55 protein-coding genes (2 of these 55 running past the window's edge) are annotated in these 55786 nt (G+C 68.7%); 25 read left to right on the forward strand and 30 right to left on the reverse strand.

The genetic code is table 11. From position 1 onward, the window contains the following. The 8 genes from ACM26Y_RS23240 to ACM26Y_RS23275 form a co-directional block, all read left to right on the forward strand. On the forward strand, positions 1–360 hold the final stretch of the coding sequence (locus ACM26Y_RS23240; RefSeq protein WP_054373209.1) for a 2Fe-2S iron-sulfur cluster-binding protein. The gene continues 639 nt to the left of window position 1, outside the view; only the last 360 of its 999 coding nucleotides appear in the window; its start codon lies off the left edge, out of view; its stop codon occupies positions 358–360. A 205-nt stretch (positions 361–565) separates the two neighbouring features. Then, positions 566–1945: a benzoate 1,2-dioxygenase large subunit gene (gene benA, locus ACM26Y_RS23245; RefSeq protein WP_003934528.1), complete on the forward strand. Its 1380-nt coding sequence runs from the start codon at positions 566–568 to the stop codon at positions 1943–1945. A 13-nt stretch (positions 1946–1958) separates the two neighbouring features. After that, positions 1959–2462 (forward strand): benzoate 1,2-dioxygenase small subunit, encoded by a 504-nt coding sequence (gene benB / locus ACM26Y_RS23250; RefSeq protein WP_003934529.1) that lies wholly within the window; start codon positions 1959–1961, stop codon positions 2460–2462. A gap of 33 nt (positions 2463–2495) precedes the next feature. Beyond that, complete coding sequence (benC, locus tag ACM26Y_RS23255) at positions 2496–4103, forward strand: benzoate 1,2-dioxygenase electron transfer component BenC (RefSeq protein WP_416062086.1); 1608 nt, start codon at positions 2496–2498, stop codon at positions 4101–4103. A 14-nt stretch (positions 4104–4117) separates the two neighbouring features. Next, positions 4118–4909 carry a 1,6-dihydroxycyclohexa-2,4-diene-1-carboxylate dehydrogenase gene (locus ACM26Y_RS23260; protein WP_054373226.1) on the forward strand — a complete coding sequence of 264 codons (792 nt, stop codon included), beginning with the start codon at positions 4118–4120 and terminating at the stop codon, positions 4907–4909. Between the two features lie 109 nt (positions 4910–5018). Next, positions 5019–6365 (forward strand): MFS transporter, encoded by a 1347-nt coding sequence (locus tag ACM26Y_RS23265; protein WP_416062087.1) that lies wholly within the window; start codon positions 5019–5021, stop codon positions 6363–6365. 11 nt (positions 6366–6376) lie between these two features. Further along, positions 6377–9061 carry an AAA family ATPase gene (locus tag ACM26Y_RS23270; protein WP_416063742.1) on the forward strand — a complete coding sequence of 895 codons (2685 nt, stop codon included), beginning with the start codon at positions 6377–6379 and terminating at the stop codon, positions 9059–9061. 7 nt (positions 9062–9068) lie between these two features. Continuing rightward, positions 9069–10325, forward strand: a complete 1257-nt coding sequence (locus ACM26Y_RS23275; RefSeq protein WP_416062088.1) for a benzoate/H(+) symporter BenE family transporter — start codon at positions 9069–9071, stop codon at positions 10323–10325. Positions 10326–10374: 49 nt separating this feature from the next. Here the strand turns inward: ACM26Y_RS23275 and ACM26Y_RS23280 are convergent, their stop codons facing one another. Further along, entirely contained in the window at positions 10375–10545 is a 171-nt protein-coding gene (locus tag ACM26Y_RS23280) for a hypothetical protein (RefSeq protein ID WP_003934535.1), read from the reverse strand. Between the two features lie 188 nt (positions 10546–10733). Between ACM26Y_RS23280 and ACM26Y_RS23285 the strand changes: the two genes are divergently transcribed. The 4 genes from ACM26Y_RS23285 to ACM26Y_RS23300 all read left to right on the forward strand — a co-directional run bounded on the left by ACM26Y_RS23285 (position 10734) and on the right by ACM26Y_RS23300 (position 14643). Then, the gene (locus ACM26Y_RS23285) at positions 10734–11741 is read left to right on the forward strand and encodes an NAD(P)H-dependent glycerol-3-phosphate dehydrogenase (protein WP_054373207.1); all 1008 of its coding nucleotides are present in this window, start codon (positions 10734–10736) and stop codon (positions 11739–11741) included. A gap of 90 nt (positions 11742–11831) precedes the next feature. After that, entirely contained in the window at positions 11832–13259 is a 1428-nt protein-coding gene (locus tag ACM26Y_RS23290; RefSeq protein WP_416062089.1) for a flavin-containing monooxygenase, read from the forward strand. 37 nt (positions 13260–13296) lie between these two features. Next, a complete protein-coding gene (locus tag ACM26Y_RS23295) occupies positions 13297–13977 on the forward strand; it encodes a nitroreductase (RefSeq protein WP_416062090.1) in 681 nt (226 codons plus the stop codon). An 81-nt stretch (positions 13978–14058) separates the two neighbouring features. Continuing rightward, positions 14059–14643 carry a sigma-70 family RNA polymerase sigma factor gene (locus ACM26Y_RS23300; protein WP_416062091.1) on the forward strand — a complete coding sequence of 195 codons (585 nt, stop codon included), beginning with the start codon at positions 14059–14061 and terminating at the stop codon, positions 14641–14643. Here ACM26Y_RS23300 and ACM26Y_RS23305 read toward each other — a convergent pair. Further along, entirely contained in the window at positions 14597–15784 is a 1188-nt protein-coding gene (locus ACM26Y_RS23305) for an AAA family ATPase (protein WP_003934540.1), read from the reverse strand. The two genes, ACM26Y_RS23300 and ACM26Y_RS23305, sit on opposite strands and share 47 nt — an antisense overlap. A 119-nt stretch (positions 15785–15903) precedes the next feature. Between ACM26Y_RS23305 and aztD the strand changes: the two genes are divergently transcribed. Continuing rightward, complete coding sequence (aztD, locus tag ACM26Y_RS23310; protein WP_416062092.1) at positions 15904–17142, forward strand: zinc metallochaperone AztD; 1239 nt, start codon at positions 15904–15906, stop codon at positions 17140–17142. A 97-nt stretch (positions 17143–17239) separates the two neighbouring features. On the opposite strand, the gene ACM26Y_RS23315 is transcribed toward aztD, so the two are convergent. The 4 genes from ACM26Y_RS23315 to ACM26Y_RS23330 all read right to left on the reverse strand — a co-directional run bounded on the left by ACM26Y_RS23315 (position 17240) and on the right by ACM26Y_RS23330 (position 21141). Next, the gene (locus tag ACM26Y_RS23315) at positions 17240–18295 is read right to left on the reverse strand and encodes an AAA family ATPase (protein WP_416062093.1); all 1056 of its coding nucleotides are present in this window, start codon (positions 18293–18295) and stop codon (positions 17240–17242) included. A 21-nt stretch (positions 18296–18316) separates the two neighbouring features. Next, entirely contained in the window at positions 18317–19354 is a 1038-nt protein-coding gene (locus tag ACM26Y_RS23320; protein ID WP_003934543.1) for an aliphatic amidase, read from the reverse strand. A 42-nt stretch (positions 19355–19396) separates the two neighbouring features. Then, positions 19397–20035 (reverse strand): AmiS/UreI family transporter, encoded by a 639-nt coding sequence (locus tag ACM26Y_RS23325; protein WP_416062094.1) that lies wholly within the window; start codon positions 20033–20035, stop codon positions 19397–19399. A gap of 80 nt (positions 20036–20115) precedes the next feature. Then, positions 20116–21141: a substrate-binding domain-containing protein gene (locus tag ACM26Y_RS23330; RefSeq protein WP_416062095.1), complete on the reverse strand. Its 1026-nt coding sequence runs from the start codon at positions 21139–21141 to the stop codon at positions 20116–20118. 154 nt (positions 21142–21295) lie between these two features. Here ACM26Y_RS23330 and ACM26Y_RS23335 point away from each other — a divergent pair, with 154 nt between their 5' ends. After that, positions 21296–21787 carry a MarR family winged helix-turn-helix transcriptional regulator gene (locus tag ACM26Y_RS23335; RefSeq protein ID WP_054373201.1) on the forward strand — a complete coding sequence of 164 codons (492 nt, stop codon included), beginning with the start codon at positions 21296–21298 and terminating at the stop codon, positions 21785–21787. A 28-nt stretch (positions 21788–21815) separates the two neighbouring features. Here ACM26Y_RS23335 and ACM26Y_RS23340 read toward each other — a convergent pair whose 3' ends face one another. The 3 genes from ACM26Y_RS23340 to ACM26Y_RS23350 form a co-directional block, all read right to left on the reverse strand. Further along, positions 21816–23246 (reverse strand): DUF4185 domain-containing protein, encoded by a 1431-nt coding sequence (locus ACM26Y_RS23340; RefSeq protein WP_003934547.1) that lies wholly within the window; start codon positions 23244–23246, stop codon positions 21816–21818. A gap of 145 nt (positions 23247–23391) precedes the next feature. Beyond that, positions 23392–23820, reverse strand: a complete 429-nt coding sequence (locus ACM26Y_RS23345; protein WP_054373199.1) for a VOC family protein — start codon at positions 23818–23820, stop codon at positions 23392–23394. An 83-nt stretch (positions 23821–23903) separates the two neighbouring features. Further along, on the reverse strand, positions 23904–24311 hold the full coding sequence (locus ACM26Y_RS23350; protein ID WP_054373198.1) for a helix-turn-helix transcriptional regulator: 408 nt from the start codon (positions 24309–24311) through the stop codon (positions 23904–23906). Positions 24312–24547: 236 nt separating this feature from the next. Between ACM26Y_RS23350 and ACM26Y_RS23355 the strand changes: the two genes are divergently transcribed. Continuing rightward, on the forward strand, positions 24548–25774 hold the full coding sequence (locus tag ACM26Y_RS23355) for a glycosyltransferase 87 family protein (RefSeq protein WP_289382440.1): 1227 nt from the start codon (positions 24548–24550) through the stop codon (positions 25772–25774). Here ACM26Y_RS23355 and ACM26Y_RS23360 read toward each other — a convergent pair. The 6 genes from ACM26Y_RS23360 to ACM26Y_RS23385 form a co-directional block, all read right to left on the reverse strand. Then, on the reverse strand, positions 25744–26073 hold the full coding sequence (locus tag ACM26Y_RS23360; RefSeq protein WP_371383831.1) for a branched-chain amino acid transporter permease: 330 nt from the start codon (positions 26071–26073) through the stop codon (positions 25744–25746). The two genes, ACM26Y_RS23355 and ACM26Y_RS23360, sit on opposite strands and share 31 nt — an antisense overlap. Further along, positions 26066–26758, reverse strand: a complete 693-nt coding sequence (locus tag ACM26Y_RS23365; RefSeq protein WP_054373196.1) for an AzlC family ABC transporter permease — start codon at positions 26756–26758, stop codon at positions 26066–26068. Before ACM26Y_RS23365 ends, ACM26Y_RS23360 begins: the two co-directional genes overlap by 8 nt. Next, the gene (locus ACM26Y_RS23370; RefSeq protein WP_416062096.1) at positions 26689–27063 is read right to left on the reverse strand and encodes a WhiB family transcriptional regulator; all 375 of its coding nucleotides are present in this window, start codon (positions 27061–27063) and stop codon (positions 26689–26691) included. The genes ACM26Y_RS23365 and ACM26Y_RS23370 overlap by 70 nt, the downstream gene beginning before the upstream one ends. A 90-nt stretch (positions 27064–27153) precedes the next feature. Beyond that, the gene (fgd, locus tag ACM26Y_RS23375) at positions 27154–28167 is read right to left on the reverse strand and encodes a glucose-6-phosphate dehydrogenase (coenzyme-F420) (RefSeq protein ID WP_416062097.1); all 1014 of its coding nucleotides are present in this window, start codon (positions 28165–28167) and stop codon (positions 27154–27156) included. Positions 28168–28260: 93 nt separating this feature from the next. Continuing rightward, positions 28261–29871 (reverse strand): flavin-containing monooxygenase, encoded by a 1611-nt coding sequence (locus tag ACM26Y_RS23380; RefSeq protein ID WP_003938415.1) that lies wholly within the window; start codon positions 29869–29871, stop codon positions 28261–28263. A gap of 14 nt (positions 29872–29885) precedes the next feature. Next, entirely contained in the window at positions 29886–30833 is a 948-nt protein-coding gene (locus ACM26Y_RS23385) for an alpha/beta hydrolase (RefSeq protein ID WP_003938416.1), read from the reverse strand. A 235-nt stretch (positions 30834–31068) separates the two neighbouring features. On the opposite strand from ACM26Y_RS23385, the gene ACM26Y_RS23390 reads away from it, so the two are divergent. Then, the gene (locus ACM26Y_RS23390; protein ID WP_416062098.1) at positions 31069–31989 is read left to right on the forward strand and encodes an SMP-30/gluconolactonase/LRE family protein; all 921 of its coding nucleotides are present in this window, start codon (positions 31069–31071) and stop codon (positions 31987–31989) included. A 64-nt stretch (positions 31990–32053) separates the two neighbouring features. On the opposite strand, the gene ACM26Y_RS23395 is transcribed toward ACM26Y_RS23390, so the two are convergent. The 4 genes from ACM26Y_RS23395 to ACM26Y_RS23410 form a co-directional block, all read right to left on the reverse strand. Then, positions 32054–32491, reverse strand: coding sequence for a nuclear transport factor 2 family protein (locus tag ACM26Y_RS23395; RefSeq protein WP_054374578.1), 438 nt, complete (start codon positions 32489–32491; stop codon positions 32054–32056). Positions 32492–32569: 78 nt separating this feature from the next. Further along, the gene (locus tag ACM26Y_RS23400) at positions 32570–34024 is read right to left on the reverse strand and encodes an aldehyde dehydrogenase (protein ID WP_416062099.1); all 1455 of its coding nucleotides are present in this window, start codon (positions 34022–34024) and stop codon (positions 32570–32572) included. 63 nt (positions 34025–34087) lie between these two features. Next, entirely contained in the window at positions 34088–35278 is a 1191-nt protein-coding gene (locus tag ACM26Y_RS23405) for an NAD(P)/FAD-dependent oxidoreductase (protein ID WP_416062100.1), read from the reverse strand. Between the two features lie 57 nt (positions 35279–35335). Continuing rightward, positions 35336–36580 (reverse strand): cytochrome P450, encoded by a 1245-nt coding sequence (locus tag ACM26Y_RS23410; RefSeq protein WP_054374580.1) that lies wholly within the window; start codon positions 36578–36580, stop codon positions 35336–35338. Between the two features lie 151 nt (positions 36581–36731). Here ACM26Y_RS23410 and ACM26Y_RS23415 point away from each other — a divergent pair, with 151 nt between their 5' ends. Beyond that, the gene (locus tag ACM26Y_RS23415; protein WP_003938422.1) at positions 36732–36929 is read left to right on the forward strand and encodes a ferredoxin; all 198 of its coding nucleotides are present in this window, start codon (positions 36732–36734) and stop codon (positions 36927–36929) included. Positions 36930–37067: 138 nt separating this feature from the next. Here ACM26Y_RS23415 and ACM26Y_RS23420 read toward each other — a convergent pair whose 3' ends face one another. Continuing rightward, positions 37068–37805 (reverse strand): FadR/GntR family transcriptional regulator, encoded by a 738-nt coding sequence (locus tag ACM26Y_RS23420; RefSeq protein WP_003938423.1) that lies wholly within the window; start codon positions 37803–37805, stop codon positions 37068–37070. Positions 37806–38007: 202 nt separating this feature from the next. On the opposite strand from ACM26Y_RS23420, the gene ACM26Y_RS23425 reads away from it, so the two are divergent. From ACM26Y_RS23425 to ACM26Y_RS23455, 7 genes are all read left to right on the forward strand, one after another. Further along, a complete protein-coding gene (locus ACM26Y_RS23425; protein WP_054374582.1) occupies positions 38008–38793 on the forward strand; it encodes an enoyl-CoA hydratase/isomerase family protein in 786 nt (261 codons plus the stop codon). 189 nt (positions 38794–38982) lie between these two features. After that, on the forward strand, positions 38983–39723 hold the full coding sequence (locus ACM26Y_RS23430; protein WP_003938425.1) for a FadR/GntR family transcriptional regulator: 741 nt from the start codon (positions 38983–38985) through the stop codon (positions 39721–39723). A gap of 245 nt (positions 39724–39968) precedes the next feature. Continuing rightward, complete coding sequence (locus ACM26Y_RS23435) at positions 39969–41090, forward strand: NDMA-dependent alcohol dehydrogenase (RefSeq protein ID WP_289379816.1); 1122 nt, start codon at positions 39969–39971, stop codon at positions 41088–41090. Between the two features lie 106 nt (positions 41091–41196). Beyond that, entirely contained in the window at positions 41197–41742 is a 546-nt protein-coding gene (locus tag ACM26Y_RS23440) for an SgcJ/EcaC family oxidoreductase (protein ID WP_289379817.1), read from the forward strand. Positions 41743–41781: 39 nt separating this feature from the next. Next, positions 41782–42624 (forward strand): mycofactocin-coupled SDR family oxidoreductase, encoded by an 843-nt coding sequence (locus tag ACM26Y_RS23445; RefSeq protein ID WP_289379818.1) that lies wholly within the window; start codon positions 41782–41784, stop codon positions 42622–42624. Positions 42625–42649: 25 nt separating this feature from the next. After that, a complete protein-coding gene (locus ACM26Y_RS23450) occupies positions 42650–44446 on the forward strand; it encodes a flavin-containing monooxygenase (RefSeq protein ID WP_416062101.1) in 1797 nt (598 codons plus the stop codon). A gap of 31 nt (positions 44447–44477) precedes the next feature. Beyond that, positions 44478–44900: a nuclear transport factor 2 family protein gene (locus tag ACM26Y_RS23455; protein ID WP_003938430.1), complete on the forward strand. Its 423-nt coding sequence runs from the start codon at positions 44478–44480 to the stop codon at positions 44898–44900. An 82-nt stretch (positions 44901–44982) separates the two neighbouring features. Here the strand turns inward: ACM26Y_RS23455 and ACM26Y_RS23460 are convergent, their stop codons facing one another. Then, positions 44983–45291 carry an EthD family reductase gene (locus ACM26Y_RS23460; RefSeq protein WP_003938431.1) on the reverse strand — a complete coding sequence of 103 codons (309 nt, stop codon included), beginning with the start codon at positions 45289–45291 and terminating at the stop codon, positions 44983–44985. A gap of 290 nt (positions 45292–45581) precedes the next feature. Between ACM26Y_RS23460 and ACM26Y_RS23465 the strand changes: the two genes are divergently transcribed. Beyond that, positions 45582–47207 (forward strand): flavin-containing monooxygenase, encoded by a 1626-nt coding sequence (locus ACM26Y_RS23465; protein ID WP_416062102.1) that lies wholly within the window; start codon positions 45582–45584, stop codon positions 47205–47207. Between the two features lie 226 nt (positions 47208–47433). Here the strand turns inward: ACM26Y_RS23465 and ACM26Y_RS23470 are convergent, their stop codons facing one another. The 9 genes from ACM26Y_RS23470 to ACM26Y_RS23510 form a co-directional block, all read right to left on the reverse strand. After that, a complete protein-coding gene (locus ACM26Y_RS23470) occupies positions 47434–49416 on the reverse strand; it encodes an FAD-dependent oxidoreductase (RefSeq protein WP_416062103.1) in 1983 nt (660 codons plus the stop codon). A 5-nt stretch (positions 49417–49421) separates the two neighbouring features. Further along, positions 49422–49937 (reverse strand): pyridoxamine 5'-phosphate oxidase family protein, encoded by a 516-nt coding sequence (locus ACM26Y_RS23475; RefSeq protein WP_003938434.1) that lies wholly within the window; start codon positions 49935–49937, stop codon positions 49422–49424. Positions 49938–49943: 6 nt separating this feature from the next. Then, a complete protein-coding gene (locus tag ACM26Y_RS23480) occupies positions 49944–50783 on the reverse strand; it encodes a mycofactocin-coupled SDR family oxidoreductase (protein WP_003938435.1) in 840 nt (279 codons plus the stop codon). 30 nt (positions 50784–50813) lie between these two features. After that, the gene (locus ACM26Y_RS23485) at positions 50814–51230 is read right to left on the reverse strand and encodes a MaoC family dehydratase (RefSeq protein ID WP_054374588.1); all 417 of its coding nucleotides are present in this window, start codon (positions 51228–51230) and stop codon (positions 50814–50816) included. Further along, entirely contained in the window at positions 51227–51694 is a 468-nt protein-coding gene (locus tag ACM26Y_RS23490; RefSeq protein ID WP_416062104.1) for a hypothetical protein, read from the reverse strand. The genes ACM26Y_RS23485 and ACM26Y_RS23490 overlap by 4 nt, the downstream gene beginning before the upstream one ends. Then, a complete protein-coding gene (locus ACM26Y_RS23495; RefSeq protein ID WP_416062105.1) occupies positions 51691–53247 on the reverse strand; it encodes a class I adenylate-forming enzyme family protein in 1557 nt (518 codons plus the stop codon). The genes ACM26Y_RS23490 and ACM26Y_RS23495 overlap by 4 nt, the downstream gene beginning before the upstream one ends. 15 nt (positions 53248–53262) lie before the next feature. After that, positions 53263–53670: a nuclear transport factor 2 family protein gene (locus tag ACM26Y_RS23500; protein ID WP_010594012.1), complete on the reverse strand. Its 408-nt coding sequence runs from the start codon at positions 53668–53670 to the stop codon at positions 53263–53265. Positions 53671–53785: 115 nt separating this feature from the next. Continuing rightward, positions 53786–54871 carry a 2-oxoacid:ferredoxin oxidoreductase subunit beta gene (locus ACM26Y_RS23505; RefSeq protein WP_371382618.1) on the reverse strand — a complete coding sequence of 362 codons (1086 nt, stop codon included), beginning with the start codon at positions 54869–54871 and terminating at the stop codon, positions 53786–53788. Further along, positions 54868–55786, reverse strand: the 3' end of a protein-coding gene (locus ACM26Y_RS23510) for a 2-oxoacid:acceptor oxidoreductase subunit alpha (protein ID WP_416062106.1). Its footprint extends 1019 nt past the window's final position; the window shows 919 of its 1938 coding nt (coding positions 1020–1938); its start codon lies beyond the right edge, outside the window; its stop codon occupies positions 54868–54870. The genes ACM26Y_RS23505 and ACM26Y_RS23510 overlap by 4 nt, the downstream gene beginning before the upstream one ends.

Raw genomic sequence — 55786 nt, forward strand, 5'->3', positions numbered from 1 at the left:
ACGGGACTCGCCCCGATGAAGAGCATCGTGCGGCACGCCCTGGCGCTCGACCCGCACCGGGCGATCACCGTCTATCACGGGGTGCGTACGGCCGAGGACCTGTACGACGTCGCGCTGCTGCGGGAATGGGAAGGCCAGCACCCGGGCTTGCGGCTGGTCACCTGCCTGAGCCGCGCGACCGGCGGCGACCGCGAGGGCTACGCGACCGACGCGTTCGTCGAGGACGTGGCGTCGGCGAAGGAGTACACCGGCTACATCTGCGGGTCCGAGGCGTTCGTCGACAGCGCGGTCAAGGCGTTCAAGCGGCGACGGATGTCGCCGCGCCGGATCCGCCGGGAGAAGTTCACTTCGGCGGTGTAGTCGCCCGGTGCGTCCTTCGGGCTGCCTGGGCAGCCCGAAGGACGCACCGGGCGATTGAGGACCTCTTACCCTCCTGCCGAGGGTCCTAGGTAGGCCTAGGCATTTGCCTGGTGTGACTGCGGCCACATGCTGGCAGTCTGGATGCAACGCGGAGACAGCCCCGCTCGCCATCCGGGGCCGACCGACACCCTTTTGGAGGATCCCCATGACCGAGACCCTGGACCACGTGCGAGCCGAACTCGACGGCGCCCTCGTCGAAGACGCGGAGGCCGGCCGATACCAGGTGCGCCGCAACATCTTCACCGACGAAGAGATCTTCGAGCTGGAGATGAAGCACATCTTCGAAGGCAACTGGGTTTACCTCGCGCACGAGAGCCAGATCCCGAACAACGGGGACTACTTCACCACCTACATCGGCCGCCAGCCCATCGTGATCAGCCGCGACAAGGAGGGCGAGCTGCACTGCCTGATCAACGCGTGCAGCCACCGCGGCGCCATGTTGTGCCGCCGCAAGACCGACAACCGCACGACGTTCACGTGCCCCTTCCACGGCTGGACCTTCCGCAACAACGGCAAGCTGCTCAAGGTCAAGGACCCGCGCGACGCCGGCTACCCGGAACAGTTCAACAAGGACGGCAGCCACGACCTGACCAAGGTCGCCCGCTTCGAAAGCTACCGCGGGTTCCTCTTCGGCAGCCTGAACGCCGACGTCAAGTCGCTCGAGGAGCACCTCGGTGACACCACCAAGATCATCGACATGATCGTCGACCAGTCCCCCGAGGGCCTCGAGGTGCTGCGCGGCTCGTCCACCTACACCTACGACGGAAACTGGAAGCTGCAGGCCGAGAACGGCGCCGACGGCTACCACGTGTCGGCCACGCACTGGAACTACGCGGCCACCACCGCGCGCCGTACCGCCGGCGAGTCGGCCAACGAGACCAAGGCGATGGACGCCGGCACCTGGGGCAAGCAGGGCGGCGGCTACCACTCGTTCGACAACGGCCATCTGCTGCTGTGGATGTGGTGGGGCAACCCGCAGGACCGTCCGCTCTACCCGCGCCGGGAGGAACTCGCCGCCGAATTCGGCGAGAAGAAAGCCGAGTTCATGGTCGGCGCGTCGCGCAACCTGTGCCTGTACCCGAACGTGTACCTGATGGACCAGTTCTCCTCGCAGATCCGGCACTTCCGGCCGATCTCGGTGGACAAGACCGAGGTCACCATCTACTGCATCGCGCCGAAGGGTGAGAGCGCCGAGTCCCGTGCCAACCGCATCCGGCAGTACGAGGACTTCTTCAACGCCACCGGCATGGCCACCCCGGACGACCTCGAGGAGTTCCGGTCCTGCCAGAAGACCTACCTGGCCACCGCCGCCCCGTGGAACGACCTGAGCCGCGGCGCCACCCACCAGCTGAACGGGCCGGACCAGGTCGCCCTCGACCTCGGCATGAAGAACGTGCTGTCGAGCGGGGTGAAGACCGAGGACGAGGGCCTGTACCCGATCCAGCACGGCTTCTGGCTCGACAGCATGCGCAAGGCCGTCGCGGCCGAGGCCGCCGCCGAGTCCACCGCCGCGAACGAGCGCTGAGGAAGACGAGAACATGACCACCGCAATGGAATTGACCCAGAACGACATCGAGCAGTTCCTCTACCGCGAGGCCCGTCTCCTCGACGACCGCGAGTTCGAGAAGTGGCTCGAGTGCTACCACCCGCAGGCCGAGTACTGGATGCCGGCGTGGGACGACAACGGTGAGCTCACCACGGACCCGCAGCGCGAGATCTCGCTCATCTACTACCCCAACCGGGGCGGCCTCGAGGACCGGGTGTTCCGCATCCGCACCGACCGCTCGTCCGCGACGTCGCTGCCCGAACCGCGCACCGGACACAACATCACCAACGTCGAGATCCTCGAGCGCCGCGGCACCGAGATCGACCTGCGCCACAACTGGTTCTCGCTGTACTACCGGTACAACACCACCGACACCTACTTCGGCACGACCTTCGTCACGCTCGACGTCTCGGGCGCCCAGCCGGTGATCAAGAAGAAGAAGATCGTGCTCAAGAACGACTACATCCACCACATCGTGGACGTCTACGTCGTCTGATCCACCCCCGATTCACGAAAGGAGGCCCGTGCCGTGAGTTTCCAGGTGGCATTGAGCTTCGAGGACGGGGTGACCCGCTTCGTCAAGTGCGGACCGAACGAGACGGTCGCCGACGCGTCGTACAAGGCGCGCATCAACATTCCTCTCGACTGCCGTGACGGCGCGTGCGGTACCTGCAAGGCACTCTGCGAGTCCGGCACCTACGACGGTGGCGACTACATCGAGGAGGCGCTGACCGACGACGAGGCCGAGCAGGGCTACTGCCTGCCGTGCCAGATGACGCCCGAGTCGGACCTGGTGCTGCAGATCGCCACGACCTCCGACGTCGCGAAGACCTCCGCCGCGACCTACACGGCGACGATCACCGACATCCGTCGCTTCTCCGACAGCACCGTCGGGTTCTCCGTCGAGATCCCGAACCGCGACGAGCTGGTGTTCCTGCCCGGCCAGTACGTCAACATCACGGTGCCCGGCACCGGGCAGACCCGGTCGTACTCGTTCAGCACCGGCCCCAACGATCCGCACCTGTCGTTCCTGGTGAAGATCACCGAGGGTGGTCTGATGTCGGAGTACCTGCGCGACCGCGCCCAGGTCGGCGACACGCTCGAGTTCACCGGTCCGCTCGGCAGCTTCTTCCTGCGCGAGCGCACCCGGCCCGCGCTGCTGCTCGCCGGCGGCACCGGACTCGCCCCCATCCTGGCCATCCTCGCCAGGATGCAGGAGCAGGACAGCGATCTGCCGGTGCATCTGATCTACGGCGCCTCGTTCGATCAGGACGTCGTCGAACTCGACAAGCTCGAGGAGTACACGCGGTCGCTGCCGAACTTCATGTTCGAGTACTGCGTCTCGGACCCGGCCACCTCGGCCGCGAACAAGGGCTATGTCACGTCGCTGTTCGAGCCCAAGCACCTCAACGACGGCGACGTCGACGTGTACCTGTGCGGGCCGCCGCCGATGGTCGAGGCGGTGCGCACGCACTTCGACAACGAGGGCCTCACGCCCGCCAACTTCTTCTTCGAGAAGTTCAACAACTCCGCGACGGGCGCCGCCGAGCAGGCTCCCGAGCCGACCGAGGCGGAGCGCATCGCGGCCGAGAAGGCCGCCGCCGAAACCGGACTGCCGGTGTCGCTCGGGTCCGCGAACGCCGTGGCACAGGACAACTACGAGATCGGCGAGGAGCACCCGCCCGTCACCGAGTCCGACGCCCAGTTCGATGCGCGCATGGCGCTCGAGCTCGGCGCGCTGGAGTTGACCATCGGCCGGCTCACCGACGCGCAGCTCGTGGAGTTCCGGATCCTCGCCGAGGCGTCGACCGCGTCGATCGACCACGACCGCTTCACCGATGCGGGCGCGTTCACCGACACCAACGCCGCCTTCCACGAGTTCCTGTTCCGCTGCTGCGGCAACCCGGTGCTGCTCGAGGCGTACAACCGTCTCGAGGTGACGCAGCTGATGCGCAAGGTCCTGCGCACCGCACAGTGGGTGGACGAGCAGGTTCCGCACGACCACCTGCAGATCGTGCGGGCGTTCGAGCGCAAGGACCGCGCGGCGGCGCGCGATCTCATCGTCAGCCATGCCGAGCACGCCAAGGCGACGATGCGCCGCGCCATCGAGGACTCCGCGAAGGCGGAGATCGCGTGAGCGTCCTCCTCCCGATGGGCACCGTGTACCCGGGCCGCTTCGACGGCAGGGTCGTCACCGTCACCGGCGCCGCGCAGGGCATCGGCCTCGTGGTCGCGACCCGCATCGCGGCCGAAGGGGGATCCGTGATCCTCGTCGACCGCTCCGAGCTGGTGCACGAGGTGGCGAAGGAGCTGCGCGAGAAGGGTTTCCAGGCGCACTCCGTCACCGCCGACCTCGAGACGTTCGAGGGAGCCCAGTCCGCGATCGACGAAGCCCGGCAGCAGCACGGCCGCATCGACGTGCTCGTCAACAACGTCGGCGGGACGATCTGGGCGAAGCCGTACGAGCACTACACGCCGGAGCAGATCCAGGCGGAGGTGCAGCGCTCGCTGTTCCCGACGCTGTGGACGTGCCGCGCGGTGCTGCCGTATCTGATCGAGCAACGGTCGGGCACGATCGTCAACGTGTCCTCCGTGGCGACCCGCGGCGTCAACCGTGTCCCGTACGCCGCCGCCAAGGGCGGGGTCAACGCGATCACCGCCGCGCTCGCCCTCGAGGCCGCCCCGCACGGGATCCGGGTCGTCGCCACCGCCCCCGGTGGCACCGACGCCCCCGCCCGGCGGGTGGCGCGCGGCCCCGCCGCGCAGAGCGAGCAGGAGAAGACCTGGTACCAGCAGATCGTGGACCAGACCGTCGACTCCTCACTGCTCAAGCGGTACGGCACGCTCGACGAGCAGGCCGCCGCGATCACCTTCCTGGCCTCGGACGAGGCCTCCTACATCACCGGCACGGTCCTTCCCGTCGCCGGCGGCGACCTGGGATAACCACCCCAGCTCCGCCACAGGCCTCACCGGCAGGCCAGGGATCCCCTGCTGGTGAGGCCCTCTTTCTGCCCCGTTTTCCTTGTGACCGCACTCACAGACCGGAGCCGACATGGCCGACAACACAACCACCTGGGCGAGTCCCCGGCACCGCAACAGCGTCATCTGGGTCGTCGCCCTCGCCACGCTGGCGATCATCTTCGACGGCTACGACCTCGTCGTCTACGGGACGATCCTGCCCACATTGATGGCCGACCCCAGCCAGATCGGCGCGATCTCCGCGCAGCAGGGCGGCGCGCTCGGCTCGTACGCCCTCATCGGCGTCATGGTCGGCGCCCTCCTCAGCGGCGCGTTCGGCGACCGGATCGGGCGCCGGAAGATGATGCTGATCAACATCGTCTGGTTCTCCGTCGGCATGGGCGCCGCCGCGATGGCCACCAGCATCACCTCCTTCGGCATCCTGCGCTTCTTCACCGGCATCGGCGTCGGCGGTCTCGTCGCCACCGCGGGCGCCGTGGTCGCCGAGTTCGCCCCGCCCGGAAAGCGGAACCTGTTCAACGCGATCGTCTACAGCGGCGTCCCCGCCGGTGGCGTCCTCGCCTCCCTGCTCGCCATCGTGCTGCGCGACGCCATCGGCTGGCGGGGGTTGTTCTGGATCGGTGCACTGCCTCTGGTGATCCTGCTGCCCCTGGCTCTGGTCAAGCTCCCGGAATCCCCGATGTGGCTGCAGGCGCGCGGACGCACGGACGAGGCCGCCGCGGTCTGCGACAAGTTCGGCCTCCCCCGGCCCACGGCCGCTCCGGCCCCGGCCGAGAAGGTCGGCTTCGCCGCACTGGCCACCCGCCGCTACGCGTTGGGCACCACCCTGCTCGGGCTGATGAGCTTCGCCGGGCTGCTGCTGACCTACGGGCTGAACACGTGGCTGCCGAAGATCATGGCCGACGCCGGCTACGACGCGAAGGGTTCGCTCGCATTCCTGCTGGTGCTCAACGGCGGCGCGATCATCGGTGGCCTCCTGGCCTCCCGGATCGCCGACGGACGCGGCCCCCAGCCGGTCATCGCCACCACGTTCGGCCTCGCCGGCCTGGCACTGATCCTGCTCACCTTCGGCTTCCCGCTGCCGGTCCTGCTGACCGCGGTGGCGATCGCCGGGGTCGGCACGATCGGCACCCAGGTGCTCATCTACGGGTTCGTCTCCAACTACTACGAGACGGCCGCGCGCGGCGCCGGCGTCGCCTGGTGCGCCGGATTCGGCCGGCTCGGCGGCATCTTCGGCCCCATCATCGGCGGCCTGCTCATCGGCGCCGGGCTGAGCAACGACGTGAGCTTCTACATCTTCGCCGGCATCGCCGTGGCCGGCGCCCTGGTGACGGTGTTCGTCCCCGTCCGGCGGGGTGCGCAGTACGTTGCCCGAACCCCGGGGGCTGCGGCGCCCGGCCCCACTACCGTGGAAGTGTGACTCAGCCCACCATGTTGGTCGGACGTACCCGGGAGCTCTCCGAGCTCGACCGTCACCTCGGCGAGGCGCGAGCCGGTTCACCCGTGCTCGCCCTCGTCGAGGGCCCTCCGGGTATCGGCAAGTCCGCTCTGGTGCAACGATTCACCGAGCTGCTCGACGGCTGGCAGGTGCGTACATCCGCGGGCGTCCCGTGGGAGGCGCGGCGCGCGTGGAGCACCGTCGAGCAACTGCTGCAGGCCCCCGCCACCGGACGTGATCCGGTGGAAGTGGCACACGAGTTGTTGTCCCTGGTGGACGATCCCACCGTCCTCGTCGTCGACGATGCCCACTGGGCCGACTCCGAGTCGCTGCAAGCCCTGTCGTCCACCGTCCGCCGTGCCCACGGCAGGCAGCTGCTCGTCCTGCTGGTGATCGTGGATCCGCTGCCGGACACGATCCCCGACAGCACCCGGCAGGTGCTCGATCACCACCGCGCCCTCGCCGTGCACGTGGGACCGCTCGGACCCCAGGACATCGCCCAGCTCGCCCTCGCCCGCATCGGTGTGGACCTGTCACCGTGGACCGCGCGGCGGCTGTTCGAGCACACCCACGGCATCCCCCGTCCGGTTCTGCAGCTGCTCGACGAGATCCCCCGCGACCAGTGGCAGCACTGGCGGGCCCGGTTCCCGGCTCCGCAGGAACGAGCGGGCGCCGTGCGCCGCACGCTGGACCGCTGTCCGGCCGAGACCCGGGCACTCGTGGAGGCGGCGGCCGTGCTCGGCTCGGAATGCACACTGACCCAGGCGGCGGCACTGGCCGGTCTGGCGGACCCGATCGCGGCGCTCGACGCCGCACACACCGCCGGAGTGCTGTGCCGACGCGAGCAGCGCGGCACGGTCACCCTCGTCTTCCCGGACCCGATGACCCGGGCCGCCGTCGCCGACGACATCGGCCCCGCCCGCTGGCGCGACCTGAACGCCCGCGCCGCCGAACTCGTCGACGACGAGGGGGCTGCGCTCACCCACCTGGTTTCCGCCACCGCCACCGCCGACGCGGACCTGGCGGACCGCCTCGATCGGTACGGCCGGCGCCGCGCCGCCGTCGGCGCGTGGTCTGATGCTGCCGAGGCCCTGATCGTCGCGAGCGGCATCAGCCCCGACCGGGACCAGCGCGCGCAGCGGCTGATGCGCGGCGTCGATGCCCTCACGGGCGCGGCGGATCTGCCCCAGGCGCTGACGTTCGTTCCGGCCGTCGAGACCGCGCCCGACGGTGCCATGCGCGACGTGGTGCTCGGCTATCTCGCCATCCAGCGCGGGCGGCAGGACGAGGCCACCCAACTCCTCACCCGCGCATGGCAACTGCTCCCGGACCCGGCCCGGGACCCGGACCTGGGGGCGATGATCTGCCAGCGCATGGTGCTGCACTCGCTGGCCCGGCTCGACGGGGAAGGCCTGGTCGAATGGGCCGACCGCGCGTCGTCCCTCGTGGCCGCAGACACCCCCGCCGCCGTCGAGTCGGCCGCGATCCGCGGACTCGGCCTGGCCATGACCGGCCACGTCGACGAGGCCCGCGCCTCGTACGCCACACTGCCGGAGAACGTCCGGCTCGGCGCCCAGGGCCAGCGCATCCGCATGGCGGAGGGCTGGCTGGCGCTGGCGCTCGACGAGCCGGAGCGGGCCCGAGCGGAACTGGAGAGCGCGGAGCCGACGGTCTTCCGCGGGGGATCGATCCGAATCTCGCTGTGGGCACAGGCGTGGCTGGCCCGCACCGAGTTCGCGCTGGGCGCCTGGGACGACGCTGTCCGCACGGTCGACCGGGCCGCCGCGCAGCTCGACACCGCGGGTCTGGATCTGCTTCGGCCCCTGGTGCATTGGACCGGCGCCCAGGTGCACGCCCTGCGGGGCGACTGGGCTCTGGCCCGCGAGCACCTGCGACGTGGCCGCGCGGGTGCCACCGACTATGCCGTCATGGTGGTGCCGGCCTGCATCGCGGCCGCCCAGTGCGCCGAGGTCGCCGCCGACTACGACGGCGTCCTGCGGCACCTGGCGCCGCTCACCGCGCGTCGACGGCAGGCATTGGTGGAGCCGGGTTTCTGGCCGTGGCCGGACCTGTATGCGAATGCCCTCGTGATGACGGGGCGCGTCGACGAGGCCGACGAATTCCTCCGTCCGTTCGAGGACCTGGCCGGCTCCCGGGGACACCTGTCCGCGCGGGCGAGACTCGGATACGTGCGCGGACGGATCCACGGGGCACGCGGGGACATCGACGCCGCGCGCGAGACGTTCGAAGCCGCGCTCGAGAACCTGGCGACGTTGTCGTTGCCGTACGACCGGGCCCGGGTGAACTTCGCGTACGGCCAGACGCTGCGGCGGGCCGGTCGGCGGCGGGAGGCGGACGCGGTGATGCGCACCGCCCGGGAACTGTATGCGACGCTCGGCGCGACGTCGTACGTGCAGCGCTGTGACCGCGAACTCAAGGCCGGTGGCTTGAAGGCGAGCGGCGACGGTGCCCGCCGGACACACATGGACCTGGCGGCGTTGACGCCGCAGGAGAAGGCGGTCGCCGCGCTGGTGGCCGCGGGCAATACCAACAAGGACGTGGCGGGTGAGCTGTTCCTGTCGGTGAAGACGGTGCAGTACCACCTGACCCGGGTCTACGCGAAGCTCGGCATCCGTTCGCGCAGCGAGCTCGCCGCCCGATTCCGCGAGGACGAGTGAGGAAGCGATGACAACAGTCGACGAGAAGACCACCGGCCCCGGCGATACCGACCTGCTCGAGCGGCCTGCCCGGCCCCTCACCCGGCCCCGCCGGGTGCTGCGGGATCTGGGCGTCGAGTATGCGGCGAACGGCGTGATCGGCCTGGTGTTCTCGTCGACGGGCCCGGTCGCGGTCGTCCTCGCGGCCGGCGCGGCCGGTGGGCTCGACGCGGCCGAACTCGCGTCGTGGATCTTCGGGATCTTCGTTCTCAACGGGGTGCTGACGGTCGCGATGAGCGTCGCCTACCGGCAGCCGCTCGGCTTCGCCTGGACGATTCCCGGCACGATCCTCGTCGGCGGGTCGCTGGGTCACCTGTCCTGGCCGGAGGTGATCGGCGCGTTCCTGGTCACCGGCCTGCTGGTGCTGGTGCTGGGAGCGTCCGGACTGGTGCGGCGGGTGATGGAGGCGCTGCCGATGCCGATCGTCATGGCGATGGTGGCGGGTGTCTTCCTGAAGTTCGGCGTGGACCTGGTGGTCGCGCTCGGCGCGGACGCCGCGATCGCGGCGCCCATGGTGCTGACGTTCCTGGCATTGAGCGCGTTCGGGCGGATCGGCCGGTGGTTGCCGCCGATCCTGGGGGCGCTGATCGCGGGGGCGGTGGCGGTGTCCGCGTCGGGGCGTTTCTCGCCCGCGCCGGGCGGATCGGGCATCTTTGCCTCCCCCGTCTTCACCGCTCCCGTGTTCACCTGGACGGCGTTGCTGGAGTTGGTGATTCCCTTGGCGATCACCGTGCTGGTGGTGCAGAACGGGCAGGGCATCGCCGTGCTCACGGCGGCCGGGCACCGGCCTCCGATCAACGTCACCACGATCGCGTGCGGGGTGTGGTCACTGGGCGCGGCCTGCGTGGGTGCGGTGTCGACGTGTCTGACCGGCCCGACGAACGCACTGCTCACCGCGTCCGGGGAGCGGAGCCGTCAGTACACGGCGGCCGTGTGCTTCGGGCTCTATTCGATCGTGTTCGGGTTGTTCGCCCCGCTGTTCGTGCGGTGGATGACAGCTGCGCCGGCAGCGTTCGTCGCGACCCTCGGCGGCCTGGCGATGCTGCGGGCGCTGCAGGGCGCGTTCGTGACGGCGTTCGCCTCGAAGTACACGATGGGGGCGCTGGTGGCGTTCGTCGTCACGGCCGCGAACGTGACGTTCTGGAACATCGGTGCGGCGTTCTGGGGGCTGGTGGCCGGGGTGCTCGTGTCGCGGCTGCTCGAGCGCGGCGACTGGGCCCGATGACCCCGGCGGGTGCGCGAGCGCACCCGCCGGCCGTCAGCGGCCGAACAACTCAGCGGCCGAACAACGAGGCGAAGAAGCCGGACTTCGCCTGGGGAGCGGAGTCCTGGTCGCAGGTGCACCGTTCGGCGACCGGCACGGACTTCATCACGCTGTCGACGTGCTGGCCGCAGCCGCCCCAGCCGGTCTTTCCGCACTTGGAGCAGGTGACGGGGTAACACATGGGCGTCCTCCTCGGGGGATGATCGGAATCTGCGGTCAATATACCCCCTAGGGTATGAACCGTGCCAGTGAGCACATGCGGGACGACAGCGACGGAGGACGGACATACCGCGAAAATCCGGCGCCGGGACGGGCGAACTGACACCCTGAGGCCGTACCGTTCCTCCTCGCAGACAGGATCCACAACCCATGGCACGTCCGGTTCGCGTCGTCGTCCTCGGTTCCGGTTCGTGGGGTACCACCGTCGCAGGACTGTCGGCCCGCAACACCCCGACCCTGCTCTGGTCCCGCAACCCGGACACCGCCCGGGAGATCGACGAGGAGCACCGCAACACCCGGTACCTCGGCGAGCGAACCCTGCCGGCCAACCTTCGCGCCACCTCGGACCTTCTCGAGGCCGCGCACGAGGCCGACGTGCTGGTGGTCGGGGTGCCGTCCCACGCCGTCCGCGCCACCCTCGCCGAGATATCGAACGAGGTGCGGGCCTGGGTGCCGATCCTCTCGCTGGCGAAGGGACTCGAACCGGGCACCCGCCTGCGGCCGACCGAGGTGATCGGCGAATGCCTGCCCGGTCACCCGGTGGGGCTGCTGGCCGGACCGAACATCGCCGGCGAGGTCGCCGACGGGATGGCGGCGGCCGCAGTGGTGGCCACCGCGGACGAACGCGTCGCGGCGGCCCTGCAACCGCTGTTCGCCTCGAAGGTCTTCCGCGTGTACCGCAACACCGACGTCCTCGGCTGCGAACTCGGCGGCGTCCTGAAGAACATCGTCGCGATCGCGGCAGGCATGGCCGAGGGGCTGCGGGTCGGCGACAACACCCGGGCGATGGTGCTCACCCGGGGGCTCGCCGAGATGACCCGGCTCGGCGAGGTGATGGGAGCCAACCCGCGGACGTTCGCGGGCCTGACCGGGATGGGCGACCTGATTGCGACGTGCACGAGCCCCGCGTCGCGCAACCGCCGGATCGGCGAGGCCCTCGCGAGCGGGCTAACCCTCGACGAGGCGGTGGCCCGGCTGGGCCAGGTCGCGGAGGGCGTGAAGACCGCGCCGACGGTGATGGAACTCGCGCGCGAGTACGACGTGGAGATGCCCATCGCCGCCGAGGTCGAGGCCGTCGTGGCCGGCCGCCGCTCCCCCGCCGACGCGTACCGGGGACTGCGCCGGGTCACGCCGGGCAACGAGGAAGACGTGGTCTGATCGGAAGATATCCGGCAATCTCGAATATGAGGTAGAGAGCAATATATTTCCTGATTTGCCTGGTGGGCCCCGAACTTGCACACTGTTCAAGTGATCGACGTCGAAGCACTCGTGGTCGGAGCCGGCTTCGCCGGGCTCGGTGCCGCCGCACACCTGCGGCGACGCGGCCGCGACGTGCTCGTCCTCGAACGCGGTGCCGCCCTCGGCGGGACGTGGCGCGACAACACCTACCCGGGGTGCGAGTGCGACATCCATCCCGCCCTGTACTCGTACTCGTCCACACCCCAGGCCGCCTGGGCCCGCGGCCGTGCGACCCAGCCCGAGATCCTCGCGCACCTGCACGCGTTCGCCGCAGAGAACGGACTCGACGACCGGATCGTGTACCGCACGGCCGCCGCCGCGTGCCGGTGGGACGAGTCGACGGGCCGCTGGCACGTGCGCACCGACCACGGCCCGGCCTACGCGGCCCGCTTCCTCGTTCTGGCCACCGGCGCCCTGAACGTCCCGCAGATCCCCCGCCTCGAGGGCTCCTTCGGCGGCCCCGCGTTCCACACTGCCCGGTGGGACCACGGCGCCCACCTCACCGGCCGGCGCGTGGGCGTGATCGGGACCGGCGCAAGCGCCGCGCAGGTGATTCCGCACCTCGCCGACGTCGCCGACCACCTCACCCTGTTCCAGCGCACGCCCGCCTGGGTGCTGCCGCGGCGCGCACAGCGTCTGCCGCTGCCGCACCGCGCGCGCCGGACGGTCGAGTACTGGCGCGGCGAAGCGCTCGTCCCCGCGCTCACCGGGTCCGGCCGCCGACTCGCTCGCCTGGAGTCCCGGGCGTTGCGGCACCTGCACCGGCAGGTGCCCGACCCGGACCTGCGTCGCGCCCTGACCCCGCCGCACCGAATCGGCTGCAAGCGAATCCTGTTCTCCGACAGTTACTACCCCGCACTCGTCCGGGACTCCAGCACGGTGGTCACCAGCCCGATCGCGGAACTGCGCCCGCACGGCGTGCGTACCGCCGACGGCCGGGACCACGCGGTCGACGTCCTGGTGTACGCGACGGGATTCCGGGTCTCCGCCGCCCTCGCCGGACTGCCCGTGGTCGGTCGCGACGGCTGCACCCTGCTCGAGCGGTGGGGCCGGGACGGTGCGTCGGCGCACCTGGGCACGACCGTGGCCGGGTTCCCCAATGCGTTCCTGCTCGGCGGTCCCAACACCGGGATCGGTCACACCTCGCTGCTGTTCATGATCGAGAGCCAGCTCCGCTACGTCGCTGCCGCGATGGACGCCGCCGACCGGGAGGGCGCCGCCCTCGAGGTACGGGCCGCCGCGCAGCGGGAGTTCGCCGACGAGATGCGCCGACGCTCGTCGGGCACCGTATGGACCAGCGGGTGCCGGAGCTGGTACCTGGACCGCGGCGAGGTCAACCGGTCGCTGTGGCCGGCCTCGTCCTGGGGATACCGGCTCCGGACCCGGCGGTTCGACCGGGAGAACTACACCACCGCCGGTCCCGCACAACGGACCTGAACGAGCGCTATGCAAGCGCCTGTGCGACCCTGGTCACATGACGATCGACCACCGCGCCTCGCTCTCGGCACTGCTCGACACCCGCTACTCCTGCCGGGCATTCCTGTCCAAGCCGGTACCCCGCGAGGACATCGAGACGATGCTGCGCATGGCGCAGCGCACCCCCTCCTGGTGCAACTCCCAGCCGTGGGAGGTCGTCCTGGTCGGCGGGGACGCCGTCGATCGGCTACGGACCGCGGTGTACGAGCAGGCGGCCTCCGGCCGGCTCGACCCGGACATCGCCGGCCCGTCCGAGTACCGCGGGGTGTACGCCGAGCGTCGTCGCGGCGCCGGGTACGCGCTCTACAACAGCCTCGGCATCGCCCGCGACGACTACGCCCGCCGCACCGAGCAGATGCTCGAGAACTACCGCTTCTTCGGAGCGCCGCACGTCGCGATCGTCACGACCGACAAGGCCCTCGGCACCTACGGCGCGGTCGACTGCGGTGGGTACGTCGCCACCCTGCTCCTCGCCGCGCAGGCACTCGGCATCGCCGCCGTCCCGCAGGCCGCTGTCGCGATGGCTGCCGGCGCCGTCCGCCGCGAACTCGGCATCTCCACGGAGCGCGACATCGTGTGCGCGATCTCCTTCGGATACGCCGACGAGAGCCACCCCGCCAACACCTGCCGCACCGACCGCGCGAGCCTGGACGACACCGTGCGGTGGGTGGAGGAGTAACCACCCCAGGGGTCCTGGCCCGGGGCGCCCGGGCGACGGATGGTGGAACTCCCCACCTTCCGTTGCCCGAGAGGACACCCCGTGCACCGCATCGAAACCGAGGAACTGCTCCGCCGATGGGTACCGCGCGCCGTCGCCGGTGAACCGCACGCCGTCGGCGTGGTGGTGAGTTCCGTTCGCCCCCATGTGCTGAACTTCTGCGCCGCACGCATGGACGAGGGGACCAGCGCACACACCCCCGCCGAGGACGTCACCCAGGAGGTGTGCCTCGCCCTGGCACGGGCACTCCCGCGCTACCAGGATCGCGGTGCGTCGCTGCTGCGCTTCGCATTCGGCATCGCCACGCACAAGGTCGCGGACGTCCGGCGCAAGGCCGCGCGCACCGTGACACCGCTGCACGACGTCGCCGGCCCCGGTCCGGAGGAGGGCGTCCTCGACGAGGAACTGCGTACCGCGGTCCGCCGGCAACTCGCGCTGCTGCCGGAGCAGCAGCGCCGCGTGGTGCAGCTGCGGATCCTGCAGGGCTACAGCGCCGAACGCACCGCCGCGCTGCTCGGCACGTCGGTCGGCGCGGTCCGGATCGCCCAGCACCGGGCCCTGCAGCGAATCCGGGTGCAGCTCAGTCGTGCTGAGCGCGCAGATACCGTCCGAAGTGCGGCACGGTGAATCCGATGAAGCCCCGCTCGGCGGAGTAGATGAGCCCCTTCTTGATGAGCCCGTCGCGGGCGGGCGACAGCGACGCCGGCTTGCGGCCGAGTTCGGCCGCGATCTTCGACGTCGCGACGGGACCGTCGTCGCCGGAGAGGTCGGCCATGGCGCGCATGTACTCGCGCTCGGCGGGTGTGGCGCGTTCGTACCGGGAACCGAAGAACCCGACGGCCAGTTCCTCTTCGGCAGCGGGTGCCCCGACCCGCACGTCGTCGGCGGTGATGGGGCTCGTCGCCGCAACGTCCCACGTCGCCTTGCCGTAGGCCTGGACGAAATAGGGATATCCGTCGGCGGTCTCGTAGAGCGCGTCGAGGGCTTCCGCCGTGAAGGTCACGCCCTCACGCTCGGCCGGCGCGAGGAGCGCGACGTCGGCGGAGTCGCGGTCGAGCCGGTCGATCCGGTGGTAGCTGAACAGCCGCTCCGAGTAGCTCTTCGACGCGGAGAGCACCGCCGGCAGGTGCGGCAGCCCGGCGCCGACCACGATGAGGGGCGCCGCGTCCTGGCTCAGTTCGTGACACGCCCCGCAGATCGCGGAGATGTCCGCCGCGCCGAGGTCCTGCATCTCGTCGACGAACAGCGCGATGCCCACCCCCACGTCGCGGGCGAGCCCGGAGGCGTCGATCAGGAGCTCGACGAGGTCGATCTCGAGGTCGCCGGTGTCGGCGCGTCCCTTGACCGCGGGCGCGTCGATGCCGGGCTGCCACCGTTCGCGCATGCCCTTGTCCGCGGTCGCCCGCAACGCGAACGACTTGAGCACGCCGAGGAAGTACTCGACCGATTCGGGATGCGGGTGGGCCGGAGCGATTTCGCGTACCGCCATGTGCAGCGCCGACGACAGCGGCCTGCGCAGGTCCTGATCGGGCCGGGCCTCGATCTTGCCGGTACCCCAGCTCCGCGAGATCGCCGCGGAGCGAAGCTGGTTGAGCAGGACCGTCTTGCCGACGCCGCGCAGCCCGGTGAGCACGACACTGCGTTCGGGCCGGCCGCGGGCGATCCGTTCGAGCACCACGTCGAAGGCGTCGAGCTGCTTCGCCCGGCCGGCGAGCTCGGGCGGACGCTGCCCCGCGCCGGGAGCGTACGGGTTGCGGACCGGGTCCATCGGTCGATGGTAACGGCGCTGCGTACGGACACCTCCCTCCTTCCGCCGCGTGTCGCGGATGCGCGCATTCGCATAATAGACTTTGACATTCGTTTGCAATAAAGCGTAGATGTTCCGGCATGAAGTCCTCCCGAAGTCTCGCGCTCACCGCCGGGCCGGCCACCGTGCTCGTGGCCGGCTGCGCCACCGTGCTCGTGGCCGGCTGCGCCACCTCCACCGCCGACGACACCGCCGCGCCCGCTCCCACCTCGGCCGCACCCGCCGAAGTCGCCGCCGCCGAGCCCCGGCTCGCCGTCACCTACGACGGCGGCATCCTCGTCCTCGACGCGAACGACCTCGACGTCGTCGCCGATCTGCCACTCGACGGATTCAACCGACTTGCTCCCGCCGGCGACGGCCGGCACGTGTTCGTCTCCACCACCGGCGGCTTCCGCGCCCTCGACACCGGCAGCTGGTCCGAACCCCACGGCGACCACGCGCACCACTACGCGGGTACTCCGGCCCTCACCGACGTCGAGTTCGCCGCCACCAAGCCCGGGCACGTCGTCCGGCACGCAGGCCGGACCGTGCTCTTCGACGACGGCACCGGCCGCATCGACATCCTCGACCCCTCCGAGCTCGCCGACGGCAAGCCCCGGGCCGACACCTACACCGCCCCGGAAGCGCACCACGGCGTGGCGGTGGCGCTGGCCGACGGCAGCCTGATCGTCACTCTCGGCGACAGCGAATCCCGCAGCGGCATCGTCGTGCTCGACGCCGAACGCCGGGAGCTCACCCGCAACGAGCAGTGCCCCGGCGTGCACGGTGAGGCCGTCGCCGCCGACGAGACCGTCGTGCTGGGTTGCGAGGACGGCCTGCTCGTCTACCGTGACGGCACGATCACCAAGGTCGCCTCGCCGGATCCGTACGGCCGGATCGGAAACCAGGCCGGATCCGAGGAATCCGTCGTCGTTCTCGGCGACTACAAGAGCGATCCGGACGCAGAACTCGAACGACCCCAGCGCGTTTCGCTCACCGATACCCGAACCGGCGAGCTACGGCTCGTCGACCTCGGCACCAGCTACACGTTCCGTTCGCTCGGACGCGGACCCCACGGTGAGGCGCTCGTCCTGGGCACCGACGGCGCGCTGCACGTGATCGACCAGAACAGCGGCGCGGCGGTGCGGCGCATCGATGTTCTCGCCCCGTGGACCGAACCCGACGAATGGCAGTCGCCGCGCCCGGCCCTGTACGTGCAGGGTCACACCGCTTACGTCACGGACCCGGCGAACAACGCACTGCACGCGGTCGATCTCGACTCCGCCCAGGTGCAGACCGCGTCCCTGCCGCAGACCCCCAACGAGATCACCGGCACCTAGCCTCGTGCCCGTGGCCGAATGTCACACCGGTTCGATGTCATCGAACCGGTGTGACATTCGGCCGGGGTCGGGGGCGGTCAGGGGGCGGTCAGGGTGGTCAGGGGGCTCGGGGGGTCACGCGGATCTCGCCGTCGGTGACGGTGACCGACAGAGTCAGTCGTGCGGAACCGTGCGGACGATGCTCGAGCACCGCTGCTGCTACCGGTTCGGTCACCAGGTTCCGGATGGTGCGCCGGAGTCCTCGTGCTCCGTAGACGGGGTCGAATCCTCGGGTGCACACCAGGGCGACGACGTCGGATCCGATGTCGACCACAATCCCTCGGCGGGCGAGTCGACCTGTGACGATCTCGATCTCCCGGCGCGTCAGTTCCTCGGCCGTCCGGTCGTCGAACTCGTTCAGCACCACCGTGTCGTCGAGGCGGTTGAAGAACTCGGGATCGAAGAATCGTTCCACCGCATTCCGAACGACGACGCGGCTGCCCTCCGACCGTGGCCCCCATCCTGCGCGGCGAGCCAACCGCGCCCACGGGGCGCGTCTTCTTCGCGCCACCTCGCGGGATCCGAGGTTCGACGTGAGGAACACGTAGCTGTTGCGGAACGAGATCGTCTGCTGGCCGTTGGCGAGCCGCAGTTCCCCGTGATCGAGGATCTGCAGGAGCGCTCGCAGAACGGTGGTGTCTGCCTTCTCCACCTCGTCGAAGAGCACGATTCCGGGGGTGTACGGGTCACCTTCGATCCTGCTCCTGTCGAACAGCGTGAACGACTCCTTACTGCCGGCGTACCCGGGTGGTGCTCCGGAGAAGGAGGCGGCGTAGTGCTCCTGGGCGAGCGCGTTCATGTCGATCCGGCACATGTCGTCGGGCCCGGACCGCAACTCCGCCGCGACTCGGCGGACGAGTTCGGTCTTGCCGACGCCGGTGGGCCCGACGAGGAGGATGTTGGCGAGGGGTCGGGTCGGGTCGTGCGCGCCTACCCGTGCCAGCGACACGGCGCGGACGACCGCGTCGACCGCGGGCCGTTGCCCGACGATGCAGGCGTTGAGCCGGTGCGACAGCGTCGTCGGATCACCCTTGTCCGCTGGGGCATCGGCCGGTTCCGCGATCTTCACCCGCGTGCGATTCTGGTCGTGGAACATGTCGGTGAGATAGGGCATCTGGGCTCCCGGCATCCGCGGCTACGCCTCGGCGGTCTCTTCGACGGGGAGCGAGCCGACTCGGCAGTCGGCCACTCCCACCGTATCTCTCGTGATGGCCTCGACACGTTCCTGAGCCTTCCGCGCATCGGTCACCCACAGCTTGTAGAACTCGAACGGGCAGTCCGCGACCCCCTTGTCTCCGTCGCCGGCGGCGTGGACACCCGAGTAGCCGCGGTGCAACAGCTTGAAGAGGTGGTTCTGCGACTGGTCGTTCTCGCGAGCGTCGCGGATGGCCGAGACCGACAGTTGGGCATATTGGATGCCGTACTCCTCTTCCCCGGTCTCACCGAGGGTGCGTCCGTCGAATCCGATGATCGCCGAGTGCCCGAAGTAGGAGTAGACACCGTCGAATCCGGCGGCGTTCGCGACGGCGACGTAGCAGTTGTTCGCCCACGCCATCGCCTTCGACATCAGCACCTGCTGGTCTTTCGCGGGGTACATGTAGCCCTGGCAACGCACGATCAGTTCGGCGCCCTTCATCGCGCAGTCACGCCAGATCTCCGGGTAGTTGCCGTCGTCGCAGATGATCAGGGAGATCTTCAGTCCCTTCGGGCCCTCGGTGACGTGAGTCGTGTCGCCCGGATACCAGCCCTCGATGGGGCACCAGGGCAGGATCTTTCGGTACTTCTGGACGATTTCGCCCCGGTTGTTCACCAGGATCAGGGTGTTGTACGGCGGCTTGGCCGGGTGGTCTTCGTGCTGCTCACCGGTGATCGAGAAGACACCCCACGTGTCGGCCTCCCGGCACGCCGCCGAGAAGATGGCCGTTTCGTCGCCGGGGATGGTCGCTGCAGTCGCGTACATCTCCTGCTCGTCGTACATGATGCCCTGCGTCGAGTACTCGGGGAACACCACCAGGTCGAGTCCGGGCAGACCCGACTTCATCCCGATCATCATGTCGGCGATGCGTCGTGCGTTGTCGAGTACCCCGGCCTTGTCGTGCAGGCGCGGCATCTTGTAGTTGACCACCGCCACGCCGACCGTGTCGCTGCTGGAGGAGATGTCTCCGTGTCGCATATCGTGCTCCTTCTTCGAGTTCGCCCGGCGAGTTCGCCGAGTTCAGTTGTGGACGGGACCGTATTGGGGGGAAGGCTTTTCGTCGAGACGAGACGATGCGGGGAAGCCGAGCACAGCGGCGATTCCCACGAGGACGGCGAGGACCGACCCCCAACCGGCCGCGGCGAACGCGGTGGCGTGGAGGCTACCGGTCAAGGCGAGGAACGCCGGGACGGTACATGTCGGCTGGCTGAGGAGGATCGCGACCCAACCCGTGAATCGGGTGAGTCCGTCGAACCCGAGCGCGAGAACGAGGAAGAACAACGCCCACAGGAACGCCCACGAGAGCCAGATGACCCCGAATACGGGGTCGCCGACAACGGTGAACGACACCGCCGAGTAGACGAGGGCGGCAACCGCGACGAAGCCGGAGAACCATCCGATACCCTGCGGCTCGAGTCCGGCCAGGTTCACGATTCCCACGTACAGGTAGGTGAACCCGAACAGATACAGGCCGGATGCGGCCAGAACGTCCGCCGCGTCCCCCTGGGCCTGGATCAGCAGGGCGGTAGGGATGACGCACTGCAGCGCGCCGACGAACAGGTTCAACACTGCGGCCGACCTGGCAGGTACGACGGAGAGAAGCATCAACCCGTTGACGAGGAGGACCGCTCCCACGTACAGCAAACCGACATTGCCCACCGGAGACCTCTCATTGCTTCCAAATGAAACTGTTTCGAATGAAAGTAGTGGCCGGCGCCACACATGTCAACGGGTGTCCGTCAGAGCGCCGTCAGAACCTCGAAGTCGACGCCGTCCGCAATGGACAGGTGAATCCGCTGCCGAGCCACTCCGTTTCGGAACTCGACCGTGCCTCGAGGTCCGTCGAACGCCGCCCCGTCCACCACGTCGTCGAGAGCGGCCGTATCCGCCGTTCCGGCGCGGGCCACGAGACCGGCCAACGTGTTCATGCCTTCGTAGCAGGACTCGGCGGCATTGTTCAGCGCGGGCGCGTGCGGCCCGTGCATCGCCACGTACCCGGTGAGCAGATCCATCGCGTCGGCGCCGGCCAAGGACCGGAAGTAGGAGGCGGCGACGTAGAGGTTCTCCGTCGCCGCCGGCCCACTCGCAAGCAGCATGTTCTCCTCCATGAGTGGGCTGAATCGGACGACCCGATCGGCGAGCCCTCGCCGCGCGAAGGCCCGGTTGAACTCGACAGCATCCTGGCCGACCAGGAGCATCACCACCCCGTCGCACCGGGAAGCCGCGACCGCGTCCACGACATGTGTCATGTCGGCGCGCCCGAGGTCGACGAACGACTCGCCGACGATCTGCAGGTCGAACTCGCGCGCGAACATGCGTATCGCACCGAGGGAACCGCGGGGCCATACGTAGTCGTCCCCGACGACGAACCACCGACGCGTCCCCACGTTCTCCCGCAACCATTTCAGCGCAGGTCCGATCTGCTGCGCGGGGGTCTCACCGCAGCAGTAGACGCCACCACGACTCTCACCGCCCTCGTAGAGGGACGTGTAGGCGTACGGAACGCGGCCGGTCACCACCGGGGCGATGGCATGACGCACGGACGAGATGTGCCAGCCGCTGACCGCATCGATCGAACGAGTGGCCACCAGGCGACGAATCTCGGCGGCGATCCGCCGAGGGTCGCCACCCCCGTCGACGATCTGGACACAGACCTCGCGACCGAGGACGCCACCCGCCGAATTCAGGTCGCGCGCGGCCAACTCGCTCACCGCTTCGCAGGACGGGCCGAACAGACCGGCCGGCCCCTGGAGCGGTACCACCATGGCCACACGCCACTGCGACGCGCGTGCACGATCGAGCAACGCGCTCACGTCGGTGCCCCCACGGCACCGCGGGTCACGACCCGCACGTCGGCTATCATTTCACTTGGAAGTATTATTGGTGAGACGTGGACTGTGCAATAGCTCGGGGGCTGTCATGTCGGACAAAGGTGTTGCCACATCGAGGGAAGCATCTGCGACGACCGCGCTCGTCCTCGCCGCACGCCTCGCCACGCAGTCGATCGAGGCGGTCCTCTCCTCCGACGAACTCAACATGGACCACTTCCTCGTGCTCGAGGCACTCGCGGTCCGGCCGGGACTGACGATGGCCGAACTGCGCGATCGGACCCACACCCCGGCGCCGACACTCACCCGGGTCGTCGACCGCCTGGTCTCCGTCGCGGCGGTGTACCGCGAGGCCGACGCCCACGATCGCCGGAAGACCCGGGTCTATCTGAGTGTGCGGGGCAGGAAACTCTTCGACCGTCTCTCCGCGTCCGTGCGCGACGTCGAGCAGGCATGGCCGGGACCACTTCCGGGCGGTCTACCTAGTGACGTGCACCCGATCCTCGCCACGTTGGAGGAGGCCACCACCCGCGAACCTCGTGGCCGAATGTCACATGGGTTCGATCGAATCGACCCGATGTGACATTCGGTCCGGGGCAGGTGCGCGGGGCTCAACGCTCGAGCCTCGCTCGCAGCAGGAAGGTGTTGTAGTCCGACCACGTCGAGAGCATGAAGTACAAGTCCTCGTCCGTCGACCACGGATGCATGAATCCGCCGTACAACTCGAGGTGCTGCTCCACCCCGACCAGGCGTGCGCTCTCCGACCACATCCCCTGGGGTGACGCGGCCTCGCGCACGACGATCGCGGCCTCGGCGGTGTCGAGGTACGTCATCTGCCAGCGGTCCGCGGCGGCGTCGTAGCGCACGGACAACTCTCCGGCGGGACCGTGCACGACGGGCGTCGCCGCGGTGTATCCGCCGACCGGCGTCCAGGTCCCGTCGCGCCAGTACTGGTAGGCGCCGGGCTCGAGCACCCGGTCCTCGGGCACCCGGGCCAGTGCCACCGAGCCGAGCCGGGTGTTCGGGGTGCCGAACAGGTACACGTAGCCGTGCGCCGGCACCGCCGCAGCCACCTGGAAGTTGGTGACCCCGAAAATGTTGTCCCACTTCGCATGCGGATCCTCGACCCAGGTGGAACCACCGTCGTCCGAGTAGGCGATGCCGCCGTGGTTGGTCCACCACGTGCCGGGGATGCTGTTCCACGTCCGGATGGACATGTACGTCAGGTACTGGCGGCCACCGATCGCGAATCCCGACGTCGGGATCGTGGTGATCTCGACGTTGTCGAGCTTGCGGCTGCCGAGGATCTCCGCGGCGTGGCACCGCGAGTCCTGGATCATCGAATCGAAGCTCATCCCGTCCGTCAGGTCGCGGTCGGTGGAGAAGGCCAGCACGTTGCTGCGCCAGTCCCCGCCCTGCCCGCCCGGCGGATGGAAGCCCTTGCCGACGGTGTCACCGAACGCGACGGCGATCCGGCCGGGCTCCGACTCCCACATGAGGCCGAGATCGGTGCCGTACACCTGCCAGCGCTTGTCCGTCCGATTGACGGACCCGGCACCGGTCTGCTTCGCCACCGTGGTGACCTCGACGACCCGCGGCGTCGGGGGCGCGGGGATCTGCGCGGCGGGCTCGATCGGCGGGGCCTCGGGCGCCGGAGGTGGCGGCGGCGCGGCGCCCTCCCCGGGCACCGGGATGCCGAGGTGGAAGGGACTGGGCTTCAAGGCGATCCGCGGGAAGACCGGATCCGGATCAACCGGCTCGTCGGTCAGGTCCGGGCACGGATCCGTGCACGGATCGACCGGCAGCGGCGGTGGATCGATCCGCACCGGGTCCGGTTCCGGCGCCGGGTACGGCACGGTGGTGATCACCGGATAGGGCACCGGGATGTCGAGGTCCTTCGGGATCACCGACTCGTGCTGCCACGTGTCGCTCGCACACGGGCCGCTCCCCGGCACCCCGTCCGTCGCGGGCTCGTCGGCGCGGGCCGGCGTCGCCGCCAGCACCGCGACGAGCAGCGCGATCGCCGGCGCCTGCCGTCTCATGGGTTCCCCTCCCGTGCGTCACGTCGCCGGCCGGACCGGCGCCGCACAGGAGGGTACCGCCACGGCGGCGCGACGGCGCCGCACGCGGATATGCGTCTTTATATCCCTGTCTCGGGGCATTGCGAGAATCCCGAAGAATTCCGAATCAACGAAAGTCCCCGGGCGTGTACTCACGGGGCTCCACCAGCACGAGCCAGTTGCCCGAGTTGTCCCGGAACACGGCCTCGACACCGTAGGGCCGCTCGGACGGCGGCTGGGTGAACTCGACCCCCTTGGCCGTGAGCTCCTCGTACGTTTTGTGGCAGTCCGCGGTGCGGAGCCCGAAGCCGCCCATGGTGCCGTCGGCGAGCGCGCGACGAATCGCCTCGGCCATGTCCGGGTTCAGGGGTGGGCCGGGCACCATCAGCGTCACCTCGAGTTCCGGGTGGTCCGGGTGCGCGACGGTCACCCAGCGGAAGCCCTCACCCATCGTCACGTCGGCGGTCTCCACGAACCCCAGCGTGTCGAGGTAGAACTTCTTCGCCGCGTCCTGATCGGTGACATAGAGGGTCACCAGGGAAATGTTCGTGATCATGGCGTGTCCTCCGGATCGGTGATGTGGCACGTCTCGACGGTAGAGCGACGGGCACGGTGCAAGCTTCTCCGAAATTGCGGAGTTCAGCGGAGGTCGCTCAGACCGTGCATGAACACCCAGCAGCCCGGGATGCGAGGCGCCCCGGACTCGGCGAACGCGGCCTGATACTCACTGGGGGTGACACCGACCAGCTGACGGAACCTGGTGCTGAACGACCCGAGGCTGCTGTACCCGACGAGGTGACAGACCTCCGTCACGGTCAGGTTCGTCGCGCGCAGCAGATCCTGCGCCCGCTCGATGCGGCGTTCGGTGAGGTGGACCCCGGGCGTCTTGCCGTACACGGCGGTGAAACAGCGCAGGAAGTGGTACTTCGAGACCCCCGCGGCGGCGGCGAGCCCGGCGAGGTCGAGAGGCTGCGCGTACTCCCGGTCCGCGAGATCACGGGCCCGGCGCAGGTGCGGCAGAAGCTCCTCCGGCACGCGGCGCGACATGCGGCCAGTATCGCAGCGCCCCACGACAGGAGTTTCTGCCCGTGTCTACGCCACGGAGTAGAAACGGTGATTTCATCGCGACGCCATGACGCACGCCACACACCGGAACCACCCGAACAGGACAAAGCGGCCGGAAACGTGCTGGGAGGCCGGGCAACCCGCGTATCCGGCCCCGAAGGCAACGATTGTGTAACGTATCCGAGAGTTCCTGTCCCGACAAGCGGAGGTGATCGTCCGTGCTGCTGTCCGAAGTTCGCGCCCGGCCCGGGTACTCGCTGCTCGTGGGGGCAGGGCTGCTCGTGTCGGCCGTGGTCGCAGGCATCCACCTCGAGAACGCTGTCACCGGATACCTGATGGACCTGTCCGTCTTCCGCGACGCGGGGTGGGCGTTCCTGCACCACACCCCCCTCTACACCGAGGGCTTCCACACCAGTTCGGGGTTCCGCTTCATCTATCCGCCGTTCGCGGCGTTCCTCTTCGCCCCGCTGCCCCTGCTGAACGCGACGTTGATGCAGGTGCTGTGGACCGCAGGGCTGATCGGCCTAGTGTGGTGGGTGCTGAAGGTCTCGCTCGAGCACATGGACGTCCGTCGCGCGAACCTGGTCGCGACCGCCGGTCTGGGCGTGGCGCTCTGGCTCGAACCGATCCACTCCAACTTCCTGTTCGGGCAGATCAACATCCTCCTCATGGCCCTCGTCGTCGCCGACGTCCTCGGCGTGATCCCGCAGCGGTTCCGCGGCGTCGGAATCGCCCTCGCCGCCGCGATCAAGGTGACCCCGGCCGCGTTCGGTGTGCTGTTCCTGCTCCGCCGGGACATGCCGTCGGCGGCGCGTGCCTTCGGCGCGTTCCTCGCCGTGGCGGGCTTCGCGTACTGGCTCCGCCCGGAGTCCTCCGTGTACTTCTGGACCACCGAGGCCTGGGCCACCGACCGGGCCGGGAATCAGGACTTCTTCCGTAATCAGGCGCTCAGCGGGCTGCTTGCCCGGCTGGGCCTCGAGGGTCACGCCTACACCGCAGTCTGGCTCGCGGGCGTCGCACTCGTCGTCCTCGGGGCGCTGTGGGCCGCCCACCGCTTCACCCGATCGGGCGAGCACGTCGTCGCGCTCGGTGTGATCGCGCTCGCGACCCTGCTGGCGGCGCCCATCGCGGTCACGCATCACTGGGCCTACAGCGTGCTGCTCGTCGCGGTCGCACTGGCTCCGCGGTACCGCTCGTGGTGGCCCGTGCTGCTGCCGGCCGCGCTGGTCTTCCTCGTCGGACCCAACTACCTGCTCGAGGACACCTCCACGCACGGCTGGGTCGAGTCGGCCATCCAGCAGACCCTCGGCAACGCGCAGTGCGTCACCGGTCTCGCGGTACTCGTCGCGGCGGTCGTCGCGGCACGGTCCCGCCGTCCCGGCACGGTGCCGGCACCGGCCGGCGCTCGCCCCGCTCAGCTCCAGAACGCCCCGGCCAGGACGTAGATCGCGGTTCCGGCGACGGTGCTCAACGCCGCACTCCGCCGCCACAGGTGCACCGCGACGGTCCCGGCGAGACCCAGCACCGCCGGTAGCCACGTCGCCGGCCCGACGTCGCGCAGGGTGTACACCACCAGGATGACCATCACCCCGGCCGGCATCGCGCCGCCGAGGTAGCCCACCACGTCCGACTCCCGCAGCCGGGCGAGCGCGGCGAACGGGACCGCCCGCAGACCCACGGTGACGACGAACATCGCGATCAGGGCACCGACGACGTAGCCGGCGCCCGGTACCGACTCAGGCACGGGCCACCTTGTTGCGGTAGACGAACCGCAACAGCAGATACGCGACGAACAGGCCCAGCGAGATCACCAGCATGCCGTCCTTCGACACGGTCATCCCGACGAGGCCGCACACCAGTGCGGCGGCCGACGCCGGCAGATCGCGCCCGAGACGAAATGCGTCGAGCGCGAGCACGGCGAACAACGCCGTGAGGGCGAACTCGAGGCCCGACAATCCCGCGGGCAGCGCCGCTCCGAGCAGGGCGCCCGCGGTCCCGGATGCGACCCACAGCAACTGGCACGTCGCCGCGACCGCAAGCATCCGCGCGCCGGTCAGCCCGTCGCGGCGCTTGGTGGCGACGATGGCATAGGTCTCGTCGGTGAGTGCGTAGACGCCGTACGCCCGCCCGAGCCGGCTACGGATCTTCTCCAGTGGAAAGGACAGTCCGTAGAACACGTGGCGGAAGTTCACCAGCAGAGTCGCTGCCGCGATCGACGCCACCGGAGTCACCGCACCGATCAGGCCGACGGCGAGGAACTCCATCGAACCCGCATAGATCACCGTCGAGAAGAGCGGCGCCCACCACCAGTCGAAGCCCGCCTGCGTGAGCACGACCCCGAATGCAAGGCCGAGCGGGATCAGGCCGAGACCGACTGCCCAGGAGTCGCGGACACCAGTGCGGATCTCGGAGCGACGGCCATCTGCCATGGCTCCAGGCTATGGGGTGACCTGCTCGCCCTGCGCAGCAGGATGCGACGTTCCTCTTCCGACATCCCACCCCAGGTGCCGTGCCGCTCCCCGGCCTCGAGTGCGTGCCGGAGGCACTGGGTCAGCACGGGACAGGACTGACAGATTCGCTTCGCGGCGCGGACGCGGTCGGTGCGCGCCTCCCCACGCTCGTTCTCCGGATGGAAGAACGTCGCGGCGTCGGCGTCCCGGCAGGCGGCCTGCAGCTGCCAGTCCCAGGACTCCGTGATCGCCGGGGGCAGCATCAACAGCTTGGGCGCGGGCATAGGTTCTCCCTTCGTAAGGCGGCTCAGCCGCCGGTGTGTCTTTTGGGCTGCCCTGACCGCCCAAAGGACGCACCGGGGGCGTCAGCCGTGTCAGGCCAGCGCACGCAGGCGCGGCGCCAGATCACGCTCGAACAACTCCAGAAACCGCCGCTGATCGTGCCCCGGCGCATGGAACACCAGATGATTCAGCCCGGCCTTCACATACGCGGCGACCTGCTCGACCGCCTCGTCCGGATCCGACGCCACGATCCACCGCTTGGCCACCTGCTCGATCGGCAACGCATCCGCCGCCGCCTCCATCTCCACCGGATCGTCGATCGAGTGCTTCTGCTCCGCCGAGAGCGACAACGGCGCCCAGAACCGGCAGTTCTCCAACGCCTTCTCCGGATCGGTGTCGTAGGAGATCTTGATCTCGATCATCTTGTCGATCCCACCGGCGTCCCGCTCGGCCTTGCCCGCGCCCTCCGCCACCGCCGGCAACAACTTCTCGGTGTAGAGCTCCATCCCCTTGCCCGAGGTGCAGATGAACCCGTCCCCCGCCCGCCCCGCATACCGCGCCACCACCGGACCGCCCGCCGCGATGTACACCGGGATCCCGCCGGCGGGCACGTCGTAGATCGACGCCCCCTTCGTGGTGTAGAACTCCCCGTCGAAGTCGACCCGCTCCCCCGTCCACAACGCCCGCATCAGCCGCACCGATTCGCGCAGCCGCGCGAACCGCTCCTTGAACTCCGGCCACGCCCCCTCGTAGCCGGTGGCGATCTCGTTGAGCGCCTCCCCGGTGCCGACCCCGAGCATGATCCGCCCCGGATACAGACACCCCATCGTCGCGAACGCCTGCGCGATCACCGCCGGGTTGTACCGGAAGGTCGGGGTGAGCACACTCGTGCCCAGCTGCACCCGCGACGTGCGCTCGCCGACCGCGGTCATCCACGCCAACGAGAACGGCGCATGCCCCCCGTTGTGCCGCCACGGCTGGAAATGATCCGACACCGTCGCCGAATCCATCCCCCGCTCCTCGGCGAGCACCGCCAGCTCCACCAGCTCCCGCGGCCCGAACTGCTCCGCCGACGCCTTGTACCCCAACTTCAGACCCTGCGACACCACGAACTCCTCGTCGTCGGAACCTCGGAAACGGCGGCAGGACGCGCCGCGGCCTGCAGCCGCGAATGCGCGTCCTGCCGTTGCCGTTTCCCGTTACTTGATGGCGAAACCGCGATAGCCGTCGGCTGCGACGTCGTCGCAGATCTCGCGGTAGGTGTTGAGCCCACCGACGTAGGACATGATCACCTGCGGCTTGCCCGGCACGTTGGCGCCCGTGTACCACGAGTTGCCCTCGGGGTAGAGCGTGCCCTTCGCCAGCTCGTTGTTCAGGTCGGTCCAGTCGTGCGTGTACGGCTCGAGCGCCTCGAACCGGCGGGCGCCGCGCTCCTCGAGTCGTTCGATGCAGTCGGCGGTCCACTCCACGTGCTGCTCGATCGCACACACCACGTTGGTGAGCACGTTCGGACTGCCGGGGCCGGTGAGCATGAACATGTTCGGGAACCCGTCGACGGCGATTCCGAGGTACGTGACGGGGCCGTCCTGCCACTTCTCCTGCAGCGTCTGCCCGCCCACGCCGGAGATGTCCATCTTCAGCAGCGGACCGGTGATCGCGTCGAATCCCGTGGCGAGGACCACCGCGTCGAGCTCGTGCTCCACACCCCCGGCCCGGATGCCCTTGTCCGTGAATTCCTCGAGCGGCGCCTCGCGCAGCGACACGAGCTCGACGTTGTCCCTGTTGTACGTCTGGAAGTAATTGGTGTCCAGCGTGATCCGCTTGGCGCCGAGCGGGTGTGTCCGCGGCGACAGGCGTTCGGCGAGCTCGGGGTCCTGCACCACCGCACGGATCTTGCTGCGGAAGAACTCCGCGATGGTCTCGTTGGCCTCCCGATTGGTGAACAGGTCGGGGTAGGCGGCGATGAGGTCGATCGCCCGGTGCCGGTTCCACCGCTCCTCGTAGGTCGCCCACCGCTCCTCCGGGGAGTGATCGAGCGCGCTGACTTCGAGGGTGTCGGTGTACTGGCCCGACGGCGTGGTCTTCGAGGTCGCCTTGAAGGTCTCGATGTTCTCCTTGAACTCCCGCTTTTCGTCCTCGGTGAGGGGACGGTTGCCGCAGTCGAGGCTGAACGCGGGCGTCCGCTGGAATACGGTCAGCTTCTCGGCCTGCTCGGCGACGAGCGGGATCACCTGGACGCCGGACGAACCGGTGCCGATCACCCCGACCCGTTTGCCGGTGAAGTCGACGCCCTCGCTGGGCCAGTCGGCCGTGTGGTACGTCGCGCCGCGGAAGTTCGCCAGCCCCGGGAAATCCGGCGTCTGCGACGTGGACAGACAGCCGACCGCGGTGACGAAGTACTTGGCGACGGCGACGTCTCCGGAGTCGGTGGTGACCGTCCACCGGTCGGTGTGGTCGTCGAACCGAGCCGAGTCGACCCGGGTCCGGAACCGGAAGTGCTTCTTCACATCCAGCCGGTCGGCGGCGAAGTTCAGGTAGCGCAGGATCTCCGGCTGTGCCGGGTAGCGCTCGGTCCACTCCCACTCGTCGATGAGTTCGGGCGAGAACGTGTAGGCGTATTCCATGCTGATGCAGTCGCATCGGGCCCCGGGGTACCGGTTCCAGAACCAGGTGCCACCCACGCCCTCGGCCGCCTCGAAGGCGCGGACCGTCAGCCCCATCGCCCGCAGCCGATGCACCATGTAGATGCCGGAGAAGCCGGCACCCACCACGATCGCGTCGAATTCCTCCGCAGTCTTCTCGAATCCCATGTCAGCCTCCGATGTCATCGGGCGATGTCCGCGCCGGCGAGCGCGTCCTCGACCGCTTCGACGACGTAGTCCATGCCGTCCTTGGCGCCCGGCAGGATGTTCACGAACTGGAAGAAGCCGTGCATCTGTCCGGTGAACACCTTCTCGCGCACGGGGATCCTCGCTGAGCGGAGCGCCTCGGCGTACTTGCGGCCCTCGTCGTGCAGTACGTCGTGCTCGGCGATCAGCACCGCGGCCGGCGCGACACCGGCGAGCGATTCGGCGTTGATCGGGGCGACTTCCCATCGGGTGCGGTCCTTCGCCTCGGGCACGTACAGGTCCCAGAACCACACCATCGCGTCGCGGGTGAGCATGAGCTCGTTCGCGGGATCGAGGTAGCTGGGTGTGTCGAAGTCGCAGTCGATGACGGGGTAGGCGAGGAACTGCAGGGCGAGTTCGGGCCCGTTCTCCCGGACGGCGCGCTGCGCGACGACCGCTGCGAGGTTGCCGCCGGCGCTGTCACCACCGACGATCAGCGGGGCGTCCGCGGCCGCATAGGCGGTCCGGTTCGCCGCGAGCCACTGCAACGCGGTCCAGGCGTCGTCGGCAGCGGCGGGGAACAGATGCTCGGGGGCCAGGCGGTAGTCGACGAGGGCGACGGCGCAACCGGTGCGCTCGGCGAGCTGCCGGCCCAGGGTGTCGTAGCCGTCGAGGCTGCCGACCACCCAGCCACCGCCGTGCAGGTAGACGATCACGCCGCGGGCGTCGTCGACCGGGACCAGCACGCGAACCGGCACCTCGTGTCCGTCGGCACCGGGGACGGTGATGTCGTCGACCCGGGCCATCTCCGGTCCGGCGCCGACCAACTCGATGAAGCCGTCGCTCAGCGTGCGCGCTTCCTGCGGGCTCATCTCGTGCAGCGGAGGACCGCCCGCCTCGGCCATCTGGGCGAGGAACGCGGTGGTGGCGGAATCGAGGGCCATGGCATCTCCTTCGTGTGCAGCATGGGTTTCGACAGACGTCGACAACTCCCGATCGATGCGCAGAGTCGGCGCCCAACGAGTGATGCGCATCACCATAACCATACGCATGATTATTTGCAATAGGTCGCGCGCGGCCTTTATCTATGCGCATGATTGGTCTAGCTTGGAAGAGAGAGTCCGGGGCGTCTCCCCGCATCTGCTGTCTCCCCGCATCTACTACGGAAGGCCACCGACCATGACTGCCGGAAACCAGGACACCGCGCTGCAGAGCCCCATCGACACCGTCGTCTCCGACCGTGCCTTCCTCGAGTGCCCGCGCTGGCACGACGGACGCGTGTGGGTCTCGGATCTCTATCGGCACGAGGTGATCTCGATCGGCGCCGACGGTGCGGTCACCGTCGAGGCCACCCTTCCCGGCGACGAGCCGTCCGGTCTCGGCTGGCTGCCCGACGGACGCCTGCTCATCACCGCGATGGAGTCCGGGCGGATCATGCGCCGCGAGCACGACGGCGAGATCGTCGTCCACGCCGATCTCTCCTCGGTCGCGACCGGCAAGCTCAACGACATGGTGGTCGCCGAGGACGGCACCGCCTACGTGGGCAGCTTCGGCTTCGAGTTCAAGCGCGACACCCCGATCGCGCCGGCCAACCTGATCCGGGTCGCGCCGGACGGATCCTTCACCGTCGAGGCCTCCGACCTCCGCTTCCCCAACGGCATGGTGATCACCCCCGCCGGCACGCTGGTCGTCGCGGAGAGCATGGGCAACAAGCTGACCGCCTTCGACATCGGCGCCGACGGCCGGCTCGACGGGCAGCGCACCTGGGCCGCGTTCGGGCCGGACCTGCCCACCGAGTCGGTCAAGGCCGCGATGAGCGCCGCGGCGGTCGCGCCGGACGGCATCTGCCTCGACAGCGACGGCGCGGTGTGGGTCGCCGACGCTCTCAACCGCCGGGTCATCCGCGTCGAGGAAGGTGGCGCGATCACCGCCGAGGTCGTGTTCCCGACCGGTGTGTTCGCGTGCATGCTCGGCGGCCCGGAAGGCGACACCCTCTACGCCTGCGCGGCGCCGAACTCCTCCGAAGCCGCCCGTCGCCACACGCGCGATGCGAGCCTGCTGGCCACCCGCGTCGGTGCCACCCACAGCGGTCGCCCGTAGGACGGCCCCCAGGACACGGGAAAGGGGCGGCGATTCGTCGAATCGCCGCCCCTTTCCCGTTCGATCAGTACGGCGCGTACGCCGCCGCAGATGCGGGCTGTTCCAGCACGCGGTCCACCGTGATGTCCTTGCGCTCGATGAGCAGCGCGCCGTCGCGCTCGGCGAACGTGTCGGCGTAGCGCCCGTACAGCCGCTGCGTGCCCTCGGGGCCGGCCACCGTCGCCTCGAAGTACGCGTCGACCCGCACCCGGCCGTCGCCCTCGCCGGTCACGCGGACGTTGGTGATCGCGTGACGGGAGAACTCCGCACCGGATTCGGCGAAGGCGCGGTAGACCCCGAGGAACTCCTCCGGCCCCACATCCTCCTTGCCGTTCTGGATGATCGAGACGTCGTCTGTGATCAGCGCGCGCAGTGCGTCGAGGTCACCCCCGTCCACGGCGGACGCGTACGCGTACATCAGGTCTTCCGCGCGGCGAGCGAGTTCGGGTGATACCGCAGTCATGTCGGGTCCTCCGCTTTCGTCGGTGCCGGATGGCGGGGTGCGCCCTCCTTTCGGGCGCACCCCGGTATCCGTTGTGGATCAGGGAAGCTGGATCAGCTTGGTCTCGAAGAACGCATCGAACCCTTCGATGCCGCCCTCACGGCCGAGACCGGACTGCTTGTAGCCGCCGAAGGGCTGCACGACGCACATCGCGTAGCCGTTGACGGAGATCTGGCCGGTGCGCACCCGTCGGGCGATGCTCTGGGCCAGCTCCTCGTCCTTCGCGTAGACGGAGCCGGACAGCCCGTAGTCCGAGTCGTTGGCGATGGCGACGGCTTCGTCGATCGAATCGAACGGGATCACCACCAGCACCGGTCCGAAGATCTCCTCCTGCGCGATCCGCATGTCGTTGGAGACGTCCGCGAACAGGGTCGGTTCGACGTACCAGCCGCGGTCGAGGTGCGTCGGCTTGCCGCCGCCGGTCACCAGCCGCGCGCCTTCCTTCTTCCCGAGCTCGATGTAGTCGAGCACCCGCGTCTGCTGACGTTCGGCGGCGAGGGGGCCGAGGACCGTGTCCTCGTCCCGCGGGTCACCGACCTTCACGCTCTCCATCACCGCCTTGATCGCCTCGACGACCTCCTCCTGGCGCTCGCGCGGGACGATGATGCGGGTGAGGGCGGCGCAGACCTGCCCCGAATGGCCGATGCCACCGAACACCATGCCGGGCAGGAAGGTGTCGAGGTCGATGTCGTCGGCGATGATCGCGGCCGACTTGCCGCCGAGTTCGAGGGTGACCCGCTTGATCCGCTCTGCTGCCCGGCTCATGACCACACGACCGGCCGCGGTGCTGCCGGTGAAACTGATCTTGTCGACGTCCGGGTGGCTGACGAGGTAGTCACCCACCTCCCGTCCGGCCGGGACGACGCTGACGACGCCTTCGGGCAGGCCCGCGGCGTCGAGCGCCTCGGCCAGCATCATCATGGTGACGGGCCCCTCCGGGGCCGGCTTGAGCACCACCGTGCAGCCCGCGGCGAGCGCAGGCGAGATCTTCAGCGAGCCGGTCGCGACCGGACCGTTCCACGGGACCACGACCGCGACGACCCCGATGGGCTCCCGCACGACCTTGCCGTGCCCGCCCTTCCAGGTGCGCTCCTCCTCGAACGCGAAACGCTCGTGGAAGGTGGCCGCGTCGTCCCACATGTCGACGGCGTTCTGGTGGAACAGTGTGGACACCGCTGCGGGAGCGCCCAGTTCGAGAGTGAAGGCCTCGGCCATCTCCGGGATCCGCTTCTTCACCTCGTTTCCGACACGCACGAGGATCTCCGCGCGCTCGGCGGGCGTCATCCGCGGCCAGGGGCCTTCGTCGAACGCCTTGCGTGCCGCCGCGACGGCGCGGTCCATGTCGGCCTCGCGTGCCTCGGGCACGGTCGCGATGACCTCACCGTTGATCGGGGAGATCACCTCGATCAACGCGTCGCTGGACGGCTCGACCCACGATCCGCCGATGAACAGCTTGTCGTAGCTCTTCAACTGGATGGGAGTGGCTGTGGTCATGCTGTGTTCCTCCACTCGACCGCGGACTCTCGCCACGGCGACTCGCTGGATGGGATGGGAGTACTACTTCACTGCCGGCGCCGGCGCCTGCAGGGGCGCCGACAGATCCCGGATCGCGTCCGGATCCACGACGGCACGGCGATCGATCGCCATGCGGGCTTGCACCATGTGACGGGGGGAATCGACGCTCAGGTGCGCGGTGAGGTGCCCGGCGGCATCGAACCAGGCCGCACCCCACTTGCCGTCCGCGCCCTCGCGGACCACCATATCGTCGGATTCGCTTCTGTGTCCGACGAATTGGATCTTGTGCCCGAACTGGTCGCTCCAGAAGTACGGGATCGGGTCGAAGACGGGCGGCGACTGCGGCCGCAGGAGTGCACCGGCGACCGTCGCCGGTCCGGTGCGCGCCTCGTCCCAGTGCTCACCGCCGAGTCGTGTCCCGAACCGGGGCGACCAGCGCATCGCGACGTCGCCGACGGCGAACACCGACGGGTCGGAGGCACGCAACGACTCGTCGACGACGACCCCGCGATCGATCTCGAGGCCCGAGCCGGTCAGCCAGCCCACGTCGGGCCGCACTCCGATACCGGTGACGACGACGTCCGCCGGGAGTGCGGTGCCGTCGTCCAATGTCAGCCCGCCGGGCGTGATCTCGCCGACGCCGGTGCCGCAGCGCAGATCGACCCCGTCCCACCAGGTGTGCAGGCGCTCGGCGACCCGCGTGCCCAGCGGTCCCGCCAGCGGCCGGGGCCCGGCCTCCACGCAGGTCACCGAGCAGCCCAGAGCCAGTGCAGTCGTGGCGATCTCGGCGTTGATCCAGCCGGCACCGACGAGGACGACGCGGGATCCCGGGCGCAGCTCGGTGCGAAGACGCTCGGCGTCCGCGGCGGTGCGGAGCACGAGCTGCCGGCCCGCGCCGGGCAGGGTGACCGGGGCCGCCCCGGTCGCGACGACGAGCGCATCGTAGGATTGCTCGCCGGCGTCGGTGTGCACTACGCGGGCGGCGGTGTCGAGCGACCGGGCGCGGGCACCGAGGCGCAGCTCGACCCCGAGCGCCGCGTAGTCGACGTCGAACGTGGTGTCCTGCGGCTCGAGGAGTACGGACTTGCTCAGCGGCGGCCGGTCGTACGGCGGGGTGGATTCGGCGCAGAGCAGCTCGAGCTCCCCGTCGAAACCTTCGGCGCGCAGCGCCTCACACGTGCGGAGCCCCGCGAGGCCGCCGCCGACGACGACGATTCTTCGGCCGTTGAACACGGCGTTCCCCTGTCCTGTCGATGGATCGGATGGTGCGGTGGACGCGCTCGGCACCCCTCAGTACAGGGTGTAGTCCGACAGCACCCGCGGGCCGGGCGTGTAGGTGGCCGGGATCCGCTGCCAGCCCATGTTGGTGCCCTGGTGCGGGTACCGCTCGAGGGCGGAGAAGTCCACCTCGTAGTCGGGCATCCGCTCGAGGATCTGACTGATGAGCGTCTTGGACATGTAGCGGCCGAGATGCGATCCGGCGCAACGGTGTACGCCGATACCGAAGGCGGTGTGCCGGTTCGGCCACCGTTCGATGTCGATCTCGTCCGGGTTCTCGAAGAGCTTCTCGTCGCGGTTGGCCGACGACCACGACAGCAGCACCCGGTCGCCCTTCTTCATGGGGCAGCCCTGGAAGTCGGTGTCCTTGGTGACGGTCCGGGCGAGCGCCTGGGTGGGCGAGAAGTACCGCAGGAACTCCTCGACGGCGTGGTCCATCAGGCTCGGGTCGTCGATCAACCGCTGCCGCACGGCCGGGTGCTCTGCGAGCCACACGAGGGCCTGGCTCACCAGGGACGCGGTGGTTCCGACACCGCCGGCGAGCAGCAGATCGACGATCGAGTACATCTCGAAGTCGTTGAGCGGACGGCCGTCGACCTCCTGCTGCACGAGGTAGCTGATGATGTCGTCGGTGGGGTTCTCGCGTCGCGCCCGGATGGTCTCGCGCATGCGGTCGCCCAGGTAGGGGAAGTCGACTTCCATCGCATGGCGGTAGTCGTCGCTTCCCGGAATGCCGGCGAGTGCCTGATGGTGCGCATGGGAGTAGCGCTTCCAGTCGGCCAGGTCGAGGCCGAGCCAGTCCACCGTCACGATGGACGGAACGGCGATGACCGAGGTGAGGTCGCATTGCCCGTCCTCGATCACGCTGTCGATGAACCCGGCGGTGTGGCGGTCGACGAGGGCCTTCATCCGCTCGACGGCCGCGGGGGCGGTGATCGGGTTGACGATCTTGCGGTACTTGCGGAACTCCGGGGGATCGAGCTCGATGGGGATGTGGAAGTGCATCGGAGTCTTCGGTATGACGACCGAAAGTCCTTCTCCCCCATATTCGTTACGTGCCGACGAGAACGTCTCGTCGTCGCGGGCGGCCTCGAAGACCGAGTCGTAGTCGCTGAGCACCCAGTACCCGCCGTGCGCCTCCGTCCAGGCGACTCGCTCGTTCTGGCGAACCTTGCGGTACGAGGCGACCGGATCGGCAGAGTGTTCCTGCGAGTTGTGGTCGAAGTTTATGACGGGGCAACGATTGCGGCTGTCCATCGCGTGGACCCTCCTGCGTCGGATCGGGCATCTCCTGCTAATGGTTATAACAGATGATATAGTAGTGTAGATCACACCGCCAGCCCGGCCATCAAATCAAATGTTCAACGAGCTGGCATCCTCGATATCCGGATGACGGAAGGAGCGACCGATGAAGGTTGTTGTCGACGAGAACCACTGCCAGGGCCACGGGCTGTGCTTCATGACCTCCCCGCAGGTATTCGCGCTGCGCGAGGAGGACGGCCACGCGTACGTCCTGCCCGGGGGCGACGACCCGGCCAACGAGCACGCCGCACGCGAGGCCGCCGCGTCCTGCCCCGAGCGTGCGATCTCCGTCGTCACCGAGTGACGACGCCTTTCGATCGGCCGGCACACGACGCAGGAAGGGGCCCCGGATTCGAATCCGGGGCCCCTTCCTGCGCCTGCGGACCGGAGCGCGTCAGCCCAGCGCCTGCGGTGGGCGTCAGCCCAGCGCCTGCGGGGGGCGTCAGCCCAGCGCGCGGTCCCACTGGATGACCTGTTCGAGCAGGTCGGGGTACTTGCGCTGGGCATACCTCCGGTAGGCGTCGATGTGCTCGCGCATGCGCTCCTCGGAGCCGATCTCGTCGCCCTGGGAGAGGGACTCGTAGATCCGGGTGTGCGCGACGATGATCGCCTCGCGCCGGTGCGGCGGGTAGTCGATGCCGATCGCCGTGCCGTCCATGATGCCGAGCAGGGAATCGACCATGTACCCGAACAACGGATTGCCCGAGGACCAGGCGATCAAGTCGTGGAAGCTCTTGTTCGCCTCGAGGAACTCGTACTGATCGCCGAGCGATCCGTGCATCCGTTCGATGGTTTCCTTGAGCTCGACGAGCGTCTCGCCGCTGACGCGCTGGGCGGCCAGCCGGCTGATCATCGGCTCGAGGGCGCTGCGCGCCTCGATGATGACGCTGAACGGGGCGTCCTTGAGCTGCATGAGGAGGATGAGCGAACTCGCGAGGTGGGACGCGTCGGGGTCCAGCATCACCGGCCCGCCCCTCGGTCCCGGCTTGAGCGCGATGACCCCCTGGAATTCCAGCAATCGCAGGGCTTCCCGCAATGTGCCACGGCCGATCTCGTACTTCTCGAGCATGACCCGTTCCGACGGCAGCAGATCACCCGCCGCCAAGTTCTGCCTGGTCGCGTCCCTGATGATGTGCTGCGCCACCACCATGGCCGCTTTCGGCGCCCGTCCTGTGATCATCGCGCCTTCTCCTCCCCGGAGCACCTGCCGGCTCGGGAACGCCGTCCGGATCGGACACTCCCCGCTTCCCGCCGAGCCAAAATAATGCTAACGATTATAACGTACAGTTCGTGTGTCGGGCCCGGAAAGATGCCCCGAGTGAGCCGGCATCTCCCAGGTACCCAGCCGAGCCGAACCGTGAACCTCGATCGAAGGAGTTCCGATGAGCAGCCCCACCTCAACCACCACGAGTGTCGTTCTCGACTCGGTCGACTCGAGCCTGTGGATCCGGCTCAACCGGCCCGAGCGCCGCAACGCGTTCGATGCCGAGATGTGCGCCGTCATGGTCGACGCGCTCCACAACGCCACCGAATACCGCTCGGTGGTCATCACCGGATCCGGTGGGAGCTTCTGCGCCGGTGGATCGCTCGGCCAGCTCAGCCAGCCGACCGTCAAGGAACTGCGCGGCCTGTACCGGTCCTCGCTCGAACTGTTCGACGCGATCCGCACCTGCCCCCGGCCGGTCGTCGCGGCCGTCAACGGTGCCGCGGCAGGCGGCGGCAACGAACTGGTGGTGGCCTGCGACCTCGCCGTTGCCGCCCGATCGGCGACCTTCGGGCAGACCGGCCCCCGCGTCGGTAGCGCTCCGGTCAGCGGCGCCACGAACGTGATGGGCGTGCAGATCGGCGAGAAGCGTGCCAAGGAACTGTCGCTGCTGTGCCGGCGTTACCCGGCGGAGCGCGCATACGAGATGGGCCTGGTGAACGAGGTGGTCGACGACGAGCTCCTCGAGGAGTCCGTCCGTTCGCTGTGCCGCGAGTTCGAGGCGCTGAGCCCGCGGTATCTCGAGATCACGAAGGTCAGTTCGAACATCTGGTGGAACTCCGCCCGGGACTCCTTCAGCAACGGCCTCGGCATGCTCATCCAGGCGATCGGCAGCGCAGACATGGTCGAGGGGGCGCAGGCGTTTCTGGAGAAGCGCAAGCCGCAGTTCCCGCCCGCCGAATAGACACACGTCCGATAATGGTGCACATCAATGTGCACAATCGCGTGCACAATGAGTACAGTGCACATTTCGGATCGACCGGGGAAGTTGCCCGGACGATCCGCCGACACGGCGAGCACCCGCTCCGCCGTGACAGCCTCCGCTTCCCGGAAGTCAGGAGGCCGAGAGGCTGAGGAGGCTTTCGTGGCTGCAATGTCGAGAGGCCCGAAGACGTCGCTGGTGGTAGCGCAGCAGATCGTCCGGGACACGGCGCGAAAAGGCCTGCAGCCCGGGGACCTGCTGCCCCCGGAGAAGGCGATGCTCGAGGAGTACCAGATCGGCCGCGGGACCCTGCGGGAGGGACTGCGACTGCTCGAGTTCCAGGGGATGATCGCCCTGAAGCCGGGCCCCAAGGGCGGTCCCGTCCTCCTCGATCCGGACGCGTCCCATCTGGCGAGCACCATCATCCTGCTGATGCAGCTCCAGAACGCCTCGCTCAGCACCATCGTGGAAGCCCGCACCGCCCTCGAGCCCGTCATCTGCCGCCTGGCCGCCGAGCGGATCAGCGACGAGAACCTGCAGGAACTGAAGCAGTCCGTCGACCGCATGCAGCAGTCGTTCGACACGGCGGACATCGACACGTTCCTGGAGACGAACAAGCAGTTCCACGACGTCATCGCCTGGTCCACCGGGAACGCACTCTTCGGCTACCTGACGGACGCGCTGCTGCGGATCACCGGCGGCACGGTGATGGGCGTCGACCATCCCGCACCGCTGCGGGAGACGACGCTGAAGGCGCACACGCAGATCTACGAGGCGCTGAATTCACATGACGCGGATCTGTCCGAGGACCGGATGCGCGACCACATCAACGAATACGTCCGCTATGCCGAGCGCAAGTTCCCCGAACTCCTGAGCCAGGTCCTGCCCTGGAATCAGGCACTCGGCGGCTGACCACGGCCGTCGGCGACGTCCGACGCCACGGACCCGCGGGCCCGCACCGAGCACCGTCTCGGCGCGGGCCCGCCGTCGTTGCGGGCTCCCATGATTGGTTTCGCAGCCGCACTATTGCTTATATCCATGCGTATGGTTATGGTGATAGCGATCACATGCACACATCGCGATCACATGCGTCGAGCCTGTGCCGGAGCCCTGCACCGGCCGCCGCTCGCGCCTTCACCCCGTCACGAGGAGAAGCCATGAAGACCATCGGAGCGCTGCTGTGGGAGCCGGGAACCCGGTCCGGTTGGAGCGTCGAGGAAATCGAGATCGATCCGCCGAAGAGCCGGGAGGTGCGGATCAAGCTCGCCGCCTCCGGCATCTGCCACAGTGACGACCACGTCGACACCGGCGACATCCCCCTCGACTGGGCACCGATCATCGGCGGCCACGAAGGCGCCGGCGTGATCGAGGAACTCGGCCCCGACGTCACCGGTTTCGAGGTCGGCGACCACGTCGTCCTGTCCTTCCTGCCGTCCTGTGGCCACTGCAAGATGTGCACCATCGGCCGTTCCAACATGTGCGAGATGGGCGCCGGCGTGCTCGGGGGCTACGCACCCGACGGCACGCACCGCATCCACGCCCGCGGCCAGGGCGTCGGCCCGTTCTCCTACCTCGGCACCTTCTCGCCGTACGTCGTGGTCAACATCGACTCGTGCGTGAAGATCGGCAAGGACATCCCGCTCGACAAGGCCGCGCTGATCGGCTGCGGCGTCCCCACCGGCTGGGGCTCGTCCGTCTACGCGGCCGACATCCAGCTCGGTGACACCGTGGTCGTCATCGGCACCGGCGGCGTGGGCATGAACGCCGTCCAGGGCGCCCGACACAAGGGCGCCAAGAACGTCGTCACGATCGACCCCGTCGAGTTCAAGCGCGACCAGGCCAAGATCTTCGGTGCCACCCACACCACCGAGAACTTCGACCAGTGCCGCGAGGTCGTCGATCAGCTCACCGACGGACAGGGCGCCGACGTCGTGATCATCACCGTCGACATCGCCTACGGGCACCTGCTCAACCCCGCGCAGGAGATGACCCGTCGCGGCGGCACCCTGGTGCTCACCTCGGCGGCGCCGGTCACCCAGCGCGACGTGCCGTTCGACCTGTTCACCTTCGCGATGTCGGGCAAGCGCCTGCAGGGCACCCTGTACGGCACCACCACGGCCCGCCGGGACATCCCGCTCATCGCCGACATGTACCGCCGCGGCGAGTTCAAGCTGGACGAGCTGGTCACCAAGACCTACAAGCTCGAGGACATCAACACCGCGTTCAAGGATCTCCGCGACGGCAAGAACATCCGCGGCGTCATCATGTACGACGACTAGATCGGTACACGCGACCGCGCGGGTGACCCGCGCCCGGCGCCCGGGCCGGGACGGAGTCGACACTCCGCCCCGGCCCGTCCGTGTACCTCCGACAGGAACAGAGCCGATGACTGCCTCGAACCTCGCGGAACTCGATTCCGCTGCCCTGAGCCGCCTCGTCGCCAAGGACGAGATCCGGGACCTGGCCGGGCGCTACGCCCTGGCCGTCGACGACCACGACATCGACACCGTGCTGTCGATGTTCACCGAGGACGGTGTCTTCGAGGTCGCCGGCACCGAACTCCGCGGCCGTGAGCAGATCCGACCCTTCTACGTCTCCAGCATGGACCGCTACCACACCATGCTGCACACCCCCGAGATCCACCTCGTCACGATCGAAGACGACTCGCACGCAAGCGGAATCATGACCGGCCACGCCGAACTGGCGGTCCACGACACGCTGATGATGACCGCCTTCCGCTACCGGGACCGATACGTGCGACGGGACGGCGCATGGCTTTTCGAAAGACGCACCGTAGCGTTCATGTACGCGGTACCGTTCGAGTCGATGGGCTCGAGTTTCCGTACCACCAAACGGATTCGGTGGCCCCAGACCCGATACACCGATGCCGACTATCCGGAGTCGGCTCCCACCTGGAACACCTACCGCTGACGGCGGATCGGGCCCGTCGGCGGCCCCGAAGGAGCAGCTATGACAGGACGGGTAGCAGGTAAGGTCGCGTTCATCACGGGTGCGGCCCGCGGCCAGGGACGCAGCCACGCGATCCGCCTCGCCGAGGAGGGCGCCGACATCGTCGCTCTCGACGTCGCCGAGGAGATCGAGAGCGTCACCCGCTTCTACCCCGGCGCCACCGAGGAGGATCTGGCCGAGACGGTGCGCGCCGTCGAGGCCCTCGACCGCCGGATCATCGCCCGCAAGGCCGACGTCCGCAACTTCGACGCTGTCAAGGCCGTCGTCGACGAGGGCATCGCCGAACTCGGCCGGATCGACATCGTCGCCGCCAACGCGGGGATCTTCCTCTTCGGCGACGAGACGCACCTGGTCACCGAACGCGACTGGGACGACGTCCTCGACATCAACCTCAAGGGAGTGTGGCACACCTGCAAGGCCGTCACCCCCCACCTGATCGAGCAGGGCACCGGAGGGTCGATCGTCATCACCAGCTCCACCGCAGGCCTGAAGGGCACGCCGAACGTGGCGCCCTACACCGCGAGCAAGCATGCCGTGGTCGGCCTGATGCGCACGCTGGCACTGGAACTGGGGCCGCACGGCATCCGCGTCAACACCGTGCACCCCACCGGCGTCGCCACGGACATGATCCTGAACGAATCCTGCTTCCGCCTGTTCCTCCCGGACGTGGAGCATCCCACCCGGGAACAGGCCGCACCGGTCTTCGCCACCACCAACGTCCTGCCCGTGCCGTGGATCGAACCGATCGACATCTCCAACGCGGTGCTCTACCTCGCCTCCGACGAGGCCCGGTACGTCACCGGCACCGAACTCAAGGTCGACGCCGGCTACACCCTGCGCTGACCAGGCCGGACGAACGGGAGACCCCATGACCACACGACTCGACACCCCGCGTCTCGATCCCGCCCGCCCCGCCGAGGTCGCCGAGCGCTGGCTCGCGGATTTCGCCGATGCACTCCGGTCGGGCAGTGCCGGCGACTACCCGGATGCTCTCGCCACCGACGCATGGTGGCGCGATCTGCTCGCCTTCACCGGTGATCTGCGCAGCCTGCACGGCGAATCGGCGATCCGGCCGCTGCTCACCGGCGCGGCGGACCTCGAGGTCCGCGACGAGGCACTCGATTCCTCCGCTCCGCCGGTTCTGCTGCCCACCGGCGACGGTCCGCCGGTGATACAGCTGCTCTTCCGTCTCACCGTCCGCTTCGGACAGGTCCGTGGCGTCGCGCGCCTGACGCCGGACGAGACGGACCGCTGGCGTGCGACCGCCGTGCTGACCGCCCTCGACAGTCTCGTCGGGGCCGAACCGGCTGTGGGAGAGCGCCGTCCGATCGGTGCGCCGGAACCCGGGGAACGCGTCACCACCCACTGGGGGGACCACCGCCGCCTCGCGAACGAGTGCACCGACCGGGATCCGGACGTCCTCGTGATCGGTGCCGGGCATTCCGGGCTCGGACTCGCCGCCTACCTGGGCGCGATGAACGTGCACACGCTCGTCGTCGAACGCAACGAGCGCGTGGGCGACAACTGGCGCAACCGCTACGACTCGCTGGTGCTGCACGACCCCGTGTGGTCGAACCATCTGCCGATGATGCCGTTCCCATCTACGTGGCCGGTGTTCACGCCGAAGGACAAGATGGGTGACTGGCTCGAAATCTATTCCCGGGCCCTGGAACTGAACGTGTGGACCCGCACGGAGCTGGTGAGCGCCTCCTACGATCCGGCGCCGGAGCGCTGGGACGTGCTCCTCGACCGCGGCGGCGAACGGCGCGTCCTGCATCCGCGCCACGTGGTCCTGGCCACCGGCCTGAGCGGAACCGAGCCGCTCGTCCCGGACATTCCGGGGAGCGAAGAATTCGCGGGCGAGCTGCTGCATTCCGGCCGGTACACGACGGACCCACGACGGAGCGGCCGGAACGTCGTCGTCATCGGCACCGGGAACAGCGGCCACGACATCGCGCAGGACCTGTACAACACCGGCGCGAACGTGACCCTCGTCCAGCGGGGTCCGACGTACGTCGTCGGCGGCACCACCGTGGTCGACGTCATGCTGAAGCCGGCCTACGGCGAGGACACCGCGCCCACCGAGATCGCCGACCTCGTCGGCGCGTCGTTCGCGCGACGGGACGAGGGCTTCGTCGACGGGCTGCGTACCGCGGTCGCGGCGATGGCCGACATCGATCGCGACCTGCTCGATGCCCTGAGCGCCCGGGGATTCCGCCACAGCCTGGGCGACGGCGGGACCGGAGCGATGAACCTCTTCCTCACCCGCAACGGCGGCTACTACATCGACGTCGGCGCTTCGCGGCTCGTCGCGGACGGGTCGATCGGGCTGGTCGCCGGGAAGACCGTCGAACGGTTCGTCCCCGAGGGAGTCGTGATGTCGGACGGCACCGTGCTGCCCGCCGACACCGTCGTGTTCGCCACCGGATTCCGGGGCATTCTCGACACTGCCCGTCGCGTCCTGGGCGACGCGGTCGCCGACCGGTGCGGACCGGTCTGGGGCCTCGACGACGAGGGCGAGATCCGGTCGGTGTGGCGACGTTCCGGCCACGACGGGTTCTGGTTCAGCGGCGGAAATCTCACCTTCGCCCGGATCTACAACAAGTACCTCGCACTCCAGATCAGAGCCGACCTGGACGGCCTCGACCTGCCGTCCGTTCCCTGACCCATCCCCTCGAGTACACGGAGACCGACACATGCGCGCCGACGACATCGACGAGATCATCCGCGTCACCCACCTCTACGCCCGGGGCCTCGACCGATTCGACCCCAAGGAAGCCCTGTCCGCCTTCGCACCCGACGGAGTGTGGGACGCCAGCGCCGTGGGCCTGACCCGGTACGAGGGCCACGAGCAGATCCTCGACTTCTTCGAGCGGGACGCACAGGCGGTGGACAAGCAGTTCCACATCATCACCAATCACGTCATCGACTTCGAGGACGACGACCATGCCACCGGTACGAACTACGTCTTCTCCGAAGCGGAGATGAAGAACGGCGCCGCCATCAAGGCGATCGCACTCAACGAGGACCGTTACGTCCGTACCGCCGACGGCTGGAAGATCGCCGAGCGGATCATCACGGGTCTCACCACCCCGCAGATGGACGGCTTCGACGCCTGACCGTGCGATGCCGAGACACGCGACCGGGGTGGGGACTGCGAAGTCCCCACCCCGGTCGCGTGTCTCCGGTCGGTGTACCGGGTCAGATGTCCTTGGTGATCTCGTAGAAGTCGAACGAGACGCCGGCCTGCGCGAAGTTCTCGAGGTCGGCTGCGCCCTGCTGCCCCTCCGGAGACGCCATGTCCGCGAGCATGGCTTCCTTGCTGTCCCAGTCGCATACCGCGACCAGGAAGTGCGGCGGGGTGCTGCCGTCGGGAGTGGAGCACACGCCCCATTCGTAGTTCCGGATGCCCTGCTGCTTCAGTGCGAGCTTGGAGTGCACGTTGCGGTAGTGGTCGAGGAACTTCTCGGGATCCTCGGGGTGGTTGTACGCGGCGACGAGTCGGTACATGTCGACCTCTTTCGATGGTGGATTCGGACATTCTCCGAAGGCAGCGGGCCCGCACGCGGGGCGGTGGAGTGCTCCCGCACGCAGGGAGGAGACAGGAAGCCCGCCACATATATTCACTCCCCGTCTTTGATTATATCCATTCGCATTGATAGAGTGATACCCGTCACAGACTTTTTCCGCGCCGGCCGACCAGCCGGGCGGATCATGCTCCCGCCGGACCCACCGAATCCGCGAGTCCGGCGGCAACATCGGCACATCCGATCGAATCCCTCAGTCAGAGAGGCTATCCGATGACTGCAACCCCCACCCCCACCGCCGCTGCCGAAGTCGACGCCGTCGTCGTCGGTGCGGGCTTCGCAGGCCTGTACCTGCTGTGGAAGCTGCGCCGCCACGGTTACACCGCCGTCGCCCTCGACAAGGGCAAGGAGGTCGGCGGCACCTGGCACTGGAACCGCTACCCCGGCGCCCGCTGCGACGTGGACAGCCACGACTACTCCTTCGGGTTCGACGAGGAGCTCGAACAGGAGTGGGAGTGGAGCGAGCGTTACCCGTCGCAGCCCGAACTGCAGGCGTACCTCTCGCACGTCGCCGACCGGTTCGACCTGCGCCGCGACATCCGGCTCGAAACCGCCGTCACCGAAGCCCGTTTCGACGACAGCGAGCAGAAGTGGCACGTGCGTACCGACCGGGGCGACGAGTACGTCGCGCGGTTCTGCCTCATGGCCGTCGGCTGCCTGTCGGTACCCAAGGACGTCGACGTTCCGGGCCTCGACAAGTTCCAGGGACCGATCTACCGCACCAGCGCGTGGCCGGAGGAGGGGGTGGACTTCACCGGCCTGCGGGTCGCCGCGGTCGGTACGGGTTCGTCCGGGGTGCAGGCCATCCCGGAGATCGCGAAGCAGGCCGGCAAGCTGACCGTTCTGCAGCGCACCGCCAACTTCGTCATCCCCGCCCGCAACCACAAGCTCGACCCGGAGTTCGTCACGAACATCAAGGCGAACTACCGCGAGCGGCGCCAGGCCTGCCGGACCGCCGCCGCCGGCTGCATCCGCGACGACAACCCCAAGGCCGCGTACGACGTCAGCGACGACGAGCGCTGGGCCGAGTACGAGAAGCGCTGGCAGGGCGGCGGCATCGCCTTCCTCGGCGCGTTCGCGGACCTGATGGTCGATCAGCGGGCGAACGATTCGGTGTGCGACTTCATCCGGGCCAAGATCGACGAGATCGTCGACGATCCGGACGTCGCGGACAGCCTCAAGCCGTTCGGGTACCCGATGGGCGCGAAGCGGCCCGTCATCGGCACCGACTGGTACGAGACGTTCAACCGCGACAACGTCGAACTGGTCGACCTGCGGAAGAAGCCCCTCGACAGCTTCACCGCACACGGCATGCATCTCGCCGACGGCACCGAGTACGAGTTCGACGCCGTCGTGCTCGCCACCGGATTCGACGCCTTCACCGGTGCGTTCACCCAGATCGACATCCGCGGCCGCGCCGGTCTGCCGCTGCGGGAGGCATGGCAGGAGGGCCCGAAGACACACCTCGGCCTGGGCACCGCGGGCTTCCCCAACATGTTCATCATCGCCAACGTCGGAAGCCCGTCGGTGCTGTCGAACATGGTGACCGCCATCGAGCAGCACGTCGAGTGGACGGTCGAGACCATGGATCACATGCGCGAGCACGGACTGACCACGATCGAGGCCACCGAGGAGGCGCAGAACGCGTGGGTCGAGACGGTCGAGGAGATCGCAAACATGACCCTGTGGCCGCAGGGCGAGTCGGGATCCTGGTACCGCGGTCAGAACATCCCCGGCAAGCCGCAGATCTTCATGCCCTACGCCGGCGGCATCGTGCTGTACGAGCAGACGTGGAACGAGGTCCGGGACGCCGACTTCAAGGGATTCGTCCTGGCCTGACGTCGGGGCCTCGCGCCGGACGATCGCGACCAGCGATCGTCCGGCGCGTTTCGCTGCGTCGTTGGTGTCGCGCGGGTGGATCTCGCGCCGAGCGGGAGGATCTCGCGCCGAAACGCGAGAAGCGACGACGGCAACCTCCCGCTCGGCGCAGCAACATCCCGCTCATCGCCGGCGGACACGACGACGGGGGTGCGGGCCGAACCCCCCACCCCCGTTCGCGTGTCCGTCAGATCAGCTTGGCCAGCGCATATGCCTGACGGGTGGCGAACACCAGTCGCCGCGGCGCGTAGGCGTCACCGAGAATGTGCACCTCCCGCTCGCCTTCGGCCGCCGGGCCCTCCTCGAGACTCTCGTACAGGTCGGCATCGCCGATGCCACCGCAGGCGAGCACCACCGAGTCGAAGCCGTCCACCTGGTAGGTGCGCCCCGAATAGACGTTGCGGGTGACCACTCCGGTCGGGGTGATCTCGACGACGTCCTCCATGAACCGGTACTGCACGCCCTTCTCGTCGAGGCGCCCGAGGATCGCGCCGACGATGTAGCGGCCGAGCAGCTGTCCCGCGACCTGGGTCGCGTAGACGACGGTGACGTCGTGCCCGCGATCGGTGAGGAAGTCGGCGAGCGACAGCGGCGGCATGTGATCGTCCTGCGCGACGATCAGGACCCGCTTGCCGACGGCGGCGTCGCCATTGAGGACGTCGCGGATGTCGGCGACGTTGTCGCCGTAGACACCCGGGATGTCCGGAATCCGGCGGGTGGAGCCGGTGGCGACCGCCACCACGTCGAATCCCGCGGATTCGATCTCCGCCTTCGTCGCCGCATGCCGGTAGGCGATCTTCACGCCCGCCCGCTCGAGCCGGCGCTGCTGCCAGTCCAGGTACTTCTCGAACATGTCGTACGTGGGGGCGTTGATCGCGGTGCGCAGTTGGCCGCCGAGCACGTCGGACGCCTCCCACAGCTCAACGTCGTGGCCCTTCTCCCGGGCCAGGGCAGCGAACTCCATGCCGGCCGGGCCACCGCCGACGACGAGCACGCGCTTGGGGTCGGTCACGGTGGGCCACGGCCCGTCGACCTCGTTGCTGGTGACGGGGTTGACCGCGCAGCCGAACGGCAGCCCCTCGACGTAGCGGCGGCTGATGCACTCGTTGCCGCCGACGCAGGGCCGGATCTCGTCGACGCGGCCGGTGCGGACCTTCTCCACGATCGACGGCTCGGCGATGTGCGCACGAGCCATGCCGACGACGTCGGCGTCGCCGGCCGCGAGGATCCGCTCCGCGACATCGGGGTGGTTGATCCGGCCCGTGTGCACGACGGGCAGCGACACCGCCCGCTTGAGCTGCCCGGCGAGATCGCTCCACTGGCCGGCCTCGTAGAAGTGCGGCTGGATGTAGGACGGGTTGCCCCACGGGCTGCCCACCACGCCGTGGAAGTAGTCGACGAGTCCGGTGCTCTCGAGGTACTGCGCGATCTCGATGGCGCCGTGGATGTCGTATCCGCCCGGCACCTCCTCGCGCAGATTCAGGCGGATGCCGATGACCATGGACGATCCGATCACGTCACGGATGGCCCGCAGCACCTCGACCGGGAACCGGCAGCGGTTCTCGATCGAGCCCCCGTACTCGTCGTCGCGCTTGTTGGTCAGCGGCGAGAGGAAGTACTCGAGCAGATCGTCGTGGTTCATGTGGAGCTCGACACCGTCGAGGCGTGCCTTCTGGGCCTGCTCCGCACAGAACTTGTACTGACCGACGAAGTAGGCGATCTCGTCCCGGTTCAGCTTGTGCGGAACGTTGTTGATCACCGGAGCGCTCAGGACCGACGACGCGCCGTGCGGCATGCCGCCCTGGTGCACCATCTGTCCCGTCGCCACCGCCCCCTCGGCGTGCAGGGCGTCGGAATAGGCCTGCACCCGTTCGACGAAGAACGGCAGGCTGTAATGACCTTCGACCGTGGCGCCCACGCCGGTGGGTTCGAACCCCGGGATCACCCCGGTGTTCGGCACCCAGGCGCTGAGGCTGTCGAACCATGCGGCTCCGCCCCTGGCCCGGGACACGTAGTAGGCGAGGTTGCGTTCGGCGTCGGCCTCGGACCCGAAGATGTTGCCGATCGCCGAGGCGTGCGGCGGCAGCACCACGCGGTTGCGCAGTTTCATCGGGCCGATCTGGAACGGCGAGAGCAGATGGGCGTAAGCGGAGTCCGGATCCGCGGTCATTTCGTTCACCCCTTGTTCGGTCGGGGCCCGAGCGAGCCACCGCGTCCGTCCCCCGGCATCCTGGTCGAGTCGTGACTGACCGCGATTCGGACGGGACGGACTTCCAGGACAACTCGGTTCGGGCTGTCCAGCAGGCGCTGGAAGGCTTCGGGATCGTTCGGAGCATGGTGCGCCGCGAACGCCGGGTAGAACCAGCGTTTGGTTTCCGCATCGGCGTGGACGGTGACGCGGCCGCGGACGGCGAGCATCCTCCTGCCGGGCAATCCGGTACCTGCATTCGAGACCACCAGCGTCACACGGGGTTCGCGCATCGCTGCCCGGACGTGGGCGCGCTCCTTCGCGGCGGTGAGCCAGAACCGGTCGTCGTGGTGCAAGTAGCTCATCACCACCCCGGCCGGCCACCCGGCCGCGGTGGTGAAGGCGAAGGTGCATTCGCGCTGCGCCGCTACGAGTTCGGCGATACCGTCCTCGTCGACCCGTAGCGTGCGCAGATCCTCGTTGTCGTCGATGCCGACGGCCATCTCACATCACTTCACGTATGCGCCGGCGTCGACCGGGAAGGTGACTCCGGTGACGTACCGCGCCTCGTCGCTGCCGAGGAACAGCACCGCGTTGCTGATGTCGATCGGTTCGACCCACGGCACCGGCAGCGTGTTCAGCGACATGAACCCCGGCATCGCCTTCTCCTGCGACGGCTCCGGGTCCCCGGGGGAGAACATCCCGTACGTCCCCGGGTTCTGGATCATGATGGTGTCGACGTTCGTCGGGTGGATGGTGTTGACACGAATGCTGTAGGGGCCCAGTTCGTTCGCCATGGTGCGCATGAGGCCGACGATGCCGTGCTTGGCCGAGACGTAGTGGGCGACCTGCTGGATACCCTTGAGTCCGCCGATGGAACTGGTGAACATGATCGAACCCCCGCGGCCCTGCTCGATCATCGTGGGGATCGCGACGACGGCGGTGTTGTAGACGCCGGTGAGGTTGACGTCGATCATGTCCCGCCACTGCTCGGCGGTGAGTTCCCACGAGCGGCCGTAGGTGGCGATGCCGGCGTTGGCGACCACGATGTCGACACCGCCGAGCTGCGCCACGCCGTCGTCGAAGGCGCGCTGCAGCGCTGCGCGGTCCCGGACGTCGGCGCGGTGGGCCACGATCCGGCGGTCGAGGGCCTCGACGAGCCGCACGGTCTCCTTCAGCTCGTCCTCGGTGGCCAGCGGGTAGTACGGGGTCACCGTGTCGATGTTCTCGCAGATGTCGACCGCGATGATGTCGGCGCCCTCCTCGGCGAGCCGCAGCGCGTGGCTGCGGCCCTGGCCGCGGGCGGCCCCGGTGATGAACGCGACCTTGCCTTCTACTCGTCCTGCCATGGTTGACGCTCCTCTCGTGGAAAACGATGTCTAGTGCTCGGCGGGGACCAGGACGGTCCCGGTGCCTTCGAGAACGCGCGCGCCGCCCAGGACGTCGAGCGTGAGATCGCAGCGCACCAGGAGACCGTCGGCGGTGTCCTCGACGTCGGTCACCACCCCTGCGGCCCGCAGCCGGTCTCCCTCGAACACGTTGCCGAGGAATCGGAACCGGTATCCGGTGACCCGGTCCACGCCGCCGGCCCAGGATCCGAGCATGGACACGACGTAGGCGATGTTGCTCGGCCCCTGGTTGACCGTGCGCTCCCCGAGGCCCAGCGCAGCCGCGGCGTTCCGGTCGAAGTGGATCGGGTTCGGGTCGCGCATGAGGGCCGAGAGGGTCTTCATCCGGGCCGGATCCACCGCATCGACGGTCCGTTCGGGAATCTGTTGCCCGACAGCCGGTTTCATGATGTTTCTCCTCGACGGGGGAACACGATCGAGTTGGTGGTGGAGGCGCACAGCGCGCCGTCCTCACCGTGCAGGTCGAGGCGGTAGCCGACGATGTCGAAGACGCCGGTGCGCCGGCCCACCTTGCGCGTCGCGGAGACGATCTCGCCCGAGACGCGGTAGGTGCCGCCGACACGCAGCGGCCGGTGCACGACCGTCTCGGTCTCGCCGGCCATCGGCCCGTCGGCCTCGGTGGCCCCGAACACGGCGAACAACTCGTCCCAGCTCCAGCCCATCGCGCCGGTGGCGACGAGGAACACCAGCACCGGGTGCGCGCCACCGTCGGCGGGGTCGGCGAGCATGCTGTCGAGGACGAGGTGCACCCACCACGGCTCGAGCGTGGCCTGCCCGCCCGGGAAGCGGGTGCCGACGAGGTCGGCGAGCTCGGCTTCGGACGGCACCCGGCGCCCGGTATCCACGGTCATCGGGCCGCCGTCGTCTCGAGATACGGGGCCCGCAGGTCCCGCTTCATGATCTTCCCGGTGGGCGCCTTCGGCAGGGCGTCGACGAAGTCCACCGAACGGGGCTTCTGGTAGGAGGCCAGGTTCCGCTTGGCGGTGTCGATGATCTCCTGTTCGGTGGCGGTCTGCCCGGGCTTGAGAACCACGACGGCCTTGACGACCTCGCCCCACTCGTCGTCGGGGATGCCGATGACGGCGCATTCGAGGACGGCGGGGTGGGCGCCGATGGCCTCCTCGACCTGGATGCTGTAGATGTTCTCGCCGCCGGAGATGATCATGTCCTTGGCCCGGTCGACGATGTAGACGTAGTGGTCCTCGTCCCAGACCGCGACGTCGCCGGTCCACATCCAGCCGTCCCGCAGGGTCTGTGCGGTCAGTTCCGGCTTGTTCCAGTAGCCGAGCATGTTGGCTTCGGAGCGGACCACGATCTCGCCGGGGGTCTTGCCGTCCTTGGGGACCTCGTTGCCGTCGAAGTCGACGACCCGGATGGTGGTGCCGAAGCCTTCCCGGCCGCAGGACTTGAGCCGGTGCTCGTTGATTCCCTGGACCGCGTCGAGGTGGTCCTCCTGGGACAGGAACGACATGGTCGTGCCCTCGGTCTGGCCGTACCCCTGGATGAGGGTGCAGGGGAACGCCTCGAGCGCGCTGCGGACGATCGCGGACGGCATGGGGCCGCCGCCGTACTGGATGTTGCGCAGGCTCGACAGGTCGTAGGAGTCGAAGTTCTCCACGGCCATCATCCAGTTCAGCATGGTGGTGATGCCCAGGAACGCCGAGACCCGCTCCGACTCGATGATCTCGAGCGCCTGCTTGGCCTCGAAATTGACCAGCACCACCGGACATCCGTGCTTCATGTAGTTCATCGAGAGCACCACCGGGATGTGGTACATCTGGCCGGTGAGCATGTAGACGTCGGTCGGCACGACCCGCTCGGCGACGGTCTGGTTGAGCATGCCTGCGGCCGCGCTGGTGTGCGAGTGCAGCGCACCCTTGGATTCGCCGGTGGTGCCGCCGGTGTAGAGGATGAAGAACGGGTCGTCTCCCCCGATGCTCGGCGTCCAGATCGGTTCGGCCGGGCTGGAGCTCGCGAGCAGCCCCTCGTACGTCCCGTTACCTCCCGGACCGAACTCGAGCCAGTGTTCGACCGTGGCGGCTCGGCTGAGTTCCTCTCCTACGGAACGGAACTCGGACGCGGTGATGAGCACCTTCGGGGTGGCGTCGGCGACGAGCCCGAGCAGGGAGGGGGTCGCGAGTCGCCAGTTCAGCGGCTGCAGGATCAGGCCCGCGCGACCGACGGCGAAGAACAGCTCCTGGAACTCGATGCTGTTCTTGGTCAGCACGGCGACCCGGTCGCCCTTCTCGAGGCCGAGTCCGCGCAGTCCGTTCGCCAGGCGCCGGACGCGCTCGTCGAGGCCGGCGAAGGTGATGCGCCGGTCGTTGGGGACGTCGTACAACGCCATGCGGTTCGGGGTGAGGGCGGCCCACTTGGCGGGGATGAGGCCCTGGTTCATCGTCATGGTGGCTCCGGAGGCTCAGTACGGGAGGTCGAGGGCGATGTGCCGCTTGGTGAGCACCCAGTCGCCGCCGCTCCTGGTCCACTCGTCCTCGTACTTGCCGGTGGACAGCGCCCGCAGGGCACCGTTCTCCGCAGAGGTGATGAGCAGGTACGACACGGTGCGGACGTTCTTCTCGTCGATCTCGTCGATCAGCAGATTGGTGGTGACGTGCCGCCGCTGGTCGGTCTGGGACTCGTGGGCTCCGCGGAACAGGCCCATGATCTCCTCACGGCCGTTGAGCGGCCCGATGAGGTCGCCGTCCCCGATCTTCATGGTGAACACGGCGGTTTCACCGAAGACGCGCTCGACACCGTCCATGTCGCCGTCGTCGTAGGCGAGAGCGTATCGGGCGAGGGCGTTTTCGATTTCGTTCCTGAGCGACATTACGACTACTCCTGCCGAAGGGAGGGAAGGGAGATGTGATGACAGTCACTTTATACTAATCATGCGCATTGTCTAGGGGTACGAAGACCCCGATTTCCGTGCCGGGAGACGGCACTCAGCGTGATTCGGACACGGTCCAGGTGTCGTGCCCGGTCAGCAAGGACTGCAAGGATTCTCGTCGACGGGGCTCGCCGGCTCGGGCGCTCTCGTTCTGCTCGCGCACGAGATCGTCGTAGGTCGGGCGGGCGACGCTGCGGAACACGCCGAACACGGTGTGGGCGAGGTCCTGGTCGGACAGTCGCGACAACGCGAAGGCGTACTCCGGGTCGTCGGCGTGCGCATCGTGCACCACGATCGATCCCGGATCCGCCGATGCCGTGTCCACCACGCGCAGACCGAATCCGTCACGGACGACGCACTTCTGCCCCTCCGCGCCGAAGACGATCGGCTCACCGTGGCGCAGCGGGATCACCCGCTGCTCCGCATCCTCCTTGCGCAGCACGTCGAACGAGCCGTCGTTGAAGATCGGGCAGTCCTGGTAGATCTCGACGAACGCGGTGCCCCGGTGCTCGGCTGCGCGGCGCAGCACGTCGGTCAGCCCCTTGCGGTCGGAGTCGAGCGCGCGGGCCGCGAAGGTGGCCTCGGCACCGAGCGCGAGGGAGAGGGTGTTGAAGGGGTGGTCCACCGAACCCATCGGGGTGGACTTGGTGACCTTTCCGACCTCGGACGTGGGCGAGTACTGCCCCTTCGTCAGCCCGTAGATCCGGTTGTTGAACAACAGGATCGTGAGGTTCACGTTGCGGCGCAGCGCGTGGATCAGGTGGTTTCCCCCGATCGAGAGGGCATCGCCGTCACCGGTGACGACCCACACCGACAGGTCGGGCCGCGTGACGGCCAGGCCGGTCGCGATCGCCGGCGCGCGGCCGTGGATGGAGTGCAGCCCGTAGGTGTCGAGGTAGTACGGGAACCGGCTCGAACAGCCGATGCCCGAGACGAACATCAAGTTCTCGCGGCGCAGCCCGAGTTCGGGCAGGAAGTTGCGGATCGCGGCCAGGATGACGTAGTCACCGCAACCCGGGCACCAGCGCACCTCCTGGTCGCTCGTGAAGTCCTTGGCCTTCTGCGGGGCGTCGGTCGTCGGGACGAGCGCGGTAGCGCTGAGCCCGAGATCGGTGCCGACCCGGCTGATCAATTCGGTCATGCCGATTCCTCCTCGCGGTCAGGCGCCGGCCGGTACTCGGCCGCAGCCAGCGCCGCGGTGGTCTTGGCGTCTTCGAACTCGCGCAGGGTGCCGGCGAGCGCGGCATCGATCGCGTCGACGATCTCGTCGGCGAGGAAAGCCAGACCCTCGACCTTCGTCACCGGCTCGACGTCGACCAGGTAGCGCGCCCGCAGCACGCTCGTCAGCTGCCCCAGATTCATCTCCGGCGCGATCACCGTGCGGTACCGGCCGAGCACCTCACCGAGGTTGCGCGGCAACGGGTTCAGGTGCCGCAGGTGCAGGTGGGCGACCGCGGTACCGCGACGCCGGGCGCGGCGGCAGGCCTCGCCGATCGGCCCGTAGGAACTGCCCCAGCCCACGATCAGCAGTTCGGCCTGCCCCGACGGATCGTCGACCTCGGCGTCCGGAACGGAAATGCCGTCGATCTTCGCCTGCCGCAGGCGCACCATCAGATCGTGGTTGGCGGGATCGTAGGAGATGTTGCCGCTGCCGTTCGCCTTCTCGAGGCCACCGAGCCGGTGCTCGAGGCCGGGAGTCCCGGGTATCGCCACGGCACGGGCGAGGGTCTCGCGGTCCCGCGCGTAGGGACGCAGCGGCGTGCCGGCGGCGTCCGGGCCCGTCTCGTAGTTCGGATCGATCGGGGCGAGCTCGTCGACCTGCGGGATCTGCCAGGGCTCCGAGCCGTTGGCGATGGCGCCGTCGGACAGCAGCAGGACCGGCGTCCGGTACGTCAGGGCGATGCGGGCCGCCTCGACGGCGGTGGCGAAGCAGTCGGCCGGGGAGCGCGGCGCGAGCACGGCGACGGGCGACTCGCCGTTGCGTCCGTACAGTGCCTGCAGCAGATCGGACTGCTCGGTCTTGGTGGGCAGGCCCGTCGACGGTCCGCCGCGCTGC

The sequence above is a fragment of the Rhodococcus indonesiensis genome, from assembly GCF_047782815.1.
GTDB lineage: Bacteria > Actinomycetota > Actinomycetes > Mycobacteriales > Mycobacteriaceae > Rhodococcus > Rhodococcus indonesiensis.

What these genes read in the sequence shown, in the direction of transcription:
- ACM26Y_RS23305 (WP_003934540.1), bottom strand. Translation starts at nt 15,784, where the DNA reads ATGGACCCGGTCCGCAACCCGTACGCTCCCGGCGCGGGGCAGCGTCCG.
- ACM26Y_RS23395 (WP_054374578.1), bottom strand. Translation starts at nt 32,491, where the DNA reads ATGACTGCGGTATCACCCGAACTCGCTCGCCGCGCGGAAGACCTGATG.
- ACM26Y_RS23340 (WP_003934547.1), bottom strand. Translation starts at nt 23,246, where the DNA reads ATGAGACGGCAGGCGCCGGCGATCGCGCTGCTCGTCGCGGTGCTGGCG.
- ACM26Y_RS23430 (WP_003938425.1), top strand. Translation starts at nt 38,983, where the DNA reads ATGTCGAGAGGCCCGAAGACGTCGCTGGTGGTAGCGCAGCAGATCGTC.
- ACM26Y_RS23390 (WP_416062098.1), top strand. Translation starts at nt 31,069, where the DNA reads ATGACTGCCGGAAACCAGGACACCGCGCTGCAGAGCCCCATCGACACC.
- ACM26Y_RS23330 (WP_416062095.1), bottom strand. Translation starts at nt 21,141, where the DNA reads ATGGTGGTACCGCTCCAGGGGCCGGCCGGTCTGTTCGGCCCGTCCTGC.
- ACM26Y_RS23480 (WP_003938435.1), bottom strand. Translation starts at nt 50,783, where the DNA reads ATGGCAGGACGAGTAGAAGGCAAGGTCGCGTTCATCACCGGGGCCGCC.
- ACM26Y_RS23350 (WP_054373198.1), bottom strand. Translation starts at nt 24,311, where the DNA reads ATGTCGCGCCGCGTGCCGGAGGAGCTTCTGCCGCACCTGCGCCGGGCC.
- ACM26Y_RS23410 (WP_054374580.1), bottom strand. Translation starts at nt 36,580, where the DNA reads ATGGACAGCCGCAATCGTTGCCCCGTCATAAACTTCGACCACAACTCG.
- ACM26Y_RS23415 (WP_003938422.1), top strand. Translation starts at nt 36,732, where the DNA reads ATGAAGGTTGTTGTCGACGAGAACCACTGCCAGGGCCACGGGCTGTGC.
- ACM26Y_RS23365 (WP_054373196.1), bottom strand. Translation starts at nt 26,758, where the DNA reads ATGGCAGATGGCCGTCGCTCCGAGATCCGCACTGGTGTCCGCGACTCC.
- ACM26Y_RS23445 (WP_289379818.1), top strand. Translation starts at nt 41,782, where the DNA reads ATGACAGGACGGGTAGCAGGTAAGGTCGCGTTCATCACGGGTGCGGCC.
- benA (WP_003934528.1), top strand. Translation starts at nt 566, where the DNA reads ATGACCGAGACCCTGGACCACGTGCGAGCCGAACTCGACGGCGCCCTC.
- ACM26Y_RS23370 (WP_416062096.1), bottom strand. Translation starts at nt 27,063, where the DNA reads ATGCCCGCGCCCAAGCTGTTGATGCTGCCCCCGGCGATCACGGAGTCC.
- ACM26Y_RS23460 (WP_003938431.1), bottom strand. Translation starts at nt 45,291, where the DNA reads ATGTACCGACTCGTCGCCGCGTACAACCACCCCGAGGATCCCGAGAAG.
- ACM26Y_RS23270 (WP_416063742.1), top strand. Translation starts at nt 6,377, where the DNA reads ATGTTGGTCGGACGTACCCGGGAGCTCTCCGAGCTCGACCGTCACCTC.
- ACM26Y_RS23455 (WP_003938430.1), top strand. Translation starts at nt 44,478, where the DNA reads ATGCGCGCCGACGACATCGACGAGATCATCCGCGTCACCCACCTCTAC.
- ACM26Y_RS23440 (WP_289379817.1), top strand. Translation starts at nt 41,197, where the DNA reads ATGACTGCCTCGAACCTCGCGGAACTCGATTCCGCTGCCCTGAGCCGC.
- ACM26Y_RS23260 (WP_054373226.1), top strand. Translation starts at nt 4,118, where the DNA reads ATGGGCACCGTGTACCCGGGCCGCTTCGACGGCAGGGTCGTCACCGTC.
- ACM26Y_RS23275 (WP_416062088.1), top strand. Translation starts at nt 9,069, where the DNA reads ATGACAACAGTCGACGAGAAGACCACCGGCCCCGGCGATACCGACCTG.
- ACM26Y_RS23425 (WP_054374582.1), top strand. Translation starts at nt 38,008, where the DNA reads ATGAGCAGCCCCACCTCAACCACCACGAGTGTCGTTCTCGACTCGGTC.
- ACM26Y_RS23320 (WP_003934543.1), bottom strand. Translation starts at nt 19,354, where the DNA reads ATGCGACACGGAGACATCTCCTCCAGCAGCGACACGGTCGGCGTGGCG.
- ACM26Y_RS23295 (WP_416062090.1), top strand. Translation starts at nt 13,297, where the DNA reads ATGACGATCGACCACCGCGCCTCGCTCTCGGCACTGCTCGACACCCGC.
- ACM26Y_RS23500 (WP_010594012.1), bottom strand. Translation starts at nt 53,670, where the DNA reads ATGTCGCTCAGGAACGAAATCGAAAACGCCCTCGCCCGATACGCTCTC.
- ACM26Y_RS23490 (WP_416062104.1), bottom strand. Translation starts at nt 51,694, where the DNA reads ATGACCGTGGATACCGGGCGCCGGGTGCCGTCCGAAGCCGAGCTCGCC.
- ACM26Y_RS23285 (WP_054373207.1), top strand. Translation starts at nt 10,734, where the DNA reads ATGGCACGTCCGGTTCGCGTCGTCGTCCTCGGTTCCGGTTCGTGGGGT.
- ACM26Y_RS23450 (WP_416062101.1), top strand. Translation starts at nt 42,650, where the DNA reads ATGACCACACGACTCGACACCCCGCGTCTCGATCCCGCCCGCCCCGCC.
- ACM26Y_RS23470 (WP_416062103.1), bottom strand. Translation starts at nt 49,416, where the DNA reads ATGACCGCGGATCCGGACTCCGCTTACGCCCATCTGCTCTCGCCGTTC.
- ACM26Y_RS23420 (WP_003938423.1), bottom strand. Translation starts at nt 37,805, where the DNA reads ATGATCACAGGACGGGCGCCGAAAGCGGCCATGGTGGTGGCGCAGCAC.
- ACM26Y_RS23465 (WP_416062102.1), top strand. Translation starts at nt 45,582, where the DNA reads ATGACTGCAACCCCCACCCCCACCGCCGCTGCCGAAGTCGACGCCGTC.
- ACM26Y_RS23315 (WP_416062093.1), bottom strand. Translation starts at nt 18,295, where the DNA reads ATGCCCTATCTCACCGACATGTTCCACGACCAGAATCGCACGCGGGTG.
- ACM26Y_RS23400 (WP_416062099.1), bottom strand. Translation starts at nt 34,024, where the DNA reads ATGACCACAGCCACTCCCATCCAGTTGAAGAGCTACGACAAGCTGTTC.
- ACM26Y_RS23345 (WP_054373199.1), bottom strand. Translation starts at nt 23,820, where the DNA reads ATGATCACGAACATTTCCCTGGTGACCCTCTATGTCACCGATCAGGAC.
- ACM26Y_RS23475 (WP_003938434.1), bottom strand. Translation starts at nt 49,937, where the DNA reads ATGGCCGTCGGCATCGACGACAACGAGGATCTGCGCACGCTACGGGTC.
- ACM26Y_RS23335 (WP_054373201.1), top strand. Translation starts at nt 21,296, where the DNA reads ATGTCGGACAAAGGTGTTGCCACATCGAGGGAAGCATCTGCGACGACC.
- benB (WP_003934529.1), top strand. Translation starts at nt 1,959, where the DNA reads ATGACCACCGCAATGGAATTGACCCAGAACGACATCGAGCAGTTCCTC.
- ACM26Y_RS23435 (WP_289379816.1), top strand. Translation starts at nt 39,969, where the DNA reads ATGAAGACCATCGGAGCGCTGCTGTGGGAGCCGGGAACCCGGTCCGGT.
- ACM26Y_RS23485 (WP_054374588.1), bottom strand. Translation starts at nt 51,230, where the DNA reads ATGAAACCGGCTGTCGGGCAACAGATTCCCGAACGGACCGTCGATGCG.
- ACM26Y_RS23265 (WP_416062087.1), top strand. Translation starts at nt 5,019, where the DNA reads ATGGCCGACAACACAACCACCTGGGCGAGTCCCCGGCACCGCAACAGC.
- ACM26Y_RS23385 (WP_003938416.1), bottom strand. Translation starts at nt 30,833, where the DNA reads ATGGCCCTCGATTCCGCCACCACCGCGTTCCTCGCCCAGATGGCCGAG.
- ACM26Y_RS23495 (WP_416062105.1), bottom strand. Translation starts at nt 53,247, where the DNA reads ATGACGATGAACCAGGGCCTCATCCCCGCCAAGTGGGCCGCCCTCACC.
- ACM26Y_RS23280 (WP_003934535.1), bottom strand. Translation starts at nt 10,545, where the DNA reads ATGTGTTACCCCGTCACCTGCTCCAAGTGCGGAAAGACCGGCTGGGGC.
- ACM26Y_RS23505 (WP_371382618.1), bottom strand. Translation starts at nt 54,871, where the DNA reads ATGACCGAATTGATCAGCCGGGTCGGCACCGATCTCGGGCTCAGCGCT.
- ACM26Y_RS23380 (WP_003938415.1), bottom strand. Translation starts at nt 29,871, where the DNA reads ATGGGATTCGAGAAGACTGCGGAGGAATTCGACGCGATCGTGGTGGGT.
- aztD (WP_416062092.1), top strand. Translation starts at nt 15,904, where the DNA reads ATGAAGTCCTCCCGAAGTCTCGCGCTCACCGCCGGGCCGGCCACCGTG.